This is a genomic window from uncultured Microbacterium sp. (assembly GCF_964244775.1).
Lineage (GTDB): Bacteria > Actinomycetota > Actinomycetes > Actinomycetales > Microbacteriaceae > Microbacterium.
In genome coordinates this window covers 1-56511 of sequence record NZ_CAXTJR010000007.1, presented here as the reverse complement: position 1 = coordinate 56511, position 56511 = coordinate 1, and the positions used below count along the sequence as shown (strand labels likewise).

The 56511-nt window shown below is 67.7% G+C and carries 54 protein-coding genes and 1 pseudogene (1 of these 55 only partly in view); 20 read left to right on the top strand and 35 right to left on the bottom strand.

Going from position 1 to position 56511, the window contains the following annotated elements:
• The 8 genes from ACFE6Z_RS12275 to ACFE6Z_RS12240 all read right to left on the bottom strand — a co-directional run.
• A protein-coding gene (locus tag ACFE6Z_RS12275; protein ID WP_375385976.1) for a helix-turn-helix domain-containing protein crosses the window boundary here: on the bottom strand, positions 1-590 show its 5' portion. Its footprint begins 4 nt before the window's first position; only the first 590 of its 594 coding nucleotides appear in the window; the start codon lies at positions 588-590; the stop codon falls past the left edge of the window.
• Between the two features lie 9 nt (positions 591-599).
• On the bottom strand, positions 600-1838 hold the full coding sequence (locus tag ACFE6Z_RS12270; RefSeq protein WP_375385975.1) for an allantoate amidohydrolase: 1239 nt from the start codon (positions 1836-1838) through the stop codon (positions 600-602).
• Entirely contained in the window at positions 1835-2968 is a 1134-nt protein-coding gene (locus tag ACFE6Z_RS12265) for an FAD-dependent oxidoreductase (protein WP_375385974.1), read from the bottom strand. The genes ACFE6Z_RS12270 and ACFE6Z_RS12265 overlap by 4 nt, the downstream gene beginning before the upstream one ends.
• Before the next feature lie 27 nt (positions 2969-2995).
• Positions 2996-4321, bottom strand: coding sequence for an FMN-binding glutamate synthase family protein (locus ACFE6Z_RS12260; RefSeq protein WP_375385973.1), 1326 nt, complete (start codon positions 4319-4321; stop codon positions 2996-2998).
• A 19-nt stretch (positions 4322-4340) separates the two neighbouring features.
• Entirely contained in the window at positions 4341-5039 is a 699-nt protein-coding gene (locus tag ACFE6Z_RS12255) for a protein glxC (protein WP_375385972.1), read from the bottom strand.
• On the bottom strand, positions 5036-5965 hold the full coding sequence (locus ACFE6Z_RS12250; protein ID WP_375385971.1) for a glutamine amidotransferase: 930 nt from the start codon (positions 5963-5965) through the stop codon (positions 5036-5038). The genes ACFE6Z_RS12255 and ACFE6Z_RS12250 overlap by 4 nt, the downstream gene beginning before the upstream one ends.
• A 40-nt stretch (positions 5966-6005) precedes the next feature.
• On the bottom strand, positions 6006-7370 hold the full coding sequence (gene glnT / locus ACFE6Z_RS12245; RefSeq protein WP_375385970.1) for a type III glutamate--ammonia ligase: 1365 nt from the start codon (positions 7368-7370) through the stop codon (positions 6006-6008).
• A 567-nt stretch (positions 7371-7937) separates the two neighbouring features.
• The gene (locus tag ACFE6Z_RS12240) at positions 7938-8378 is read right to left on the bottom strand and encodes an Hsp20/alpha crystallin family protein (RefSeq protein WP_375385969.1); all 441 of its coding nucleotides are present in this window, start codon (positions 8376-8378) and stop codon (positions 7938-7940) included.
• A 147-nt stretch (positions 8379-8525) separates the two neighbouring features.
• On the opposite strand from ACFE6Z_RS12240, the gene ACFE6Z_RS12235 reads away from it, so the two are divergent.
• Positions 8526-8798, top strand: coding sequence for a MerR family transcriptional regulator (locus ACFE6Z_RS12235; protein WP_375385968.1), 273 nt, complete (start codon positions 8526-8528; stop codon positions 8796-8798).
• A gap of 149 nt (positions 8799-8947) precedes the next feature.
• Here ACFE6Z_RS12235 and ACFE6Z_RS12230 read toward each other — a convergent pair.
• From ACFE6Z_RS12230 to ACFE6Z_RS12210, 5 genes and pseudogenes are all read right to left on the bottom strand, one after another.
• Positions 8948-9175: pseudogene (locus ACFE6Z_RS12230) on the bottom strand (transposase); the annotation flags it as partial.
• 47 nt (positions 9176-9222) lie between these two features.
• Complete coding sequence (locus ACFE6Z_RS12225) at positions 9223-9702, bottom strand: AAA family ATPase (RefSeq protein WP_375385967.1); 480 nt, start codon at positions 9700-9702, stop codon at positions 9223-9225.
• A 173-nt stretch (positions 9703-9875) separates the two neighbouring features.
• Complete coding sequence (locus ACFE6Z_RS12220; RefSeq protein ID WP_375385966.1) at positions 9876-10424, bottom strand: hypothetical protein; 549 nt, start codon at positions 10422-10424, stop codon at positions 9876-9878.
• Positions 10425-10782: 358 nt separating this feature from the next.
• Positions 10783-11181, bottom strand: coding sequence for a hypothetical protein (locus tag ACFE6Z_RS12215; RefSeq protein WP_375385965.1), 399 nt, complete (start codon positions 11179-11181; stop codon positions 10783-10785).
• 222 nt (positions 11182-11403) lie between these two features.
• Complete coding sequence (locus tag ACFE6Z_RS12210; protein WP_375385964.1) at positions 11404-12138, bottom strand: TIGR02391 family protein; 735 nt, start codon at positions 12136-12138, stop codon at positions 11404-11406.
• A gap of 356 nt (positions 12139-12494) precedes the next feature.
• Here ACFE6Z_RS12210 and ACFE6Z_RS12205 point away from each other — a divergent pair, with 356 nt between their 5' ends.
• Together ACFE6Z_RS12205 and ACFE6Z_RS12200 are read left to right on the top strand one after the other, a co-directional pair.
• A complete protein-coding gene (locus tag ACFE6Z_RS12205; RefSeq protein WP_375385963.1) occupies positions 12495-12926 on the top strand; it encodes a hypothetical protein in 432 nt (143 codons plus the stop codon).
• Between the two features lie 56 nt (positions 12927-12982).
• The gene (locus ACFE6Z_RS12200) at positions 12983-14464 is read left to right on the top strand and encodes a toll/interleukin-1 receptor domain-containing protein (protein ID WP_375385962.1); all 1482 of its coding nucleotides are present in this window, start codon (positions 12983-12985) and stop codon (positions 14462-14464) included.
• 162 nt (positions 14465-14626) lie between these two features.
• On the opposite strand, the gene ACFE6Z_RS12195 is transcribed toward ACFE6Z_RS12200, so the two are convergent.
• A complete protein-coding gene (locus ACFE6Z_RS12195) occupies positions 14627-15094 on the bottom strand; it encodes a hypothetical protein (protein WP_375385961.1) in 468 nt (155 codons plus the stop codon).
• A 288-nt stretch (positions 15095-15382) separates the two neighbouring features.
• Entirely contained in the window at positions 15383-15796 is a 414-nt protein-coding gene (locus tag ACFE6Z_RS12190; RefSeq protein ID WP_375385960.1) for a hypothetical protein, read from the bottom strand.
• A 173-nt stretch (positions 15797-15969) separates the two neighbouring features.
• Here ACFE6Z_RS12190 and ACFE6Z_RS12185 point away from each other — a divergent pair, with 173 nt between their 5' ends.
• Positions 15970-16914: a restriction endonuclease gene (locus ACFE6Z_RS12185; protein ID WP_375385959.1), complete on the top strand. Its 945-nt coding sequence runs from the start codon at positions 15970-15972 to the stop codon at positions 16912-16914.
• Positions 16915-17137: 223 nt separating this feature from the next.
• Here ACFE6Z_RS12185 and ACFE6Z_RS12180 read toward each other — a convergent pair whose 3' ends face one another.
• A complete protein-coding gene (locus tag ACFE6Z_RS12180; protein WP_375385958.1) occupies positions 17138-18655 on the bottom strand; it encodes an ATP-dependent endonuclease in 1518 nt (505 codons plus the stop codon).
• Here ACFE6Z_RS12180 and ACFE6Z_RS12175 point away from each other — a divergent pair.
• Positions 18645-19178: a hypothetical protein gene (locus ACFE6Z_RS12175; protein ID WP_375385957.1), complete on the top strand. Its 534-nt coding sequence runs from the start codon at positions 18645-18647 to the stop codon at positions 19176-19178. The two genes, ACFE6Z_RS12180 and ACFE6Z_RS12175, sit on opposite strands and share 11 nt — an antisense overlap.
• Here ACFE6Z_RS12175 and dnaB read toward each other — a convergent pair.
• Positions 19139-20506 carry a replicative DNA helicase gene (gene dnaB, locus ACFE6Z_RS12170; RefSeq protein ID WP_375385956.1) on the bottom strand — a complete coding sequence of 456 codons (1368 nt, stop codon included), beginning with the start codon at positions 20504-20506 and terminating at the stop codon, positions 19139-19141. The genes ACFE6Z_RS12175 and dnaB overlap by 40 nt on opposite strands.
• A gap of 606 nt (positions 20507-21112) precedes the next feature.
• Between dnaB and ACFE6Z_RS12165 the strand changes: the two genes are divergently transcribed.
• Positions 21113-22111 (top strand): hypothetical protein, encoded by a 999-nt coding sequence (locus tag ACFE6Z_RS12165; RefSeq protein WP_375385955.1) that lies wholly within the window; start codon positions 21113-21115, stop codon positions 22109-22111.
• Positions 22112-22206: 95 nt separating this feature from the next.
• On the top strand, positions 22207-23202 hold the full coding sequence (locus tag ACFE6Z_RS12160; RefSeq protein WP_375385954.1) for an LPXTG cell wall anchor domain-containing protein: 996 nt from the start codon (positions 22207-22209) through the stop codon (positions 23200-23202).
• Positions 23203-23318: 116 nt separating this feature from the next.
• Here ACFE6Z_RS12160 and rplI read toward each other — a convergent pair whose 3' ends face one another.
• From rplI to ACFE6Z_RS12135, 5 genes are all read right to left on the bottom strand, one after another.
• Entirely contained in the window at positions 23319-23771 is a 453-nt protein-coding gene (gene rplI / locus ACFE6Z_RS12155; protein WP_375385953.1) for a 50S ribosomal protein L9, read from the bottom strand.
• Between the two features lie 8 nt (positions 23772-23779).
• Entirely contained in the window at positions 23780-24034 is a 255-nt protein-coding gene (gene rpsR, locus ACFE6Z_RS12150) for a 30S ribosomal protein S18 (protein WP_314503248.1), read from the bottom strand.
• Between the two features lie 137 nt (positions 24035-24171).
• Positions 24172-24684, bottom strand: coding sequence for a single-stranded DNA-binding protein (locus ACFE6Z_RS12145; protein WP_375385952.1), 513 nt, complete (start codon positions 24682-24684; stop codon positions 24172-24174).
• Positions 24685-24689: 5 nt separating this feature from the next.
• Entirely contained in the window at positions 24690-25121 is a 432-nt protein-coding gene (rpsF, locus tag ACFE6Z_RS12140) for a 30S ribosomal protein S6 (RefSeq protein WP_375385951.1), read from the bottom strand.
• A 209-nt stretch (positions 25122-25330) separates the two neighbouring features.
• Entirely contained in the window at positions 25331-26623 is a 1293-nt protein-coding gene (locus ACFE6Z_RS12135) for a glycosyltransferase (protein ID WP_375385950.1), read from the bottom strand.
• Between the two features lie 68 nt (positions 26624-26691).
• On the opposite strand from ACFE6Z_RS12135, the gene ACFE6Z_RS12130 reads away from it, so the two are divergent.
• Positions 26692-27354, top strand: a complete 663-nt coding sequence (locus ACFE6Z_RS12130) for a TetR/AcrR family transcriptional regulator (protein ID WP_375385949.1) — start codon at positions 26692-26694, stop codon at positions 27352-27354.
• Positions 27355-27541: 187 nt separating this feature from the next.
• Positions 27542-28582 carry a hypothetical protein gene (locus tag ACFE6Z_RS12125; RefSeq protein ID WP_375385948.1) on the top strand — a complete coding sequence of 347 codons (1041 nt, stop codon included), beginning with the start codon at positions 27542-27544 and terminating at the stop codon, positions 28580-28582.
• Between the two features lie 13 nt (positions 28583-28595).
• Here the strand turns inward: ACFE6Z_RS12125 and ACFE6Z_RS12120 are convergent, their stop codons facing one another.
• The 5 genes from ACFE6Z_RS12120 to ACFE6Z_RS12100 all read right to left on the bottom strand — a co-directional run bounded on the left by ACFE6Z_RS12120 (position 28596) and on the right by ACFE6Z_RS12100 (position 34858).
• Positions 28596-29258 (bottom strand): TMEM175 family protein, encoded by a 663-nt coding sequence (locus ACFE6Z_RS12120; RefSeq protein WP_375385947.1) that lies wholly within the window; start codon positions 29256-29258, stop codon positions 28596-28598.
• Between the two features lie 3 nt (positions 29259-29261).
• Complete coding sequence (locus ACFE6Z_RS12115) at positions 29262-30974, bottom strand: dipeptide ABC transporter ATP-binding protein (protein ID WP_375385946.1); 1713 nt, start codon at positions 30972-30974, stop codon at positions 29262-29264.
• Entirely contained in the window at positions 30971-32053 is a 1083-nt protein-coding gene (locus tag ACFE6Z_RS12110; protein WP_375385945.1) for an ABC transporter permease, read from the bottom strand. The genes ACFE6Z_RS12115 and ACFE6Z_RS12110 overlap by 4 nt, the downstream gene beginning before the upstream one ends.
• 1 nt (position 32054) lies before the next feature.
• On the bottom strand, positions 32055-33128 hold the full coding sequence (locus tag ACFE6Z_RS12105) for an ABC transporter permease (RefSeq protein ID WP_375385944.1): 1074 nt from the start codon (positions 33126-33128) through the stop codon (positions 32055-32057).
• Positions 33129-33223: 95 nt separating this feature from the next.
• On the bottom strand, positions 33224-34858 hold the full coding sequence (locus ACFE6Z_RS12100) for an ABC transporter substrate-binding protein (protein ID WP_375385943.1): 1635 nt from the start codon (positions 34856-34858) through the stop codon (positions 33224-33226).
• Positions 34859-35124: 266 nt separating this feature from the next.
• On the opposite strand from ACFE6Z_RS12100, the gene ACFE6Z_RS12095 reads away from it, so the two are divergent.
• The 4 genes from ACFE6Z_RS12095 (at position 35125) to ACFE6Z_RS12080 (ending at position 38806) form a co-directional block, all read left to right on the top strand.
• On the top strand, positions 35125-36102 hold the full coding sequence (locus ACFE6Z_RS12095) for an ABC transporter ATP-binding protein (RefSeq protein ID WP_375385942.1): 978 nt from the start codon (positions 35125-35127) through the stop codon (positions 36100-36102).
• A complete protein-coding gene (locus ACFE6Z_RS12090; RefSeq protein WP_375385941.1) occupies positions 36099-36920 on the top strand; it encodes an ABC transporter permease in 822 nt (273 codons plus the stop codon). The genes ACFE6Z_RS12095 and ACFE6Z_RS12090 overlap by 4 nt, the downstream gene beginning before the upstream one ends.
• 33 nt (positions 36921-36953) lie before the next feature.
• Positions 36954-38132, top strand: coding sequence for a sensor histidine kinase (locus tag ACFE6Z_RS12085; RefSeq protein WP_375385940.1), 1179 nt, complete (start codon positions 36954-36956; stop codon positions 38130-38132).
• A 71-nt stretch (positions 38133-38203) separates the two neighbouring features.
• Positions 38204-38806 carry a response regulator gene (locus tag ACFE6Z_RS12080; RefSeq protein ID WP_375386064.1) on the top strand — a complete coding sequence of 201 codons (603 nt, stop codon included), beginning with the start codon at positions 38204-38206 and terminating at the stop codon, positions 38804-38806.
• Between the two features lie 7 nt (positions 38807-38813).
• On the opposite strand, the gene ACFE6Z_RS12075 is transcribed toward ACFE6Z_RS12080, so the two are convergent.
• From ACFE6Z_RS12075 to ACFE6Z_RS12055, 5 genes are all read right to left on the bottom strand, one after another.
• The gene (locus tag ACFE6Z_RS12075) at positions 38814-39212 is read right to left on the bottom strand and encodes a DUF779 domain-containing protein (protein ID WP_375385939.1); all 399 of its coding nucleotides are present in this window, start codon (positions 39210-39212) and stop codon (positions 38814-38816) included.
• 82 nt (positions 39213-39294) lie between these two features.
• Positions 39295-40842: an aldehyde dehydrogenase family protein gene (locus tag ACFE6Z_RS12070; protein WP_375385938.1), complete on the bottom strand. Its 1548-nt coding sequence runs from the start codon at positions 40840-40842 to the stop codon at positions 39295-39297.
• A gap of 116 nt (positions 40843-40958) precedes the next feature.
• Positions 40959-42281: a GAF domain-containing protein gene (locus tag ACFE6Z_RS12065; protein ID WP_375385937.1), complete on the bottom strand. Its 1323-nt coding sequence runs from the start codon at positions 42279-42281 to the stop codon at positions 40959-40961.
• Positions 42282-42354: 73 nt separating this feature from the next.
• Positions 42355-43800, bottom strand: coding sequence for a CCA tRNA nucleotidyltransferase (locus tag ACFE6Z_RS12060; protein ID WP_375385936.1), 1446 nt, complete (start codon positions 43798-43800; stop codon positions 42355-42357).
• Positions 43801-43964: 164 nt separating this feature from the next.
• The gene (locus tag ACFE6Z_RS12055; protein ID WP_375385935.1) at positions 43965-45503 is read right to left on the bottom strand and encodes a methyltransferase; all 1539 of its coding nucleotides are present in this window, start codon (positions 45501-45503) and stop codon (positions 43965-43967) included.
• Between the two features lie 228 nt (positions 45504-45731).
• On the opposite strand from ACFE6Z_RS12055, the gene ACFE6Z_RS12050 reads away from it, so the two are divergent.
• From ACFE6Z_RS12050 to ACFE6Z_RS12030, 5 genes are all read left to right on the top strand, one after another.
• Positions 45732-47900: a DUF6049 family protein gene (locus ACFE6Z_RS12050; RefSeq protein ID WP_375385934.1), complete on the top strand. Its 2169-nt coding sequence runs from the start codon at positions 45732-45734 to the stop codon at positions 47898-47900.
• On the top strand, positions 47897-49498 hold the full coding sequence (gene murJ, locus ACFE6Z_RS12045) for a murein biosynthesis integral membrane protein MurJ (protein ID WP_375385933.1): 1602 nt from the start codon (positions 47897-47899) through the stop codon (positions 49496-49498). The genes ACFE6Z_RS12050 and murJ overlap by 4 nt, the downstream gene beginning before the upstream one ends.
• Positions 49499-49606: 108 nt before the next feature.
• The gene (gene trxB, locus ACFE6Z_RS12040; protein WP_375385932.1) at positions 49607-50593 is read left to right on the top strand and encodes a thioredoxin-disulfide reductase; all 987 of its coding nucleotides are present in this window, start codon (positions 49607-49609) and stop codon (positions 50591-50593) included.
• 82 nt (positions 50594-50675) lie between these two features.
• On the top strand, positions 50676-50999 hold the full coding sequence (gene trxA, locus ACFE6Z_RS12035) for a thioredoxin (RefSeq protein WP_375385931.1): 324 nt from the start codon (positions 50676-50678) through the stop codon (positions 50997-50999).
• A 218-nt stretch (positions 51000-51217) separates the two neighbouring features.
• Positions 51218-51634, top strand: coding sequence for a YciI family protein (locus tag ACFE6Z_RS12030; protein ID WP_375385930.1), 417 nt, complete (start codon positions 51218-51220; stop codon positions 51632-51634).
• 17 nt (positions 51635-51651) lie between these two features.
• Here ACFE6Z_RS12030 and ACFE6Z_RS12025 read toward each other — a convergent pair whose 3' ends face one another.
• A complete protein-coding gene (locus ACFE6Z_RS12025; protein WP_375385929.1) occupies positions 51652-51999 on the bottom strand; it encodes a tryptophan synthase subunit alpha in 348 nt (115 codons plus the stop codon).
• Positions 52000-52058: 59 nt separating this feature from the next.
• Between ACFE6Z_RS12025 and ACFE6Z_RS12020 the strand changes: the two genes are divergently transcribed.
• Both ACFE6Z_RS12020 and ACFE6Z_RS12015 read left to right on the top strand, forming a co-directional pair.
• Complete coding sequence (locus ACFE6Z_RS12020; RefSeq protein WP_375385928.1) at positions 52059-53375, top strand: RNA polymerase sigma factor; 1317 nt, start codon at positions 52059-52061, stop codon at positions 53373-53375.
• A gap of 213 nt (positions 53376-53588) precedes the next feature.
• Positions 53589-54002: a hypothetical protein gene (locus ACFE6Z_RS12015; RefSeq protein ID WP_375385927.1), complete on the top strand. Its 414-nt coding sequence runs from the start codon at positions 53589-53591 to the stop codon at positions 54000-54002.
• Between the two features lie 66 nt (positions 54003-54068).
• On the opposite strand, the gene ACFE6Z_RS12010 is transcribed toward ACFE6Z_RS12015, so the two are convergent.
• The gene (locus ACFE6Z_RS12010; protein WP_375385926.1) at positions 54069-55055 is read right to left on the bottom strand and encodes a ParB/RepB/Spo0J family partition protein; all 987 of its coding nucleotides are present in this window, start codon (positions 55053-55055) and stop codon (positions 54069-54071) included.
• Positions 55055-56026, bottom strand: coding sequence for a ParA family protein (locus ACFE6Z_RS12005; protein ID WP_375385925.1), 972 nt, complete (start codon positions 56024-56026; stop codon positions 55055-55057). Before ACFE6Z_RS12005 ends, ACFE6Z_RS12010 begins: the two co-directional genes overlap by 1 nt.
• Positions 56027-56511 lie beyond the last annotated feature (485 nt).

Below are 56511 nucleotides of genomic sequence, written 5' to 3'. Positions count from 1 at the left end.
CGGGTTCTCACCGCAAGGAATCGGATGGGGAGCTCCAGCAGTTCGAGCGGCCCGTGCGGACCCTCCCCATCGAAAAGCAAAGAGTCGCCTGCCGCCATTTCGTACGTATAGCCTCCGTGCCCGTACCTCATTCGACCCTCCAGGATGTAGAGGAACTCCGTGCCAGGGTGTTCAAACAGCGGGAAAACGTTCGACGCATCCGTGAGTGTGACCAAGGTGGGCTCGAGAGCGTCTGGTACATCACGCAAGACTCCCAACATCCGGTACTCGTGGCCATGCTGAGTGCCGCTTCGAATGCCCAGGCTGCCCGCTCCGGCCTTGGTGAATGATGACTCGCGGTCAGTGTCCACGCCGCGAAAGAGCGCCGTCACGGGGATGCTGAATCCCTCCGCGAGCCGCTGCAGTGTCGTGAGCGAGCATGAGGTCGTCGCTGATTCGATGCGCGAGATCATGGCCTTCGACAGTCCGGTGCGGGCCGCGAGATCCGCGGCGGTGAGCCCGAGCTGCGTACGGTAGCGGCGCACCTGCTCAGCGATCACCGGCTCCAGCCCGCCGACGCCGGGGTCGCGCTCCTCGGCCCCGGCTGTCATGGCGTCAGTCTACGTGGGCGGATGCGGCGCCCTGGGGCCGGGGGACGCTAGGGCGGCGAGCACGTCTGCGAGCTGCGCCGCGCCGATCTCGGCGTCGGCGTCTTCCACCAGCTCCTCCGGTGAGTGCGAGATGCCGGTGGGGTTGCGGACGAACAGCATCGCCGTCGGGATGTGTTCGGCGAGGATACCCGCATCGTGGCCGGCGCCGGTGCCGAGCTCGACCGCGTAGGGCAGCGTGGCGCGCAGCGTCGAGCGCAGACCCGCGTCGAAGTGAACCGTCGGGCTCAGCGATTCCTCCGTCGTGGTGGCGACGCATCCTTCCTCTGCACCGACACGGGCGACGAGATCGCGGATGCGGGAGACCAGCGACGCGGTGACCGCGGTGTCGGGGTGGCGCACGTCGAGCCAGAACGAGACGCGTGAGGCGATCACGTTGGTGCCGCTCGGGACCGGCACGAGCCTGCCGACGGTCGCGCGCGCGTCGTAGACGGCGCACGCGGCGTCGCGAATCTCGACGATCATCCGGGACGCCGCGACCATGGGATCGTGCCGGTCGCTCATCAGCGTCGTACCGGCGTGGTTGCCCTGGCCGTCGATCGTGATGCGCCACCGGCCGTGGGCGAGGATCGATGCGCCGATCGCGACCGGCTGACCGATGTCGATGAGGCCGCGGCCTTGCTCGACGTGCAGTTCGACGAACGCCTCGATGCTCTCGAGCAGCTCGTGGTCCGCGCCGATGTGGGCCGGATCGAGACCGTCGCGTCGGAGCACGTCGGCGAACGTGTCGCCGGCGTCGTCGCGCAGCGCGAGCGCGCGCGACGGATCCACCGCGCCCGCGGCGAGACGAGAGCCGAGGCACGCGAGTCCGAAGCGCGAGCCTTCTTCCTCGGGGAAGACGGCTACGTCGATCGGGCGATTCAGACGCACGCCGCGCGCGGCGAGCAGGTCGATTGCGACGAGCGCGGATGCCACCCCCAGCGGCCCGTCGTACCCGCCGCCGCCCGGGACGGAATCGAGGTGGCTGCCGGTGACGATCGCCTTGCCGTCAACACTGGCGGGGTTCCACCGGGCCCAGGTGATTCCGTTGCGGTCGCGTCGCACGTCGAGGCCGCGACGCTCCGCATGCGCGACGAACCATTCGCGGAGTTCGGTCTCGGTCCTGGAGTAGCCCTGTCTGCTGTAACCCCCCCGCGCGCTGTCGCGACCGATGCCGGCGATCTCACCGAGAAGACCCGCAACGCCCGTCACGCGGCGACCTTGAGTGTCAGCGGACGGAACCGGATGGGGACGCCCGACTCATTGCTGACGAGGCGGGCGGCCAACTCGCCGACGAGCGGCGCGAACTTCGCGCCGTGACCCGAGCAGGGCGACAGGATCGTGATCCCCCCGACGCGGTCGATCACGAAGTCTTCCTCCGGTGTGTTCGTGAACACGCAGGTGGTGGCGGCGTACGGCTCCGGCTCGAGACCGGGCAGGTGCTCACGCACCCACGAGATCAGCCGGTCCCGGGATGCAGCGTCGATGCCACCGTCGTTGTCGCGGGAGGAGTCGATCACCGGGCCTCCGTTGTACTGGGCGACCTTCTGGCCGGCGAAGTCGGCGTCGCGACCGCCCGGCAACCCGTACACGTCGATGTCGTCGCCTTTGTAGATGAGCGTCGGCCAAGCCGCGCCGCCGTCGCGGTAGGGAAAGTGCAGCGCGAACTCCTTCTTGACCTGGAGGCGCGGGAAGCGCGCGATCCGCTCGTGCGGCAGATCGAGCGCGCCGAGCAACTCGGGGAGCCAACCACCGGCGGCGACGACCACCTGATCGGTCTCGAACCGCTCGCCGTCCAGTGCGTGGACGATGTACCCCGAGCCGTCCCGCTCCACTCGGATCACTTCCACGCCGGTGTGCACCTCGGCGCCCGCAGCGGTCGCAAGATCGAGCATGGCGTGAACGCTCTCGTGCGCGTCGATGACGCCGGCGCCCTTATGCCACAGCACGGGGCCTCGGGTCGCGATCCCGGGCCATCGGCTCAGCGCCTGTTTCGCATCGAGCAGCTCGTGATCGATACCTGAATCGGCCAGAACCGCAGCGAGCCTGGCAGGATCTCGGCGGATGCCGAAGTCGACGGCGCCGGTGGGTGTGATGAGGCGGCGGCCCGCCGCATCCTGCAGCTGCTCCCATCCGGTGTGGGCGTCCTGCGCGAGCCGCGTGTAGAACGGGTCGGGGTAGGCGTAGCGGAAGATGCGGGCGGAGCCGTGCGAGCTGCCCTTCTCACTCGCGGGCACGTCGCGCTCGAGAACGAGCACAGCGTGCCCGCGGAGGGCGAGGCGGTAGGCGGCTGCGGCACCGGCGAGGCCGGCACCTATGACCGCGATGATCTGCTGGGTCACTGCGATGTCTCTCTTCGGTGAACGGGGTCAGCTCGAACCGGGGATCCAACTGGTGCCGGCGAGTGGTACGCCGGCCATCGCAGCCGACTCGACAGTCAGGGCCACGAGGTCTTCCGGCTCGAGGTTGCGCACGTGCGACTTGCCGCACGCCCGCGCGATGGTCTGCGCCTCGAGGGTCAGTACCCGAAGGTAATTCGCCAGGCGGCGGCCGCCCTCGACCGGGTCGAGCCGAGCCGAGAGTTCGGGATCCTGCGTCGAGATGCCCGCAGGGTCGCGTCCGTCCTGATAGTCGTCGTAGTAGCCGGCCGCCGAGCCGAGCTTGCGGTACTCGTCGTCGAAGCGAGGGTCGTTGTCGCCGAGGGCGATGAGCGCCGCTGTGCCGATCGCGACCGCATCCGCTCCGAGAGCCAGCGCCTTCGCCACGTCTGCGCCGTTGCGGATGCCGCCCGAGACGATGAGCTGCACCCCGGTGCGATGAACGCCGAGCTCCTGCAACGCGCGAACGGCGGGGCGGATCGCGGCGAGCGTCGGTATGCCCACATGCTCGATGAACACCTGCTGCGTGGCGGCGGTCCCGCCCTGCATGCCGTCGAGGACGACGACATCGGCTCCCGCCTTCACCGCAAGAGCGGTGTCGTAGTAGGGCCGGGAGGCACCGATCTTCACGTAGATGGGCTTGCGCCAGTCGGTGATCTCCCGGATCTCCGCGATCTTGATGGTGAGATCGTCGGGGCCGGTCCAGTCGGGGTGCCGGCTGGCCGAGCGCTGATCGATGCCGACCGGCAGGGTGCGCATGCCGGCGACGCGTTCGCTGACCTTCTGGCCGAGGAGCATGCCGCCTCCGCCGGGCTTCGCGCCCTGGCCGAGCACGATCTCGATCGCGTCGGCCTTGCGGAGGTCGTCAGGGTTCATCCCGTATCGCGAAGGAAGGTACTGGTAGACCAGCCGCGTGGACTGGCCCCGCTCCTCGGGTGTCATGCCACCGTCGCCGGTGGTGGTGGAGGTTCCGGCTTCGCTGGCGCCGCGACCGAGGGCCTCCTTCGCATTGGCGGACAGCGCGCCGAAGCTCATGCCCGCGATCGTGACGGGAATGTCCAGCGTGATGGGCTCGAGCGCGTTCCTGGCACCGAGGGTGACGTCGGTGCCGCACCGCTCGCGGTAACCCTCGAGCGGGTAGCGCGACATGCTCGCACCCAGGAACAGCAGGTCGTCGAAGTGGGGCAGCGAACGCTTGGCGCCCCAGCCGCGGATGTCGTAGATGCCGGTGGATGCTGCGCGCTGGATGTCGTTGATGGTGGCGCGGTCGAAGGTCGCGGATTCGCGGAGACCGCGGGCGGCGAGATCGGTGTTCATTTGGTTGCTCCTCAACGGCTCAATACGCGCCGGCGTTGTCGACTTTGAAGTGATAGAGGTTGCGGGCCGAGCCGTACCGGCGGAACTGCGACGGTTCTTCCGTTCGTCCGGCGCGCAGGAGCAGATCGGCGAGCTCGGCCAGGTGCTCCTCGCGCATGGGCTTCTCGATGCAGTCGGCACCGAGGGAAGCGACCGTGCCGCGGACGTAGATGCGCGCCTCGTAGATCGAGTCGCCGAGGGCTTCCCCTGCGTCGCCGCAGACGACGAGGCGACCGGCCTGCGCCATGAACGCAGACGCGTGGCCGATGCTGCCCCCCACGACGATGTCCACCCCCTTCATGGAGATGCCGCAGCGGGCGCCGGTGTTGCCGTCGACGATCACCAGCCCGCCGTGGCCGGTCGCCGCGGTGGACTGCGATGCGTCGCCAGTGACGTGAACCGTGCCCGACATGATGTTCTCGGCGAGGCCGACGCCGGCACTACCGTGCACGGTGACCGCACCGGATTTGTGCATGCCCGCGCAGTAGTAGCCGACGTGTCCGTTGACCGTCACGTCGATGTCGGCGTCTATCCCGACCGCGATGTTGTGCTGGCCGAGCGGCGAGTCGACGACCCAGGCGGAGCCGGTCACCGCCTCGTGCAGCGCCTGGTTCAGGGAGCGAACGGAGGCGTCGGCCAGGTCGACGCGGGTGGTTTCTGCGAGGGTCGAGGTGGTCACAGGACTGCTCCTTCGATGACGGGGACGGACACGTTCCAGGTGTAGATGACGCCGGGAGACGGCTCGAAGATTCGCGCACTCTCGATGCCGGGAAGGCCCGCAAGCGCGCGGTATTCAGAGGCCATCGCGACCCAGTCGTCGGTCTCGGCGATGATCGCCGGCTTGCACGCGATGGGGTCGCGGACGACGGCCATGCTGTCGGCGGTGGTCACCACGAGGGTGTAGAAGCCGTCGAACACCTCGCCGAGCCGCTCGAGCGCGGTCGTCAGATCCTCGTGATGGGTCGACATCCGCCATGCGATGAACCGTGCTGCGACCTCGGAGTCGTTCTCGCTGTCGAAGTGCACACCTTCTTGGCGCAGCATCCGCCGGATGGAGGCGTGATTGCTGAACGAGCCGTTGTGCACGAGGCAGAGGTCTTCCGCGACCGTGAATGGGTGCGCGCCCGAAGCGGTGACGGCTGACTCGGTGGCCATGCGGGTGTGCGAGAGACCCTGCGTGCCGCTTGTGGAGGTCAGCTTGTACGTCTCGGCGAGCTCGACAGGGTGACCGACGCCCTTGAGCACGGCGACGTGCGAGCCGCGCCCGATGACTTGCGCGTGGGGGGCCGCTTCCGCGATCGCCGACTCGAGCACGGCTGGCGTGGTGCGGGCGTTCACGAGCGTCGTTTCGGCGTAGTCGGTGACGGAGACCGCGGATGCGGGCAGCAGTTCCGTGAGCCGGGATGCGAGCACGTCCACACCGGGGCCGCCGATGAGTGTGACCGTCGCCGAGCCCTCGGGAGTGAGTGTCGCCGAGTCGTACAGCGCCAGACCGGCGGAGTCGGGGCCCCGCTCGACGATCTCGCACAGCATGCCGTGCATCAGCGCGCCGAGCTGGCCGCGCAGGGCGGGGTTGCGGATCTGGAGTGCCGCGATGCCGCACATGGTGTTCCCTTCGTCGTTCGTGTGGTCGCCGGAGCAGGGCTCAGTAGGCGGTGAGGTAGTGGTCGAGTTCCCAGTCGGTGACGGTGTTGTGCCAGCGGAGGAACTCGTCCTCCTTGGCGTCGGCGAAGTATGCGCCGACGCCGTGCCCGGCATCCAGCGCTGCCAGCAGCACGGAGTTGTCGCGGAGGGCGTGCACTGCGTGCAGCAGGGTCTGCGGGAGGACAGTGGAGGTCGAGCGTGACTCTCCCGGACCGCACGGGTCGCCGGGGTCTGTCGACATCTCCAGACCGTGCAGGCCCGCGAACACAGTCGCCGCGAGGGCGAGGTAAGGGTTCGCCGAGCCATCGCCAGCGCGAAGCTCGATGCGATTGCCGTCCGGCACGCGGATGAAGTGGGTGCGGTCGTTGCCGCCATAAGTCGCGTGCTTGGGCGACCAGGTCGCCCCCGACGCGCTCGTGGTGGCGCCGCGGCGCTTATAAGAGTTGACGCTCGGGGCGAGGAAGAGCTGCAGGCCCGGCGCGTGCTCCAACACGCCGCCGACGAACGCGTATGCCGTGTCGGAGAGGCCGAGCCCGCGCGGGTCGCCGTGCGCAGGGAACGCTGCACCGTCGTCGTTCCACAGCGAGATGTGCATGTGCAGGCCGCTGCCCGCCCGGTCGGTGAACGGCTTCGGCATGAAGGTCGCCGTCATCCCGCGCTGCTCGGCGAGCATGCTGATGAGGTAGCGGAGGGTGATGACCCGGTCCGCCGTGACCAGAGCGTCGTCATAGGCGAAGTTCTGCTCGAACTGTCCGGGAGCGTCCTCGTGGTCGTTGGCGTAGTTTTCCCACCCGAGCGCGTTCATGGCCTCGCTCACGGCGGAGAGATGGTCGTACATGCGCGTGACGCCGCGGGCGTCGTAGCAGGAACGCGCACCCTCGTCACGGCGGTCGGCGGTCACGAGTGCACCGGCCTCGTCGCGGTCAACGAGGAAGTACTCGACCTCAGCACCGACCTTGGCGCGGAGACCCCGCTCGGCGAGTGCGGCGATCGCGCGCTTGAGGATGACGCGCGGTGCGAAAGGCCATGGTTCTCCGTTCACGTGCGGGTCGCAGTGCACGATTGCTAGGCCCTCTCGCACGAACGGGATCGGCGCGTACGAATCCAGGTCGGGCACGGCGATGAGGTCGGTGTCCTGCGGCTTCTGGCCGATGAGGCCCGCGGCGAAGCCGGCGAAGCCGAGCTCGCCGTCCTCCAGTTGGTCTGCGGCGGCGGTGGGCACCAGTTTCGCGCAGGGCTTGCCGTTGAGGTCGACGAAGACGGCGAGGATGAAGCGGACGCCATCAGCGAGTGCGCGGTCGCGCAACCGCACTCGCTCGCCGAGCTCGACGCGTTCGGATTGATGAGGCGGAGCTGTGATGGTCACGGGACCTCCGAAGTTGAAGTTCACTGTAATGCAATCTGATTGCTTCACAGTAACTTCGGGGATCGCGGCTGATGTCACGTCCGTGTTACGCCTAGGTAAAGTTCGCGCGGGCCAGGCGACTGTCCAGCAGGAGCTCCGTTCGCGTCTGGTCGAGATAGCGGAGGATGCCTGGATGCCGCGGCAGCTGGCAGTGGTTCCGGCCGTGGCATGACGAAACCCGCAGACCCTGGGTCTGCGGGTTTCGCGTGAGCTACCGGTGGTCCGCCGGGGGTGACCGGACTCGAGTTCCGACGTTGATCTGGCGCTCCTGATGCCTGTCCATTCGCACTGGAGCTTCTCGTCCGCCCGGCCCGTCGTGTGCCGGGAAGGCCGGACGGGGAGTCGCTCGGGTTGCGAGGGAGTCTGCCAGTCCGGAGGCCTGCATGATGGCGAGAAACTCTCTGTCCACCCACTCCGGGTCGGCCAGCAGCATCTGCAGATCGTCTCGTTCGCCCGCGTCGAGCTCAGTAAGGGTGATCGTCGTCAAGATCATCTGCCCACCTCCGCTGTGGTGTGTGGTGTTTCGCGTCAGGAAAGGATGCTGGCGGTCTCCTTTCCCGTGTTGACGGGGTCGCTGCTGGTGATGCTGATCTTGCGGGGCTTGGCCTGCTCGGCGACGGGGATCCGTAGCCGCAGGACGCCCGCCGTGTAGTCGGCGTCGACCCTCTCGGTATCCAGCGCGTCGCCCAGGACGAGCTGACGGCTGAAGACACCCCACGGCCGTTCCGCGGCGACCATATTCGACGCGTCCGGCATCCGGCTCAGCCGCTCTGCCTTGATGGTGAGCACATTGCGTTCCACGTCGATGTCGAGCCTTCCCGGGTCGATGCCGGGGAGGTCGAGTTCGACGACGAAGTCGTCTCCCTCGCGCCACGCGTCCAGGGGCATCCCACTGGGTCGGGTCACGGTTCCGAACACCTGCTGAGTGAGCCGGTCGAGTTCACGGAACGGGTCATGTTGCAACAGCATTTCTGATCTCCTCCAATTCACTAGTTCGGTTGATCCCTCGACACTTCTATGTCGTTGGGTATAGATTTTATAACTCCACCACACCCAATCTCGCAAGTCCGTTCGCGAAGATTCTTGAGGAGCTGAATGTCTGAGGACGCACGCGGGGTGTACGCGATCGCGGTCGCAGCGGAACTGACCGGGCTGGGCGAACAGACGCTGCGTCTTTATGAACGCAAAGGTCTCCTGACACCCGCCAGGACAGCCGGTGGCACCCGGCGTTACAGCGTCGACGACCTCGCTGTGCTCAGGCGAATCGCCGAACTGCTTGCCGAAGGCATCAACCTCCTCGGTGCCCGACGTGTCCTCGAACTCGAAGCCGCCAACGACCGCCTGGAGAAGCGGATCGATGATCTCATTCGAGAGCGATCGCGCAAGTAGTCAGCTACGAAGTCGACCGGAAGGTCGACAACACTCGAACTAGGCGAACTCCGCGTGGCAGGATCCGGTGCCGTCGGCGGAGAAGAAGCACGCGGTCAAGTCCTTGGACGTGGTGTATCGGTGATCGTGTGATCCTTCGTTCTGGGGGGTCAGGCGGTGAGGGCTTGAAGGCCGGGTTCGGTCACCTCCTCGGGTTCAGGGTCGCCGACGCGGCGGGCTTTGGCTATGGCTTCGAGGCCGAGGTAGCGGCGTTGCTCGGTCCACTCGTCGTGTTGCTCGGCGAGCACGGCGCCGACCAGGCGGATGATGCTGTCGCGGCTGGGGAAGATGCCGACGACGTCGGTGCTGCGACGGATCTCCCGGTTCAATCGTGAACTCCACGATGTGACCGCCCTACATCTCGCTGGCGTGAGTAGGTACGGCCCTAGCTGATGACATCGAGCGGTCCTTCCTCGGGCGTCGGCGGCTCAAACCGCTCGAAGTACTCAGTCGCCGTCTGCTCGGTCAGCGGCCAATCATCCGCCTGCTTACCGTGTCGGCCACCGACCCGGCTCAGGATGGTCTCGAGATCCGTCGCGACGTACACCGTCTTCGGCACGATGCCCTGCGGTGCGAGCAGTGCGCGGTACTCGTCGCGCTGTCGCCGGAACCAGAACCCGAAGTCGAGCACGACGTCCTTCCCCGTTGCCACCTCACGCAATAACCGCGCCTTCAGCTCTGCTGCGATCTCCGCCACAACGTCCGCGGAGGGCATCGTCGTGATTCCGCGATCCCAGAACTCCACCTCGAACGACAAGCGCGTCCAGCCCTGGCGCTCAAGGCGTTTGGCACAGGTCGTCTTGCCTGCGCCACCGGGGCCGCACATCATCACGACGCGGGCTGTTTGAGTCCTGTTCCCTGCCACCGAGCCGAACCTACCGGTCTCGAGTGACGATGAGATCTCGCAACGCTCCGCTCCATCGCTGACTGTGACAGATCGAACTTGATCCGCGCAGGGCGCACTGTGTCCGACCCAATGGGGCTGCGCAACGTGGTTGCCGTGTCAACTCGGGCTCGAGATGGGCGAAGACGCCCCTGCTAGATGATCTGGCGGAGAGCGAATCTGACATCGGGCGAGAAGACGTACAGATCGTCACATCGAAATCCGCGCAGCCACGGCTGACCGTCGACGACGCGCAGGTAGAACCCTTTGGGGAACTCGATGTCGTCGTTCAGCACGGGTGAAGCAACATTCAACGCTCCAGCGGGGGAATGCCCGGCGGACATCACCGAGGTAGACGAGTTGGTCTGCTTTCCCCAGGCCAATCGTAGATAGGGGCCGGTGACGACTGGACAGAGCCCGAGACCGTATTCCTCTGCAGCGGCAAAGACCTGAGGCATCGTTCCGCCATCGGTCAAACCGAGCTCCGCGACCGTGCGGTCCACGATGCGGACCGTCTCGCGCGCGCCGTCATCGAAAATGGGATGCGCCATAAGCGCTTCGGCGTGAGCGTTCAGCGACACACCACTCACACGCAACGCTTCGAAGAGTTGGGTTCGAGATAGGCCTCCGATTTCCAACTCAACAGGATCGCGCCCGGCGTAACCCATCGAGGTTTCGGAGGAGCCGAGCCGGTGATCATCCACCGATTCAGCCTATGCTCGACGCACTTCACGGAAAGGCTGGGAGAGAGCTACAGCTAGCCGGCCGACGGGGTTGTCCCTGATGGACATCGCGTGGCCAAGTCATCCGCGCAACGGACATCTCCGCGCGGAACCTACACGAACCCGCAGGTTCCCGCTGCGGTTGGCACTATGGCCGGGATTCCCCGACAGTTGGCAGTGAAATCGGGACCCCGATTCCATACGAATTGGCAGAGTCCTACGGCTGTATCAGATCGTCGCGTTGCCAGTCGGCCTCCACGTCAGTCCAAGTGCCGCAAGCGGATCCGCATACGGGCAATGCGCGGAAGCGGGGCCGATGCGTCCGAACGCCAAACAGCACTCAGTGGTGTCCGCGTTCGCGAACATTCGCGAACGGGGTGAGCCCGTAGACAGCCTTGAATTGGTCAATGAGGTCGTCCTCGACTCGGTCAGCAGGGTAGCCGGGAGTTTCTTTCCAGCACACAAGCAGCGAATCGGCTTCCTGCAATTGCCAGATCGCACGACCACCCGAGTGGCTAGCGCTCTTCATGCTGAAGGGTTTGAGGCGATCCCGGAGTCCCTCTTGTCCCATGGCCTTGCCGATGTAGACAACGGGTGTGCCGGCAACCCAACAACGATTGAGGTCGTCCAGCGTGTACTTGCGAAGGCGCGCTCGTCTGACCGGGTTCTCCTCAAGGACGGTGTGGGGGCGTTCAATGTCGGGACGCAACACGACGTAGACCCCGTGTCCCTGAGGCACTCCGCGAGGGTTCAGTCCGACTAGTGGAACGAAGCCCGTGAACCCGAGTGCTTCAAGCCCGGATCGATCCCAAGCGGAGGGGAGTGGATGGTCGGTTCGGCGCACGCAGCTCAGGATAGCCAGACCCGGTCACAAGCCTGAAGATGAATTGTCATGGATCCCTTTGCGGCGATGCGGATTAGCGATCGTTGTCGAGTGGAACTGTGCGCGCCAATTCCGAGGTCAGCGCGACCCGGCTGCCGGCGTGATCGCGTCGGCGTGCTCGTAGCGGATTTGGGTGAGTAGTAAGCTCGCGAGGCCCAGCACCCCGAGGGCATACTGTTTCGCGTCAGCCCGCTCTTGAATATTGTGACGATCGACGTTGCTGATGGCCGCGACCATTCCCGTTCCGAGGCTGCGCCAGCCCTCCGTCTCGTTGCGCTGGCTCCCCAGCGCGAGCACGCCGTCCGGTCCGAGCGGTTTGGCGAATAGAGTCTGACCAATCAGCCTGCCGCCGTCCTGGTTGGTCGGGTTGCCCGCCCACCGACGCACTTTGTCCTCAACGTAGATTGCGGCTGCGCTGGCCACCTGCTCCCACCGCTCTTCTTCCACGGAATGCTTGATGTGGTCCCACAGGCCCGAGTCGTAGCTACCACCTTCGATTGCGGGGGCACCAACGGACAACTCGAGCTCATAGATGGCCGCCTCGATCAGACCAGCGGCATCCTGAACGCGACCACGAAAGTACCGAGCGTCTTCTTCCGCCTCCCCAGGGGCGCCGCTGTAGAAGCCGATGTGATAGCTCAGTTTCTTGAACTGCTGCACGGTAGACGAATCAGCACCGAGGCTACGTTCGAGTACCGCCACGACTTTGGCCTTCCACTCCTTGTGCTGCGGTGTGGAGGATTGCACGAGTGGGTCATCGACCGCCTGTTCCTTCAGCTTCTTCAGCTCGACAACGGCAACTTCCGGCTTCATCAACACCCTCCCGATCTCGATCTGACGCTATCGGCTCGGTGCGACAGTCCGATCGGATAGATCCCTCAGCGGGCCGCGGCAACAGTTCTGTTGACAATCGTCTCGGTTAGCGGACCGCAATTGACGAATTTGTGAACGACGGTGATGTCGTTGTCGTGCGGCGGCGGCATCCGAGCTGCTGCTGAAGGCACGCCGGTTGCTCCCGTGATGACCGGTGAGTCCATCAGAATAGGGCTCCGTGAATACCGCGCGACGTGCGAGCATTGGGCGATCCATCCGGAGGGACTATGACAAACGACGAGCTAAGAGATGCGATTAATGCACTCTGCGATGGGCTATCGGACCTGGCGAGAGCCATGGTGGACTACCACACCGACGCAAAGTGGCTTTGGAACCTTCTCGCCCGAGCCGTGCTGCTGGCCGGTGGGCGCGAGGCGTTGTTCGCCGATGCAGATATCCGTGACCAACTCTTGCCCGAGGGGTCGATCGTTGTGGTCACTGACTCGACAATCGTCCGCGTGTCGTTCAAGAATCCGGTTCGAACCGGACCCGAGGTCGCACATTCGGTTGCCGCGGAAAGCATCCCGCGCTCGGCAGTCAAGCGCGTGCGAGTTGATTCCCTTGAAGCGAAGCAAGCGGACGACGCACCGTGGCCGGCAGTCGTCTCCCTCACCCTTGATCTCGACCGCGAGCTCACAGGTGAATTGACGCTGAGCCTCCCGCTAGACAACAGCGCACCGGCTCGCAACGCGCGGGCTGTAGCGCTCGCAAGAGTCGCGGCGGGGTAACCGCAGGTCGGCCCTGCAGCGCCACGAGACGGATCAGTGACCGATACGGTGTGACCGTGACCGCGAAGCATGTTTTCCTGTCCTACATTCGGGAGGACAAAGCGCTCGTTGACGAGCTCCAAGGCATCCTGGAGGCCGCCGACTTCAAGGTGTGGCGCGACACCAGCGATCTTTGGCCCGGCGATAACTGGGAACTGAAGATTCGGGAGGCCATTCAGGGTGGCGCGATCGTATTTCTTGCGTGCTTCTCGTCCGCGCTCGACGCGAGAAACACCTCGTATCAGTACGCGGAACTGATGATCGCTGCGGATGAGTACCGCCTGCGTCCCCTCGACACGAGTTGGCTGATGACCGTTCGATTCGACGAATGCGATATCCCGGCAGTGGACCTTGGCGGTGGGCGTTACCTCAACCGAACGATCCACCGACTCGATCTATTCGGGGAGCAGAAGTCCGCCAATCAGGCCAGGCTGATCACGGCGATCCACCGAGTCATGGAAAGCAGTCCCGGCATTCCTTCGCCCGTGATCCTTGACGCCGTCGCATCGGCGAAGAGAGCGGACAACGGCATCGATCGCCTGCGCGACCTGATTCGCAACCCGACTCTAGTCATGGACTACGACGAGTACCTCGCCTCACTCCGTCGGCCAGTTCTGGAAACCCTTTCAGACCGCACGCGATATCCCATTCAGGCCGAGGGCGGCCAACCGATCGATCCGCCCATGACCCTCGCGTGGATCGACCGGATTCTCGACTACGAGGCAGTCGTCGCACCGATGCTCGAGCCGCTCAAGCTCATCGCCAGATACGGACAGGCCGAGCAGCAGTCGGAACTCACCAAGACAATCCAAGCCTTTGGGCAGGAGTCATCCCAACCGACCGGCCTGAATCTGTTCCGATACGTCCACGAGTATCCAGCCATTGTGATCACCTATGTCACCACCATCGCAGCGCTCACCAAGGCGAATTACGGCATGCTGCGGGCTGCTACCGAAGAGGCCGCGGTGTCACTCCCGAACAACATTCGACTCCCCTTCATCGCGACCGCTGGCGTGGCGTCTGTTGTAGGCGACTGGAACTGGCTTGGGTCGGTGCTCTGCAAACGCGACGAAGGTGTCCCTCTCGACGAGGATCTCGTTATTGCTCTCCACGCAGGGAGAGTTGGAGGCAGATACACACCCATCTCCGATCACATCTACACTCTCCTGGCTCCCCTCTTCGAGGCGGACTTCAGCGGCGACGAAGACTATGCCGAGGCCTTCGATAGGGCGGAGATTCTCATGGATGCGATCGGCGCAGATGCACGGTCGCAGATCAAGGCCTACTACGGGCGTCGACCTGGGTACGGCCGCTACACCTGGCGCCATCGCTATGTCGATGAGCCACCAGAGCAGCAGATGCTGAACGAGGCTGAGGCTGCAGGACCGGGTTGGACCCCGGTGCTTAGCGGGCTCTTCGGCGGAAGCAGCGAACGTGCGGTCGCTGCGCTCACCACGGTGTGCAAAGACGCCGCCCACCTCAGGAGCAATCGCTTTTAGGACGGCAGCGCCGGCAAATCTCAGCCGACCGTTGACGGATTCCGAAGGTGAATGGCGAGCCCTTCTGACCCTCATGGCCGTCGGTCACCGGGACAGATTCAGGACGTTAACAGATCGGCGGATTCTGGCGGTCAACGCTCGCCGGATCTGCACGCGACGGGGTCAGGCGCCGGCTCCCGCGGGCGCCGTCTCCTCGAGCCCGGCGTTGAGGACGGTGAGGCCGGCGAACATCAGCGCCGCATCACGGAGGGCTGCGGGGTTGATGCAGCACCACAGGTCGTCGAGCTGGCTCTTTCCGGACACCGTGCCGTCAGCGAATCGCCCCGGGAAGCCGTTTCCCGTCAGCGGCACGATCTTCTTGACGAAGCGTTCGCACCACTGGCGCTCGTCGGGCGTCAGATGGTCGTAGACGCCGCCAGCGACAGCGCCGGACATATTGACGGCGAGCGCGTGACGGTCCTTTCCGCTGTGTGACACGCTCACCCCTTCGCGATCGTTCGCCACGTCGAGCGCGTTCTCGCACAGCTGGTGCACAGCGAACAGGATCGGGCGGGTGAGGCCCCACCCGTCCCCGGAGGCCTCCGCGGCATCCACGAGCACGCGCAGTGCGGTGGCATACTGATCGACCATCGCTAGGCGGCTCTCCTCACGGGTCCCTCCGCCGAGCGACGCGCAATGCCCACCGCCCGGGTGATCGCCTTCATCGCCTGCAGGGTAGGCGAGATTCTCAAGGGAGGGCAGGTCCACGGGTTACCTCGGATCGTCTGGGTGCCCTCCATCCTCCCGCAGTCGGCGATACCTGGCTCCGAGATGGCGGAATGGCTCCCCGAGATCCCGGCGAGGCGAATTCAGTGCGTTGGGGGGTCCCTCAACAGCGGGGACCGCACGGAGTTCGGCGACCCAACTCCCGGCGCGCTGTCAGGGCACGTAATTGGATGTCGCAACGAGTTGGCCGCCGAAGATGATTAGTGTCACGGTGAGCCCGACGATGGACGCAGCGGCGACAGCGCCGACTCCGAGCAAAAGACCAGAGCAGCGGTTGTATCGGCCGGCCCCACCGATGGTGCACAGGAGGACAAGACCGACCACATGGGCAAGGACGAGGGGAAGAACTCCGTAGAAGAACGTGGTCCCAGCCGTCGACGTGCCGGCCGCGACCGCTTTACCTTGCTCGGTGAGCTCTTCGAGAGATGCCACCGGCGGCAGCAACCATGCGCCGGTCATGACGGGAAGCCCGACGACCGCGAGTAGCCAGAACACCGCGAGGTAGGCCGTGCTCTTCCACCCGTCATCGATGGTCGATCTCAGCGGAAGATCGGCGGTGCGCTGCATGAGAAGAGCGTCTCATGCCGACACGGAGTGCGTGATAGAGAGTCGGAGGCGCACGGCGCGCCGTGCTCGTGTAAAGCCAATTCGAAGACTCGCTACTTGTGTCCGCAAGCCGGTCGCTTTGCGTGCGCGTATCGCGTACCCGTCGTGTCACCGGGAGCGGATATTGTTCGCCAGTGATCTTCTCATGGCAGATGGCGGAGGAGCTGGCCGCCGCTCACATGCGGGAGCTAGGGTTCACCGACGCGCGGCGCACCCCTGCGGGTGCAGATCGAGGGATCGACGTGATAGCCAACGACGCGGCCGCGCAGGTGAAGTTCCTCAGCCAACCAGTCGGTGGCCCCGACATACAGCGACTTCGTGGCGCCGCGCATGGGCACCGAAACGCCTTCTTCTACTCTTCATCCGGATACAGTCGCCAGGCCGTGGCGCTAGCCGATGAAGTCGGAGTGGCGTTGTTCGAATACACCGCAGCCAACAACGTCTACGCGATGAACTATCTTGCCGAAGTCGCTGGCGCAGCCCCCCAGACGCCCCCTGAGCCGACCCGACAGATCACCGAAGCTGAACTGGCAGCGGAGGCGCTGGAGGGTGACATCCGGCTCCTGCGACTCAGGCTCATGGCATGGCGATGGACTGCTTCTCGCGGAAAGGGCAAGCACTGGAGCAACATGGCAGTCGATCCCGACCCAAGTGACCTTCGACTCCCGCACGAGCTGGATAGGCTTCCCCTCGATGAGGCTCTCAATCTGACTCTCACCTCGAGAGCCCGGACACTCCGACTCACGCGACTCCTGTCCACGCTCAGCCAAGACGTGTACAAGATCGGACTGCGAACGCGCCTGGAAGTCTCCGACGCAGAACTCGAAGAGTTCTGGGACAACAATTCCGACTTGGCCGATCGTGGCTTCACGGTCGTCTCGCTTGACGAACTGCGGTCAAGGTTCACCGAGATCAGCAACGAGACGGTCGAGCTTGTTGAACGCCTCCTAGGCTCCTCGTCACGGCCGCGGGACATGTGGAGCGTGGCCGTCAACGAAGCCAGGTACATCCTGCGAGAACATAACGGATACGAGGCGTTCAAGCCGGCGCAGATCCTCTTCGATTCAGTCGACCGCTGAGTTCTCGATCGCACGTGATCGCCCGAGTAGCTAGCGACCAGTCAATTCAACTAAGCAACCCACGCGGCCGCAGCGCTGCGCGCCAGCGAGGTGGGTACAGGCATGCCCGCGACTGTCCCCTCTCGCCATGCTGCGGGCCGCGCTTGACGAGCAGTGCGATAGGCGGTCCTTGGACGGGCGTAGCGGCGGCCCTGCCTGGGCGCACCGGTTCGCCTCTGAGGCCTCAGGTCGAGAGGAACGGCTCTGCGAAATCGCGGAGCCCGCGCGACTTGTGAACCCCGCTCTCGATCGCGTTGCTCACCCACGCCGCGCCGTGGAGTGACTGGCTGCGGTCGAAGCCTTCCATTTCGCCAACCGGCACGACATGCACGCCGACCCCTCGCAGGGCGACGAGAAGCCGCTGCGCCGCGGCGTTCGGTCCGCCCGCGGGCACGGCGGCCAGCCCTTGCGGCTTCACCTGATCCCAGAGCGCCCCCGACTGAATCGGTTGGACCATCGTGACGTAGTCGGCCGCAATCTCTTCTGTCCAGACACCGTCGACACCCTCGATGATCTCGCGCAGCATGTCCTTGCTCCTGAACACATCGAAGTCGACGACAGCGCGCGATCGCACCTTCAGGCGGCCGAGCGCCCGCGCGATCCCGGCCACACGTTGCTTTCCGCCGCCCGGAACGAAGAGGACGTCGTCGGCGATGGCACGGCGGTTCGTCGTGACGGCGAGATCGTCGAGCGCCGCCCCGAAGAATCGGCAGTCTCCGTCCGACTCGCAGACGACGACCTGCCGATGGAACAGACCTTGCAGGACGTTAGAGTAGCGCAGCACTGGGTCGGCCCACACTTGCTGAATCTCCTCGGGCGGCAGCTGGGACAGTCGGTTGAGGTTGCCCTCGCGGACGATGCGCGAAACGTTGACCGGGGCATTCGCCTCGAGCAGGCCGAGCAGGAGATCTCGGTCGTGCGTTGCGATGATCACTTGGAGGCCGCGATCGTGCGCAGCCTTGCCGAGCCACCGACCGAGCGCGCGAGCCTGGCCCGGATGCAGGAACGCCTCCGGCTCGTCGATGAGAAGCACCCGCGGCGGCCGAGCCATCACGAGAAGCGCCAGGCCGATGAAGCTCCGCATGCCGTCGCCCTGCTCATCGAGAATGGGGAGCCTCATGACGGCGTCTGCATAATCACGAGTGGGGCGGTTCAACGGAGGCACGGGCACGCCGACTTCGCCAACGCGCAGGCGGAACTCGGCGTTCGCGCGGTCTAGCACCACGCTCTCGCCGAAGGTTTCCTGCGTGAGCGTGTTCAACTCCGCCTCGAGGTCGCCGTCCCGGTACAACTGGCCGAGGGGGTTCATCGCCCCACCCTGGAGCAGTCCCATGGGCGCGTTGCCAAAAGCGTACTGCGCGAGCGAACCGGCCGAAGCGGAGTGTACGAAGAACGGCGCAGCCGACCCCATCCACGGAAACGGCCGGTCTGCGCTGTACTGAAAGAACATTCGGAAGTGATTGGCGTTCACAATCCCGCCGCCGACGTTAGGTATCCATTGCGGCTGGCCATTCTGTGGCTGAGCGACCGATGCATTCGCGTCCAGCCACTCGGCCGCTGCTTCGTCGGAATCTGCCGTCGGTCGTGTCACTTGGAGAGCCGTGATCGTCTTCGGAACCGCGTCCTGGTGTGCAATCACCATCGCGATGTCTCGGAGAAGCTGCGACTTGCCGGCGTTGTTGCCTCCGACGATGGCGGTCACCGCGGCCTGCGGGAAGGTGATTGTGTCGCCCGCGTTGGACGTGAGGCTGTCGAGCGTGAAGCGTACCGGCATGATGACACTCTGGCCGAGCACCGCGGACCGCACCACTCGCGACACCCTCGATGCGCGAGTACGTAGCGAATCTCGCGCACGTCTTCTTCTGCGTGCTGCTGAATCGATGCTTGCTTTCTACGTTGATCATCGCGTGACTCTGCGCGATTGTCGGTCCCTCACCGCAACGCTGGCCCGGTGCACATCGAACTACGGCACGGCGACCCGCACGGACCGTCTGAATTCGCGTAAGACCCGCCCGGTTGTGGAGTTGCAGTTGGGTGCGTCAAACGCATCAGCATGCGCGGGCGACGAGACCTGCCCGGACGAGCGTCCCCTGACCTCTGTCGGCGGCCGAAATGTCCATTTGGACATCGCGTGGACAAGTCTCCCGCGAAATGGACAACTTCAAAAAGACCTACAACAGAACCGCTACCCGCCGACCGCCATGTCGGTGAACCGCGAGAAGTGACCCTGGAACGCGACCGTGACCGTGTCGGTCGGGCCGTTGCGGTGCTTTGCGACGATGAGGTCGGCCTCGCCCGCGCGCGGATTCTCCTTCTCGTACGCGGCTTCGCGGTGCAGGAGGATGACCATGTCGGCGTCCTGCTCGAGCGAGCCCGACTCACGCAGGTCTGAGAGCGCGGGCTTCTTGTCGGCGCGCTGCTCGGGACCGCGGTTCAGCTGCGAGAGCGCGATCACCGGCACCTGCAGCTCCTTGGCGAGCAGCTTGAGCGCACGCGAGAACTCCGAGACCTCCTGTTGGCGCGACTCGACGCGCTTGCCGCTGGTCATGAGCTGGAGGTAGTCGATCACGATCATCTTGAGGCCGACGCGCTGCTTGAGCCGCCGGCACTTGGCGCGGATCTCGACCAGCGTCATGTTCGGGCTGTCGTCGATGTAGAGAGGTGCGTCGTTGATGCGACCGCGCACCGAGGCGATCGTCGTCCAGTCGCGTGAGTCCAAGGTTCCCTTGCGCATGTTCTGCAGAGGGACGGACGCCTCGGCGCTCATGAGGCGCATCGCGATTTCGCTCCGCCCCATTTCGAGAGAGAAGAAGATGCAGGGCTCGTTGTGCTTGATCGACGCCGAGCGGGCGAAGTCGAGCGCGAGCGTCGACTTGCCGAGCGCGGGGCGTGCCGCGAGGATGATCAGCTGCCCCGGGTGCAGGCCGTTGGTGAGCTGGTCGAGCTGTGCGAACCCGGTCGGCACACCGGTCATCTGGCCGTCGCGGCCGCGGGCGGCCTCGATCTCGTTGACGGCGGCGTCGACGGCGATCGTGAGCGGAATGTAGTCTTCGGCGGCGTCGGCCCCGGTGACTCCGTAGATCTCGGCCTGGGCGTTGTTCACGAGGTCGAGCGCTTCGCCCTGACCCGAGTAGCCCATCTGCACGATGCGCGTGCCGGCCTCGACGAGCCGGCGCAGGAGCGCTCGCTCGGCGACGATCGAACCGTAGTAGCCGGCGTTCGCCGCCGTCGGCACGATCGAGGTCAGCGTGTGCAGATAGTCGGCGCCGCCGGCGCGCTGCAGCTCGCCGGTCTTGATCAGCTCATCGGTGACCGCGACCACATCGGTCGGCTCGCCATGGGAGTACAGCGACAGGATGGCGTCGAAGATCAGCTCGTGCTTGGGCACGTAGAAGTCGGCCCCGCGGAGCGTCTCGATGACGTCGGCGACAGCATCCTTCGACAGGAGCATGCCGCCCAGCGCGCTCTGCTCCGCGAGCAGGTCGTGCGGCGGAGTGCGCTCGGGCTGGCGTGCGCCACCGAGTCGCTCCTCCGAGATGTCGGCGATCGACATGCGCCACGTCCTGTTCTGTCATCTCAGCGGTCGGCCACGAGGGTTCGAGGCACTCCAAAGAGAGCGGGTGAAGGGATGCCGCAGCATCCCTTCGTCCGCTCGCAAGCAGAGCACGCCCCACTGACATTTCGGCACTCGTTTCCCCGTGAGACGAGCCGACGATGTTCCCCGATGGGCCGGACCCCACGCTAGAGAGGCGACACGGAAGATGCAAACCAGGGTGTGGATAACTATGTGGAGAGTCTGCGCGAAACGCCGGGCGCCCTGTGCACAACACCTGTGGAAACTGCCGGAAGGCACGCCGCGGGGTGATTTCTTTAGCTCGCCTGAGCTGGGGTTTTCCATTCCATCGCCTGTGGAGAGAGATGTGATTGAAGTCACGCTTGAAGGTTCGCTCTTGCGCAGCCTCCTTGTGCACAGATCTGCGGGATGCTCGTACATCGGCGCTTACCGACCCGACCCGACCCGATGCTCAAGATCGTCCAAAGAAATGCGTGCAGGGTCTGGACGCCGGCGCGCGGCCGGGGTAGCGTCAGCAATCCAGGCACCCCGAGTCGGCGTTCTCGCAAAACGACGACGACGTTTTTTTCGACGTAGGAGGTGAACGTGGTGATCGAGGCGAAGCCCCTGACTCGGGTCTGGATGCTCGCACTCGCAGGCTTCTGCGTCGCGTTCGCCTGGGTGCTCCTCACGCTGACCCTCGGATGGGGATCGGGCGGGGCGCACGCCGCCGATGACGATCGGGGTGGCCTACTGGGCGGAGTCACCGACACGCTCACGGGCGCTGTGGACAACACGCTCGACACCGTCGCAGGCACTGCGACGGCCACGGTCTCGGAGGTCGTCTCCACCGCCGTCTCGACCGTCACGACGGTTGTGCCGCCGGCGGCACCCGTTGTCGATGCCGCGGTTCCGGTCGTTCAGGCAGTGACCGACACCGTCGGCGCAGTCGCTGAGCCGGTGACAGACATCGCGTCGTCCGGCGTCGTCGGCACGGTCGCCGACCCCCTTGTCTCCACCGTCGAGAGCGTTCCCGTCGTCGGCGATGTCGCGTCCGCATTGGGCGTCGGACACGCCGCGCACGCGGTGGCCCGGACCGTGGACCACACCCTGGGCACGACGACCGGAGCCCTCGGCACCATCGTCGGCTCCACTCCCGGCACGATCTCCGGTGCTGTGCCGCCCCACGGCGGTCTCCCCGGACTGCCGTGGGTATCCGGGGCCGACGCTCTCCTGCCGGCGCTCACCTCGCACTCCAGCCCCGCATCCGCCCCCGTTCTTCGCGCTCTGGCGGTTCCCGGGCTGGTCGCGGCCACGCTTCTGACGTCGATGGGGGATGCCGCGGCATCCGTCGTCTCCTCCGTCTCTGCCTCCTTCTCCGCCCTGGCAACCGCCGGCGGAGCAGGGGCTCTCTCTGCACTCCTGGTGGGGCTCTGCGCCCCGGCAGGAGTGTTCTCGTCCGGATCAGCATCCGGACCAGGCGCCGCCGCGCTCGTCGCGCGCGGGCCGCTCGCCGCACACCGTGCCTGGGTGCGTCGACATGGCCCGACGAACGACCGAGTGCCCCCGGCACCCATTGCCTCTACGGACGTCTCTCCCGACTGATCCGGACGCGGCCGCCTTCTTGCGGCATGCGTCCATCGCGCGCGTCTGCGCGCATCCTCAGTCATTGCAATTCAAAGGGAGAAATCATGCGCACCATGCTCAAGCGAGCCCTCTGGGGCACGCTCATCGACGGGGGGATCACCCTCCTCAGCGCAACGGTCGCCAACGCGGCCGAGACCACCGGAGACGACGGGTCGCTCTCGAGCAGTCAGATCGTCGCCACCGTGCAGGCGCCGCTGGCCGTCGTCGGCAACGCTGTATCGATCATCGGTGACAGCACAGTGGGGGCGACGGATGCGGCGGCCCCCGCAGCACCCGCTGGTCCGGTCCCGTCCGATGTCGCCGTGACATCGGGCGACCAGTCCATCGGCGGCGGGAGCCAAGTCGCGCCCGACATCACCGTTCCGATCACGGTCACCGGCAACGCGATCACCCTGATCGGCGACTCCGCGGTCGCGGACGCACCTGCGGCTGCGCCGGCCGCCCGTGTTGCGGAGTCGCCGTCGGCGGCCTCCACGACCGGCGCCGACAGCGTGCTGGGCGGCACCCAGGTGCTCGCCGACGTCGTGGCCCCGGTCGCGGTCACCGGCAACGCGATCACCTTGATCGGCGACCCGGCTACCACAGACGGCGCCTCGACGTCGCCGACAGCTGGAGGCACGACCGACGCGGTCACCGGCGGAAACGGATCGGTCGGTGGGGGAAGCCAGCTGATCGCCGGCGTCACGCTGCCGATCACGATCGGGGGCAACGCGATCACGCTCATCGGCGACCCGACGAGTGGAACCCCGGGAACGCCCACTGACCCCGGCACGCCGGGAAACCCCGGCACGCCGGGAACCCCGGGAACCCCGGGAACCCCGGGAACCCCCGGAACCCCGGGAACCCCGGGAACCCCGGGAACCAATGGAACCCCGGGAACCACGCCGACCGCGCTTGCGGCTTCGGCACCCATGGCGGCTGTGGCCGCCACGCGGGTCACCCAGCTCGCCGCAACAGGGGGGACAAGCGGCCTGGCCGCCGTGCTGATGGGGCTCGTCCTCATCGCAGGTGGATGCGGGGCGCTTCTGGCGCGGCGCCGCACCGCGTGAGCGCGGGGTGAGCCGGCCGTGCCTGGAACGGCTCACCTCCCGCTTCGCGGGGCGCGAAAAGGCGGATGCCTCGGACTCGATCGAGTCCGAGGCATCCGTCATGCCCTCCGAGAGGGCTACTTCGCTGCGACCACCTGCAGCGTGATCACGGCGGTGAGGTCGTCACGGAGGCGAACGGTCGCCTCGTGCTCGCCCACGGCCTTGATCGGCGCGGTGATGTGGATCTTGCGCTTGTCGAGGTCGCCGAGGCCTGCGGCCTTGACGGCGTCGGCGATGTCGCCGGTCTTGACTGCGCCGAACAGGCGCCCTTCGGCACCCGCCTTGACGTTCAGCTTGACCTTGTTCGACTCGAGAGCGTCCTTGAGGGCGACAGCCTCTTCGTGGACGTGGATGGCACGCGATTCGCGGGCCGCGCGGATCGACGCGACCTGCTTCTCGCCGCCGCGGCTCCAGGCCACGGCGAAGCCCTGGGGAATGAGGTAGTTGCGGGCGTACCCGTCCTTGACCTCGATGACATCACCGGCGCTACCGAGCCCGGCGACCTCGTTCGTGAGAATCAGCTTCGACATGGTGCTCCTTAGCGGCCGGCGCCGGCGTAGGGCAGAAGCGCCATCTCGCGCGCGTTCTTGATGGCGCGGGCGATGAGACGCTGCTCCTGCACGGAGACACCGGTGATACGACGGGCGCGGATCTTCCCGCGCTCCGAGATGAACTTGCGAAGCGTGGCGACATCCTTGTAGTCGATGACGCCGACGCGGGTCGGCTTCGCGGGAGCGGTGACCTTGCCACCCTTCCGCGGCTTGCGGCGGTCGCCGCTTGACTTTCCAGCCATGGTTTCTTCTTTCTTGAAAGAGTCGGATGCCTCGTGTCGAGGCGTTCCGGATGCTTCGTGTCGGTGCTGTCCGGCTGCCTCGTGTCGAGGCTTTCCGGATGCGGTGATCGAGTAGGCGCGCTAGCGCCGTATCGAGATCAGAACGGCGTGTCGTCGCCGTAAGCGCCGGGGGCGCTCCAGGCGTCGGCTCCACCGGCTGCTGCAGGAGCGCTGGATGACCCGGGGGTCGACCACGGCTGGTCGGCGACTTGGCCGCGGGACTGCCCGCCACCCGATCCGCCGGTCGATGCCGCGCGCGTGACCTGTGCGGTCGCGTAGCGGAGCGAGGGGCCGATCTCGTCGACCTCGAGCTCGATGGAAGTGCGCTTCTCGCCTTCCTTCGTCTCGTAGGACCGCTGCTTCAGGCGCCCGGTCGCGATGACGCGCGAGCCCTTCGTCAGCGAACCGGCGACGTGCTCCGCGAACTCGCGCCAGACCGACGCGCGCAGGAACAGCGCTTCGCCGTCCTTCCACTCGTTGGAGGCACGGTCGAAGTTGCGGGGCGTCGACGCGATCGTGAAGTTCGCGACGGGGAGTCCGCCCTGCGTGTAGCGCAGCTCGGGATCAGCCGTGAGGTTGCCCACGACGGTGATGATCGTCTCGCCGGCCATGCGCGTTACGCGTCCTGCTTCGCAGAGCCCGACACAGCAGCAGCGCCGGATGCAGCAGCGGCCGATGCGGCGATCTTGGCCGGGCGGGCTGCCTTGCGGGCGGCCTTCTCGGCGGAGCGCTCAGCCTCTGCGGCGACCATAGCGATGGCCTCCTCGGCGCGGAGCACCTTGGTGCGCATGACCGTCTCGTTCAGCTTCAGCTGACGATCGAGCTCCTGCGTTGCCTCGCTGGTCGCCGTGAAGTTGACGACGGCGTAGATGCCCTCGGTCTTCTTGTCGATCTCGTATGCGAAACGGCGCTTTCCCCAGACGTCGACCTTGTCGATCGAACCGCCATCATTGGTGATGACCTTGAGGAACTTATCGAGGCTCGGGGCCACGGTGCGCTCATCCAGCTCGGGGCTGAGGATGACCATGAGTTCGTACTGGTGCGTCACTAACCCACCTCCTTCGGACTAGAACGGCTTCCGGGCATTTCCCGGAAGCAGGAGGGTGTGTGCACGTGCTCGAGCGCCGACGCGAATGCGGCAGTGCCCGGGCAACCTTCGTAGTCTACTGCATCGACCGAGCGCCAGCGAGCGTATCGAGATCCGCCGCTGGGCGGTGATCGAGTAGCGAGCTTGCGAGCGTATCGAGATCCCCCGAATCAGCGAAGCACCTCTGCCGCACCGAGGTTCGCGAGCACCGAGTCCAGGCCGGCTAGGCCCGGAGCCGCGGCGATCGCCCCGCCGATGCGCTGCGCGTTCGCCCGGAACGAGGGATCGCCGAGCACCCGGTCGACGGCCGCAGCGACAGCATCCGCCGTCGGTGTGCTCGTCTTCAGGTTGACGCCGGCACCCGACCAGCCGATGCGCGCAGAGACCTCGATTTTGTCTTCGGTCTGACCGGCGACCACGAGCGGGATGCCGTGGCTGAGCGCCTGCTGCACTCCGCCGTACCCGCCGTTGGTCACCATCACGTCCACGAGCGGCAGCAGCCGGTCGTACGGCAGGTACTCCGCGGCGCGGACGTTGCCAGGCAGCTCGCCGAGCACGTCGATCGGGCGACCGCCGGTAGACACGACGACGAGGGCATCGGATGCTGCGAGCCCTCGCATCGCGGGAATGAACAGCTGTGTGACATCGGCGTTGGCGACCGTGCCCTGCGTGACGTGCACGATGGGGCGCTGCCCGTCCAGCTCGCCCCACCACTCGGGGAGGTCGCCGCCACCCGCGGGCGAAGGAAGGGGCCCGACGAACGACACCATCTCGGGCAGATCGGAGCGCGGGTACTCGAATTCGGGCACGGTGAACTGCACGAGGGCATCTGCTCCGCTCGCCCAATCCAGGACGAATCGACGCGGGCTCACGCCGACCACCTCGCGGTACACCGCAGCCGCCTCTTTCGCCACCGGGCCGAACACGATCTTCTCGGCGACGAAGGTGAGCACCGCGTTGCGGACGCGCCCCGCGATGCCGCCGAGCGGCGCGACGCCGAGCCCGAAGGGCGCGGTGTCTGCGCTGGCGACTCCGAGCGGGAAGATGCCGAGCACGACGACGGGCGGGCGGGTGTCACGTGGGAGCTCGGCCAGGAGACCTGCGCCGATGAAGAGCTGTTCGGTCAGCACTGCGGCGGTCGGCACCTCGGCGAGCGCCCGCGTCAGGGCGTCGTACTGTGCGCGACCGGGTCGCAGGAACAGGTTCACGATGTCGTAGCGCAGGGCCGCGGGGCCGGTGAGCCCGCGACGGTCGGGGAAGGCGGCATCCGCATCGTCGAGATCGATATCTGCTTCCGCGGGCAGGGGAAGGAACACTGCGCCGGCGGCACGTACCCGCTCCGCGTAGCGCGACCCGGTGAGGAAGCGCACGCTGTGGCCGTCGGCGACGAGGTGACGCGTCACGGCGAGCAGGGGCATGACGTGCCCATGGGCGGGAGTGCAGGTGAGGAGGTACGTGGACATGATGGGCTCTCTGTCGTAGATTTGATTTACCTGACAGAGTATTCACCACACCGGGAGGTTAGTCAATAGTGACACCCGTCGAAGAGCCGACGCGCGCCTACCGGTCGGTCCACCGTGAGCGCCAGGCCGCACAGACGCGTCGGCGGGTCGTCACGGCGGCCGCGCGACTGTTCGCATCCAGCGGGTACCAGGCGACCACGATGGCCGCGATCGCGCGAGAGGCGGAGGTCTCCACCGAGACGGTGAAGGCCGCAGCCTCGAAGGCGGAGCTGCTGCTCGCGGCGTTCGAGGTGAACTTCTCGGGATCGGAGGGAGTGGATGCTCTCGCCGACACGGAACTCGGACAGGGGATCTACGACATCGCCGACGACGTCTTCGTCGAGGCGGTGATACAGCGCATCACGACAGCGAACTCCCGCAGCCATGCGCTGTGGACGGTGCTGCTGGGCGCTGCGCTGTCCGACGCCGTGGTGGCCGACGCGCTCAAAGTCATCCTGCAGCGGCGGGCCGCCGACTACCGGGCGTTCGCGTCGGAGCTCACCAGACGCGGGCTCTTCGGGCGCGACATCGTCGGCGACGAGGTCGATGTGGAGGCCATGGCCGACGTGCTGTCGTTCCTGCTGTCCCCGGAGAGCTACCAGCAGCTCGTGGAGCAGTCGGGGTGGAGCGTGGATCGCTACCGTGCGTGGCTGCAGCGCGAGGTCGCGCACGTCGGGGCCCCTTCGCGGTGAGCGAGTGGGCGCGCCAGCGCCGTCCCCCGGCGGAGATCGAGTAGGCGCGCCAGCGCCGTATCGAGATCCCTCGGACCCGCGTACTACGTCAGTTCGGCGGATCTCGATACGCTCGCAGAGCTCGCTACTCGATCACCGCAGGGAGCTCGCAGAGCTCGCTACTCGATCACCGCAGGGGGTGGAACGCATGGAATGGACCGACCAGGTCGGCCACGGCGACTGGATCCGCGAACGCCTCGACGCCGGGCCGTCATCGTCGATGCACGCCGTCGTGCCGCGCGGGTTCCCCGCCTACGCCCGCGTGCTGCACCGCCCGCACGTCGTCGTGCTACCCGGGCGCCCGGTTCCGACGCAAGAGGAATGGGTGCGGATGCCGGAGGCCGAGCAGCGCCGGCTGAGCGATGCGATGGTCTACAGCCCGACGTCGTGGGCCGAGACCGCACGGGCCTTCGGCACCGCCGTGCACGCCGAGGCGCAGTGGAACCGCCTCGTGCGGACACCGGCCGGCAGCGGCGACTGGCAGCACGCCCTCGCGCCGGACGGTCGTGAGTTCGAGGCGCCGACACCCGGACAGCTCGACGCCGATCTGGTGGCGGACGTTGCGACCCACCTCGCCGCCAACACGTCGACCCCGGCCGACGTGTTCGTCGCGATCTGGGAGGGCTGGGGTGGACTGACCGGCTTCTTCGGCCAGAGCCCCGGCCGCACGTTCATGCAGCTCGCCGCGCAGGACGAGCCCGGTCCTGCCTTCACACCCGACGATGCGCAGCGCCGCGCAGCGGACGCCGCGGTCTACGCCCAGCACAACGCGATGCTGGGGCGGAGCATCCACGATTCCTTCAATACGGTCCTCGGGCAGCCGACGTGGCAGCCCGGCACTCTCTCCGACGGGATCTCGCGCGGCCCGCGGCTTCGCCTGCCCGGCCGCGACCACATCCTCTTCCGCGGCGGCGTCGATGAACTCGCCGATCCGGAATGGGCGGCGGTCGTCCCCTGGCGCGACCCCGAGCGCGAGCGCCTCGGACTCGATCCGGCCGCAGAGTCGCCCAGCCTCGTGTGGCCGGCCGACCGCGCCTGGATCATGGTGACCGAGGTCGACTACGACTCGACGATCGTCGCCGGCGGCTCCGATCTCATCCGCGCACTGGTCGCCGACCCTCTCGTGGAGGCTTTCCGCCTGGAAGAGGGTGCGGATCTGAGCTGGGACGCCGACGGGATCAACCGCTGAGCATCCGCCGCGATCATTCCGGGCGCGGATCGCCGATGATCCGCATGCCGAGCGTGTGCAGCGGCCCGACCAGGAACATCAGGAAGAGCGCCGCGTAGCCGACCGTCGGGAAGATCACCGCGACCGCAAGCGACACCACGAACATGATCGCCGTTGCGACGTCGGCGACGAGCCCGCGACGCAGGTCGGAGGCCCGGATGTCGTGCAGCTGCGGATGCCGCCTCAGATAGAGACGGGCGCTGAAGAGCAGGATGCTGGTGATGGCCATCGACCCGATGTACAGGGTGCGCTGCAGGGCGTCCGACTCCATCTGACCGGTCATCGAGGTGGCCACCGGCAGCCAGACGATCGTGAGCATCCACGCGATCGTGATCCACAGCAGTCCCTCCGAAACGTGCTCGACGCGGGCGAACAGCCGGTGATGGCTCGTCCAGAAGTTGGCGATGATCACGAAGCTCAGCACGAACACGAACAGCGACCCGGAGTTCTGCTGCAGCCACTCGAGGGTGGTCTGGTTCTCGGTGGCCGCTTCGCCGATCGTGTCGAGGAGCGGGAGGATCAGGAGCGTCATCGCGATCGCGACCACCGCGTCGGTGAAAGCCTTCACCCGCTCCGACGAGGCGAAGCGCAACGCGGTGCCGGTCTCGTCAATGGCGCCGCCGTCATCGCCTGACACGCGTCACACCCCCCGCGTCGTCCGCCACAGCTCCCGGCGCTTCTCCTGCTCGACCGGATCGGGCACGGGGAGCGAGGCCAGCAGCCGCCGGGTGTAGTCGTCTTGCGGGTGCGTGAGCACCTGCACCGTGGTGCCCTGCTCACGCACCGTGCCGCCCCGCAGCACCACGACCCGGTCGGCGACCTCGTCGATGACGGCGAGATCGTGGCTGATGAACAGGCAGGCGAACCCGAGGTCGCGCTGCAGGTCGGCGAACAGCTGCAGCACCCGCGCCTGCACCGACACGTCGAGGGCGCTGGTCGGCTCATCCGCGATCAGGAGCTTGGGGCCCAGCGCGAGCGCGCGCGCGAGCGACGCGCGCTGGCGCTGCCCGCCGGACAGCTCGTGCGGGTACCGGTCGCCGAACGCGACGGGCAGACGGACAGCATCCAGCAGTTCGTTCACGCGCTGGCGCGCGGCGCGGGGGCTGCCCGCGCGACGGTGCACGACGAGCGGCTCGGCGATGCACTCCGCGATGGTCAGCAGCGGATTGAAGCTGGTGGCCGGGTCTTGAAAGACGAAGCCGATGTCGGGGCGCAGTTTCGTGAGGTGGCGCGATTTCGCGTTGCGCATCTCGGTGCCGAGCACGGTGAGCGACCCGTCGAGCACCTCGGTCAGCCCCACGATGGCGCGGCCGATCGTGGTCTTGCCCGAGCCCGACTCGCCGACGAGGCCGAGGACCTCGCCGGGCGCGATCCAGAAGCTCACGCCCTTGACCGCCACCACGCCGGCCGAGCCGAACCGACCCGGATAGCCGATCTGGACGTCGGTGGCGACCACGAGGCTTCCGGCCGGCGGGGCGACGGGGGCCGGCGCCGCGGGATCCTGGTGGGCGCTCTTGCCTCGCCCGACGTGCGGGACGGCGGCGAGCAACTCGCGGGTGTACTCCTCGCGCGGGTTCGCGAACAGCTCGCGCACCGGCGCCTGCTCGACGATCTCGCCGTGGTTCATGACGACCACGCGGTCGGCGAGGTCGGCGACGACCCCCATGTTGTGCGTGATGAGCACGATCGTGGCGCCGAACTCGTCGCGACAGGTGCGCAGCAGCTCGAGGATCTCGGCCTGCACGGTCACATCGAGCGCGGTGGTGGGCTCGTCAGCGATGATGAGTCCGGCATCGAGCACGAGCGCCATCGCGATCACGACGCGCTGCTTCTGGCCCCCCGAGAACTGGTGCGGGTAGTCGTCGACCCGCTTCTCGGGATCGGGGATGCCGACCCGCCGCAGGATGTCGACCGCCTTGGCCCTGGCCTGGGACTTCGAGAGCTTCTCATGCGCGTGCAGGCCCTCGGCGATCTGGAAGCCGACGGTGAACACGGGGTTCAGTGCGGTCGAGGGCTCCTGGAACACCATCGCCGCATCGCGACCCCGCATCGCACGGAGCTCGGATGCTGTCGCATGCACGATGTCGGTCTCACCACCGTCGCGGCCCCGCACGATGACCGCCCCCGAAAGGGTCGCCGTCTCGGGAAGGAGACCCAGCAGCGTGTTCGCGGTGACGGTCTTGCCCGAACCCGACTCGCCGACGATCGCCAGCACTTCGCCTGCGCGCGCCTCGAGTGAGATGCCGGCGACCGCGACGAGCGGTTCGCCGTCGGTCGCGAACTGCACCCGCAGGTCGTCGATGCGGGCGACGTTCTCGCCGGTCGCCGCGGCGCCGGTGGCGATCGGGGTCATGAGGCACCTCCTGCAGTAGGCACCGGCGATGGCCCGGATGCGATCGGGGTGCCGCTCGCGCCGTGCGCGGCATCCTTCTTCGCAGCCTTCGCCGACTTCGCGGCCGAACGGCGACGGCGCAGACGCGGGTCGCTCAGGTCGTTGAGGCTCTCGCCGACGAGCGTGATTCCGAGCACCACGAGCACGATCGCGAGGCCCGGGGGAACGGCGGTCCACCACACGCCGCTGGAGACGTCGGCGACCGAGCGGTTGAGGTCGTATCCCCACTCGGCGGCGGCGGTGGGCTCGATGCCGAACCCGAGGAAGCCGAGGCCGGCGAGGGTCAGCAGCGCCTCCGAGGCGTTCAGGGTGACCACGACCGGCAGCGAGCGGGTGGAGTTGCGCAGCACATGCCGGACGAGGATGCGTGCGGTGGGCACGCCGATCACCCGTGCCGACTCGACGAACGGCTCGGCCTTCACGCGCACGACCTCGGCGCGGATGACGCGGAAGTACTGCGGGACGAACACGACGGTGATCGCGATCGCCGCCGAGAGGATGCCGCCGACCAGCGTGGACTGACCCTTGCTGATCACGATCGACATGACGATCGCCAGCAGCAGCGACGGGAAGGCGTAGATCGCATCGCAGATCACGACGAGCACGCGATCGAGCCAGCCGCCGAAGTAGCCGCTGACGAGACCGAGGAAGATGCCGAGGAAGATCGAGAACGCGACGGCGGCGATGATGACGAGGATCGCGGTCTGGGCGCCCCAGATGGTGCGCGACAGCACGTCGAACCCGCTCACCGTGGTTCCCAGCAGGTTGATCGGGTTCGGTGGCTGCGTCGTTCCGAAATCGACCCCGTCGACCCCGCGCTGGGCGTAGCCGTACGGCGCGATCAACGGCGCGAAGATCGCGGTGATGATGAAGATCGCGGTGATGACGAGGCCGACCACCAGCATCCCGCGCTGGAGTCCGACGCTGAGGAGCAGCTGCGAGATCACGGGGATGCGCTCACGCAGGGGCACTTTGCGGGTGGTCAGCGCGTTCGCGGGCGGGTTCGGAGACGGGGCGGCGGAGGTCGCGGCATCCGACATGTCAGTACCTCACCCTCGGGTCGATGAGCGCCGCGATCACGTCGACGATGAAGTTGGTGAGGGCGACGATCACGGCGATCATCACGACGATGCCCTGCACCGCGACGAAGTCTCGGGCTTTCAGGTAGTCCGACAGCATGAAGCCGATCCCCTTCCATTCGAAGGCGCTCTCGGTGAGCACGGCACCCGCCAGCAGGAGCCCCACCTGCAGGCCGATCACCGTGATGATCGGGATGAGGGCGGGGCGGTAGGCGTGGGTGGTGACGAGACGGAAGTTGCGGACGCCGCGCGACCGGGCGGAGGTGACGTACTGCGCGTCGAGCGTGCTGATCACGTTCGTGCGCACGAGGCGCAGGAAGATGCCCGCCGTGAGCAGGCCGAGGGCGAGGCCGGGGAGTACGGCGTGCCAGAGCACGTCGCCGATGGCGGCGGGGTCGCCGAGGCGGATCGCGTCGATGAGATAGATGCCGGATGGCGCGTCGAGCCCCTGCAGCTTCAGCTCGGTGCGGGTGGATGCCCTGCCGGCGACAGGCAGCACCTGCAGCCACACCGAGAAGACGAGCTTGAGCAGGAGGGCGACGAAGAAGATGGGGGTGGCGTACGCGAGGATCGCCGTGATGCGGAGCACCGCATCCTGCCAGCGGTCGCGACGGTAGGCCGCGATGAGCCCGAACGGGATGCCGACGATGAAGGCGACGATGAGCGCGTAGAACGCCAGCTCGAGGGTCGCACTGCCGTAGGTGAGCAGGATCTGGGTCACCGGACGGTTGTCGGTGATCGTGGTGCCGAAGTCGCCGCGGAGGATGCCGCCGAGGTACTCGAGGTACTGGACGATGATGGGCCGGTCGTAACCGGCCGCATGGATGCGCTCGGCCAGCTGGTCGGGGGGAAGGCGGCCGCCCTGGGCCGCGGTGATCGGATCGCCCGTCAGGCGCATCAGCAGGAAGACGAGCGTCACCAGGATGAAGACCGTCGGGATGATCAGCAGCAGCCGCACCGCGATGTATCGCCAGAGACCGCCGCGGGTTGCGGTGACGGGTTTCGCGGAGACGGGATCGTCGATCGCAGTGACCATGGGGAGACCTTACTCAGCCGCGTGCGCGTACGGGGGCCGGTTCCGAAACGGGAACCGGCCCCCGGCCGCGCGATGCACTGCTTCTAGTGGATCGACTACTTGTGGATCGGCGCGTAGCGGAACTTGAACGAGCCGTCGAGCACTGCGCCCTGCACATCGGCACCCACCACGGCGACCTGCTTGCCCTGGAGGAGCGGAAGCGTCGACAGATCCGCGGCCACGAGGTCTTGGATCTTACCGATCGTGGCCGCCCGCGCTGTCGCGTCGGTCTCGCTCGCCTGCTCGGTGATCAGCTGCTGGACCTCTGGGTTCGCGTAGTGATTCGCGAGGAAGTTCTTCTCGGCGAAGAACGGGGCCAAGTAGTTGTCGGCATCCGAGTAGTCGGGGAACCAGCCGAGCTGGTACTCGGGGTACGCGTCTGCCACACGTTCCTTGGAATACGTGACGTACTCCGTCTGGGCGAGGTTGACGGTGAACAGCCCGCCGGTCTCGAGCTGCGTCTTGATCGCCGCGTACTCATCGGCGGACGACGGGCCGTAGTGGTCACCGTTGTACTGCAGGTTGAGCACGACGGGGGTCGTGACGCCGGCGGCCGCGAGGACTGCCTTCGCCTTGTCGAGGTCAGGGCCGCCGTTGCCGTCGCCGTAAAGGCCCTCGAGGGCGGTGTTGGCTCCGGTGAGGCCCTGGGGCACGTACGAGTAGAGCGGGGAGAAGGTGTCTTTATAGACGTCCTTCGCGATCGCGGCGCGGTCGACGAGGTCGGCGGCTGCCTGACGGACGGCCAGCGACTTGGCCGGGTCGGCCTCGGGCGTCGATGCGCCGAACGGCATCGTGTTGAAGTTGAACACGATGTAGCGGATCTCGCCGCCAGGACCGTCGACGACCTTGACGTCCTTGTTGGTGGCCAGGTCTGCGATGTCGGTCGCGCTGAAGCTGCGGAACGCAGTGTCGATCGCCCCTGTCGAGACGTCGAGCTTGAGGTTCGACGAGTCGGCGTAGTACTTGGCGGTGACTCCTGCGTTCTCGGCGGCACCGAGGTTGCCCTGGTAGTCGGCGTACGGCTTGTACGAGATGAGTTCGTTCACCTTGTACGAGTCGATGACGTACTGGCCGGCGAACGCGTTGCCCTTCACGATGTCGTCGTCGGGGGTCACCGCGTCGGCGGCGAAGACCTCTTCATCGACGATCGGAGCGGCGGGGCTCGACAGGATCTGGGGCCAGACCTGGTCGTTGGCCTTCTTCAGCGTGAAGACGACGGTCGTGTCGTCGGGCGCGGCCACGCTGTCGAGGTTGCCCAGAAGCGACGAGGGGCCGTTCGGGTCGGCGATCGCGACCTGGCGGTCGAACGAGAACTTGACGTCTGACGAGGTCAGGTCGTGGCCGTTTGCGAACTTCAGGCCGGACTTGAGCTTCACCGTGTACTCGGTGGGCGAGGTGAACTCGGCCGACTCGGCGATGTCGGGGGTGACATCGGCCGTGCCGTACTTGCTGTTGAGCAGGAACGGGTAGACCTGGTTCATGACGGCGAACGAGCCGTTGTCGTACGAGCCGGCCGGGTCGATCGAGGTGATCTTGTCGGTGGTGCCGACGATGATCGGATCGCCGGACGCGCCGCCGTCGGACGAGGTACCGCCGCCGCCACCGGCGCAGCCGGCGAGGAGGACGGCCGAGGCGCCGAGCGCCCCGATGGCGAGGCCGAGACGGCCGCGCCCAGTGTGGTGCAGTGACATAGTGCAACCTCTGCTGTGAAGGAGTCGGCGGCGTCGGGAAGGCGCAGCCCTCCGGCTATCATTCCTGCGACGTGCATTCCGGCCAAACGCTTACGGGTTTCGTAACGAGACCGAAACTCTCGGATTGCTGCGTCGGATGCTCGGGCCACGAGCACATCGCTCACCTCGGGCACGCGCGGGCGAGAAGTATGTCCATGACGAATGTCACCCCCAGGTCGTGACGCACGGGCCGGGCATCGCGTCCCGATGGGCGGGAGCATGAAGCCATGGACACCACGCCCGCACCACTGAAGACGCCCCCCTCCGCCGGTCACGGCCCCTCCGCTGTCGCCGCCTCGGGCCTCGTCAAGAGCTTCGGGTCGGTCAAGGCCGTCACCGGCGTCGACCTGCACGTCGCCCAGGGCGAGATCGTCGCCTTCCTCGGCCCGAACGGTGCAGGCAAGACCACGACGATCGACATGCTCCTGGGCCTCTCGGCCCCGGACGGCGGCACGGTCGAGGTGTTCGGCGAGTCGCCGCGCTCCGCGATCGCCCACGGCCTGGTTTCGGCCGTGCTGCAGACCGGCGGGCTGCTCAAAGACATCTCGGTGCGCGAGACGCTGGATCTGACCGCGAGCCTGTTCGCCGACACCCGGCCGGTCGCGGAGGTCATGGAGCGGGCAGGAATCACCGAAGTCGCCGACCGGCGGGTGGGCCTCTGCTCGGGCGGTCAGCAGCAGCGCCTCCGGTTCGCGATGGCGCTCCTGTCCGACCCCGGTCTCTTGATCCTCGACGAGCCCACGACCGGCATGGACGTCGAAGGCCGTCGCTCGTTCTGGAACGCCATCCGCGCCGACGCGGCGCGCGGTCGCACGGTGCTGTTCGCCACGCACTATCTCGAAGAGGCCGACGAGTACGCCGACCGCATCGTGCTGATGAGCCGCGGACGCATCGTCGCGGACGGCACCACAGCATCCATCAAGAATCTGGTCTCCGGACGCGTCGTGCGGGCCACCCTCCCCGGCGCAGATCAGCTCGGGCTCGGAGCGATGCCGGGCGTCGACCAGGTCGAGCTCAAGGGCGACCGGGTCGTGATCCACACGAAAGACTCCGACACCCTCGTCCGCCACCTCCTCACGCAGACCCCTGCGCACGACGTCGAGGTCACCGCGCAGAATCTCGAGAGCGTGTTCCTCGCGCTGACATCGGATGCTCCGCCATCCGTTTCCGCTGAATCCACCACTCCCGAAGGGTACCGGTCATGACCGCTCCAGCCACCACCGCGACCGACCGCGTCGCGCTCGACCGTCGGGTGCTGCCCTTCGGCGGGTTCAACCTCACCTACCTCGGCATCGAGCTGAAACGGAAGCTCCGCAACCGCCGGACGCTCATCTTCACGATCCTCTTCCCGATCGTCATGTTCCTCATCATCGGCCTGCCCCTCAAGGACGAACCGCTCACGGCGACCCCGATCGCCCAGGGCGGTCCGTCGGTCGGCGCCTACATCATGGTGTCGATGGCGATGTACGGCGCCATGATGTCGGCCACCCAGACCGGTGCGGCCGTCGCCGTCGAACGCGCGCAGGGCTGGAGCCGGCAGCTGCGCCTCACCCCGCTCAATCCGTTCGTCAACGTGGTCATCAAGATGATCGCGGGCATGCTCATGGGGCTGTTCGCGGTGGTGGCGACCTTCGCGGCCGGCGCGATCTGCGGCATCCAGCTGTCGGTCCTGCAGTGGCTCTCGACGGGCCTCGTGGGCTGGATCCTCGCCGGTGCCGTGTTCACCGCGCTCGGCCTGCTGGTCGGTTACCTGGTTCCGGGTGAGAACGCGGCCCAGATCACGAGCCTCGCGATCGTGCTGTTCGCCTTCATCGGCGGGCTGTTCTACCCGGTCAGCGGAATGCCCGACTTCATGCAGACGATCGCCGCATTCACGCCCGTGTACGGCATCAGCCAGATCGCCCGCGCACCCCTCACCGGCGAATCAGTCGACCTGCTCTGGATCGTCAACGCCATCGTCTGGCTCGCGATCTTCGTCGCCGGCACGGCGTGGGCGTTCCGGCGCGACACGAAGCGCGTCTGACCGATGCCGGGCGGCGGTTCTAGGGTGAGGCACATGGATGCCGAGCTGCGCGATCGCCGAGATCGTGACGCCGGCCCGGACTGGCCTATCCGCCCGCCGTCCGTGGCCTCGACGCCGAGCGGCGGCTCGCTGCGCGAGCTGCTCTTCTCGCGCGGCGCCGTCAGCTGGTACACCGGCGGGGCGATCGCCACGATCTGGCTGGTGACCATCGCCCAGGACGTCGTCGCAGCCTCCGGCTCGGTCGCCTCCGCCGTCCTCGGCGTGGCGCTCGTCGTCGTGTTCGGACTCGCCTTCCTCGTCGGCGCACCGCTGGCGTGGTCGCTGCCGCGGCGAGGCCGCCTACTCGTGTGCGCCGGACTGCTCGCCCTGTCGTTCACGCTGTTCCCCTGGATCGGGTGGGGCGTGGTCGGCGCCTGGACCTATGTCGGAGTGCTCGTCGGCATGAGCGTGCTGCGGTGGGCGGTCACGTGGCCGGCGATCCTGGCGCTCGGCGCCGCGGCGCTACTGGCCGAGGGTTTCTCCTACGGCTGGAGCGAAGGCATCCTCTGGCTCCCCGCGATCATCGTCTCGATCTCGCTCATGATGGCCGCGTTCGCCCGCACCACGGCGGCGATGAACCAGCTGCGCGCGACGCAGTCGCAGCTGGAGAGCCTGGCCGTCGAGCGCGAGCGCAATCGCGTCGGCCGCGACCTGCACGACATCCTCGGGCACTCGCTCACCGTGATCACCGTCAAGGCAGAGCTCGCGGGCCGGCTCGTCGACGCCGATCCGGCACGGGCGCGCTCCGAGATCGCAGAGGTCGAGGGCCTGGCGCGAGGCGCGCTCGCCGACGTGCGGGCGACAGTCGCCGGATTCCGCGGAGTGAACATCAGCGGCGAGCTGGCCGCGGCCCGTTCGGCGCTGGATGCGGCGGGCATCGAGCCCGACCTGCCGTCATCGACCGACAGCATCCCCTCCTCGCATCGCGAACTGGCCGGCTGGGTGGTCCGCGAGGGCGTGACCAACGTCGTCCGGCATTCGCACGCGCACCTCTGCCGCGTCACGCTCGGCCCGCGCGAGATCGAGATCGCCGACGACGGCGTCGGGCCGAGCACCAGTGCGGGGTCATCCACCGGACTCGCCGGCCTGCGCGAGCGCGTCGAGGCCGCGGGCGCCCGCATGACCGTCGGTCGCAGCGACCTCGGCGGCTTCAGCCTGCGGGTGTCGCTGTGAGTGCAGGATCGGATGCTGCGGCCACCGGTGGCGCGTCCTCCGGTGGCGCGTCCTCCGGGAGCGCAGCATCCATCCGCCTTCTCATCGCCGATGACCAGGCCCTCGTCCGCGGCGCGCTGTCAGCGCTCCTCGGGCTCGAGCCCGACATCGAGGTCGTCGCCGAGGTCGGGCGCGGCGACGAGGTGCGCGCCGCCGCACTCGCCGCTCGCGCCGACGTCGCGATGCTCGACATCGAGATGCCCGGCATCGACGGGATCGCCGCGGCGGCCGAGCTGCGCGCCGCCATGCCCGCGTGCCGGGTGATCATCGTGACGACCTTCGGCCGCCCCGGGTACCTCAAGCGAGCCATGCAGGCCGGCGCGGCGGGCTTCGTCGTCAAGGACACCCCGGCGACGGAGCTCGCGGATGCTGTCCGCCGCGTGCATCGCGGGCTTCGCGTGGTCGACCCCACGTTGGCGGCGACCTCACTCGCTCAGGGCGATTCGCCGCTCACCGAGCGCGAGACCGACGTGCTGGAGGCCGCGCGCACCGGCGGTTCGATCGCCGACATCGCGCGCATCCTTCACCTGTCGGAGGGCACGGTGCGCAATCACCTGTCGAGCGCGATCGGCAAGACCGCCGGGCGCAACCGCGCCGACGCCGCGCGCATAGCCGAGCAGAACGGCTGGCTGTAGGGGCCGCTCAGACCTCCGGCCCGAGGCCGAAGTATTCCAGCTCGGCGGAGTTCAGCATCCTCGATCTGATGATGAAGCGGTGACCGGTCGGCCCTTCCACCGAGAAGCCGGCGCCGCGCCCCGGGACCTCGTCGATCGTGATGTGCGTGTACTTCCAGTATTCGAACTGGGCCTCGGAGATGAAGACCTCGATCGGGCCGAGTCCGGGCACCTCGAGGGTGCCCAGGTGCACGTCGCTCGGCCCGGTGATGAACATGCCGACGGGGTAGCACATGGGTGCGCTGCCGTCGCAGCATCCGCCCGACTGATGGAACATGAGCGGCCCGTACGTGACGGTGAGTTCGCGCAGGAGCTCGCCCGCCGCCTCCGTGACGTCGACGCGTTGGTAGGTGCCGATCGAGACCATCTGTTTCCCTCCTCTGTGCATTTCCCGTGACTCCCCCCGCGAGTTCCACCCCGCGAGGGGAGACGGTGACCGGTGCGCCGGTTTAGAAGAAGCCCATCGGGCCCTCGGCGTACGACACCAGCAGGTTCTTCGTCTGCTGGTAGTGGTCGAGCATCTTCAGGTGGTTCTCGCGGCCGATGCCCGACTGCTTGTAGCCGCCGAACGCCGCGTGCGCGGGGTACTGGTGGTACGTGTTCGTCCAGACGCGGCCGGCTTGGATCGCCCGGCCCGCGCGGTACGCGGTGTTCATATCGCGGCTCCACACGCCGGCGCCGAGGCCGTACAGCGTGTCGTTGGCGATCGAGATTGCGTCGTCGAAGTCGTTGAACGACGTGACCGACAGCACCGGTCCGAAGATCTCCTCCTGGAAGATCCGCATGTCGTTCGTGCCCTCGAAGATCGTCGGCTGTACGTAGTAACCCTCGCTGAGGTCTCCGCCGAGGTCGACGCGATCGCCGCCGATCAAGAGCTTGGCCCCACCCTGTTTGCCGATGTCGATGTAGCTCAGGATCTTCTCGAGCTGATCGTTGGACGCCTGCGCGCCGATCATCGTCGCGGGGTCGAGCGGGTTGCCCTGTGTGATGGCCTTGACGCGCTCGATGCCGTCACCCAGCAGCTGGTCGTAGATCGACCGCTGGATGAGGGCGCGCGACGGGCACGTGCAGACCTCGCCGTTGTTCAACGCGAAGAACGAGAAGCCCTCCAGTGCCTTGTCGTAGAACGAGTCGTTGCCCCGGGCGACGTCTTCGAAGAAGACGTTCGGGCTCTTGCCACCGAGCTCGAGGGTGACCGGGATCAGGTTCTGCGACGCGTACTGCATGATCAGGCGCCCGGTGGTGGTCTCTCCGGTGAACGCGATCTTGCGGATCTTGTTGTGCGAGGCCAGCGGTGCCCCGGCCTCGATGCCGAAGCCGGTGACGATGTTCAGGACTCGCGGCGGGATCAGGTCGCCGATGATGTCGATCAGGAACAGGATCGACGCCGGCGTCTGCTCGGCGGGCTTGAGCACGATGCAGTTGCCTGCGGCGAGCGCGGGTGCGAGCTTCCAGACCGCCATGAGGATGGGAAAGTTCCAGGGGATGATCTGGCCCACCACACCGAGCGGTTCCTGGAAGTGGTAGGCGACCGTGTCTTCGTCGAGCTGCGATATGCCGCCCTCCTGTGCACGGAGCACGCCGGCGAAGTAGCGGAAGTGGTCGATCGCGAGCGGGATGTCGGCGGCCAGGGTCTCGCGGACCGGCTTGCCGTTCTCCCACGTCTCGGCGACGGCGATCTTCTCGAGGTTCGCCTCCATGCGGTCGGCGATCTTCAGCAGTACGTTGCTGCGCTCGGTGGGACTCGTCTTTCCCCACGTCGCGAACGCCTCCCACGCGGCATCCACTGCGCGGTCGATGTCTTCGACTGTCCCGCGACCGACCTCGGTGAAGGTCTTGCCGGTGACCGGCGACGGATTCTCCAACCACTGGCCCTTCACCGGGTCGACGAACTCGCCGGCGATGTAGTGGCCGTAGCGCGGGCGGTAGTCGGCGACCGCGCCCCGGGTGTTGGGTGCTGCGTAGACGCTCGAGACGCCCTCTTCGACGATGGTCATGCTGTCTCCTTCGACGGGTCATGAAGCGCGACTGGCGGTGTCGCGCGGATGCTCGGACGCTACGCCGCAGGACGTTGCATCGCGTTGCACTCGTAGCTGCGGGGGCGAAACGCGGCTCACGCCTCGAGGCGCTCGATCCGCGCGACGAGGCCCGCGCGACGCGGGGAACGCGCGGGCAGCATCTCGAGGCACAGGCGCAGCAGCTCGACATCGTCGGCACCTTCGGCCGTGTCGGCGAAAGCGACGAGCACGTCGACGCCCGCCTCGGCCATGAGCGCTTCGCGCAGCGCCGTGCGCACCGTCTCGCGCAGCTGCTCGACGCCCGGGGCGACCGAGTCAGGCAGCACCGGGCCCCGGTACGCAGCGAGCGCGACGCGGTGGGCGCCGCGATCCAGGAGCGAGATCACGTTCTGCGCGTCGGTCTCGAGCGCAACGGTGAGCCGGTAGGGACGGGATGTCGGCACAAGTTGTGGCGCCACCCGCTCCAGCACCTTCCGGAGGCGCACGAGCTCGGGTCGCAGGGTGTCGGCCGCGCCGGGTTCGCCGTAGACCAGCTCGCCGAGATGCTCGGCCGAGAGCCCGTGCGGGTGCGTCGCGAGCATGAGGAGGATCTCGGCATGGCGGGCGGTGAGCTCGATCACCGTCTCGCTGCCCTCGCCGGCCGCTTCGAGCTGCGCCCGGTCTCGTCCGAGCACGCGCAGGGTCGCCCGCGCCGCGACCGGGCGACTCGGTCCGCGGCGTCGTGCGGGAAGCGTCTGGGAGCGCGACCTCAGCCGAGCCACCAGGAGCTCACCCTCGATCGCCCGGGCCGTGGCATCCACGAGCATCTGCGCCTGCGGGGTGACCGCCTCGACACCGCCGGTCACGTCGATCACACCGACGATGCGCCGCGTCTCGGGGTCGTGCACCGGCGCGGCGGTGCACGACCACGGCGCGACGAGCCGGTTGAAGTGCTCGGCGCCGCGGATCTGCACCGATCGATCGAGGGTGAGGGCAGTGCCGGGGGCAGAGGTGCCCACCGCCTGCTCCGACCAGTTCGACCCCGCCACGAACCCCATGTCGTCGGTCAGTGACCGCAGGTGCCGGTCGCCCTCGACCCAGAGCAGCCGCCCGGCCGCGTCGCCGATCGCGACGATCACGCCCGACTCCTCGGCTTCGCCCGGAAGAAGGAGGGCACGCACCATGTCCATGACGCCGGCGAGGGGATGGGCGCGGCGGTAATCCTCGAGCTCGCGGATGCTCAGCTCCAGCCGCGGCGGACTCTCGGCGCCGACGAGACTGGCCAGAGATCGGCGCCACGATTCGCGCACGAGCGGGCGGACGTCGAGCAGACGCTGATCGGCGGGATTGCCCGATACGAGCTCTTCATGCGCGCGCTCGATGAGTAGACGCGATGTCTCGGGAGACACGTCGCGTCGCTGCGACCATGGCGATGACATCCGGGCTCCGATCGACGTCGGGGATGTGTGCTCCAGTGTAGGTCGGCGCGGCGCCGCGCGGGCGGGACAACGGTCATCCCCGCGCGGCCCACCAGTCGCGCAGGCGCTGCTCCGCGGCATCCGTTCCGAGCAGTCCCTCGTCCAGGCGCAGTTCGAGGAGGAACCGGTACGCGTCACCCACCTCGCGGCCCGGCGGAATGCCCAGCACCTCCTGGATGCGGTTGCCGTCGAGCTCGGGCCGCATGGCGTCGAGCTCCTCCTGCTCGCGCAGCTCGGCGATGCGCCGCTCGATGTCGTCGTACGCGCTGGACAGGGTCGCGGCCTTGCGCCGGTTGCGGGTGGTCACGTCGGCCCGGGTGAGGATGTGCAGGCGATCGAGCTCGGTACCGGCATCCCTGACGTACCGGCGCACCGCCGAGTCTGTCCAGGCGCCCTCGGCATAGCCGAAGAACCGGAGGTGCAGCTCGATCAGCAGGCTGACAGCATCCGTCGTCGCGGAATCGAAGCGCAGGTCGCGCAGCCGCTTGCGCGCCATCCGTGCGCCCCGCACGTCGTGGTGGTGGAACGTGACGATGCCGCCGTGCTCGAGCTTGCGGGTGGACGGCTTGCCGATGTCGTGCAGCAGCGCCGCGAGCCGCAGCGTCACGTCGGGCGCTGCATCCGGGGTGCGTGCCCGCTCCAGCTCGATTGCCTGGCGCAGCACGGTGAGCGAGTGCTCGTACACGTCCTTGTGGTGGTGGTGCTCGTCGACCTCGAGGCGCAGAGCGGGGATCTCGGGCAGGAACTGCGCCATCAGCCCCGTCTCGACGAGCAGTCGGATGCCGCGCACGGGGTCATCGGTCTGCAGCAGGCGGATGAGCTCGCCCTGGATGCGCTCGGGGCTCACGATCTCGAGCGTCTCGCGCAGCTCGGCCATCGCGTCGACCGTCGCGGGGTCGACGTCGAACCCGAGCTGTGCCGCGAAGCGCGCGGCGCGCAGCATGCGCAGCGGGTCGTCGCCGAAGCTGACGGCGGGGTCGACGGGGGCGCGCAGGCGCCGTGCCAGCAGGTCTTCGACGCCGCCGGTCGGGTCGACCAGCGTGCGGCCGGGCACGCGCAGCGCCATGGCGTTGATCGTGAAGTCGCGGCGGACGAGGTCGGCCTCGAGCGTGTCGCCGAACTCGACGGTCGGCTTGCGCGTCGTGCCGTCGTAGCTGTCGGCGCGGTAGGTCGTGATCTCGACCTGCTCGGCGACGCCGGTCTCACTGTCGCGGATGCGCGCGCCGATCGTGCCGAACTCGCGACCGATGTCCCAGTGGGCGGTGCTGATCGGCACGACGATCCGCAGGATCTCGTCGGGGCGCGCGTCAGTCGTGAAGTCGAGGTCGTGCGTCGCCCGCCCGAGCAGCAGGTCGCGCACCGGCCCGCCGACGACCGCGAGGTCGTGGCCGGCTGCGGCGAACGCCCGGCCGAGGGCCGACACGACCGGCGAGCGGGTCAGCGCGTCCAGGCGCGCGATCCCGTCGGCCATGTTGATCACTCCCCGAGCCTACCGAGGCCGACCCCACCGCTCCCCGTCCGGGTGTGCTTCAACTCCGCCTCGACCTCGGCCGCCATGATCCGCCACACCGCAATTGCGGGGCTCTCGCCCTGCCCGGGGGCTACCGAGGAGGAGTTGTGACACGCTCGGCAACCGCACCTCGGTCAGGCGAAGGCGAGAAACCCGGTGAAGACGAGTTCCCGCACCTGGGGCAGCAGCTCCGCGCGCAACTCCACCGCGTCGACTTCGAGCAGCTGCGCGATCGCGTCGATCAGCGCCCCGACGGGCAGATCCCCGTCGCACGCGCCCACCAGGCCGGCCAGCCCGGGGTCGGCCGTCACGGTCCGGGCGAAGCCGCCGCCCTGACGAAGCTCGATCACGCGAGGATGCTCGGCCCCGGGCAGGTGGTGGCGCGCCTCGGTCACGTCGGTCGCGGTGATCAGCACGGCGCCGGCGAGCCCGGCATCGTCGAGCACCACGACCCGGTCGTGCGCGGCGAGCGAGGCGGCCAGGTGCGCGCCGAGCGGCGCATCCCCGAGCCCGCCGACCAGCCCCTCGTAGCGCGCGAGGGTCGGGCCGTCGCCCGACGGCGGCCGGCGCAGCAGCACGTAGCCGAAGCCGATGCGGGTGACCTCGCGCGCCGCGAAGTCGTCGAGCCAGGCATCCACCAGCGCCGCGAACGCGGGGGTGCCCGGCTGAGTACCCCCGTCGCGTACCCACAGCTCGGCGTAGGCGAGCGGGTCGATCGACTCGCGCTCGATGACCCAGGCATCCAGCGGCACCGGCGATGCCTCCACCCAGTGGCGCACCCGATCGAGCCCCTCCACGCCGGCACGCGTCTCCCAGTTGCCGAGCAGTTGCGCGACGCCGCCGGCCGCGAGGTGAGCCCCGACGTCGTGGATGACCGCCGCGACCAGGTCGTCACCCACCATGCCCGCATCGCGGTACTCGTACGCGGGCACGCCGGATGCGCGCGGCGTGATCACGAACGGCGGGTTCGACACGATCCGGTCGAAGGTCTCCACGCCGCCGGCCTGCGCACTCACCGGCTCGAACAGGCTCCCGAGTCGGGTCTCGATCCCGTCCACGCCGTTGAGCAGGGCGTTCAGGCGGGTGAAGCGCAGCGCGCGCTCCGAGATGTCGGTCGCCACGACCCGATCGACCATCCGACGCGCGCGCAGCGCCTGGATGCCGCATCCCGAGCCCACGTCCAGCCCGAACGCGGCGGGTGTGGGCAGCTGGAGCCCTGCGAGCGTGAGCGAGGCGCCACCGACCCCGAGCACGTGGTCTTCGGGCAACGCCGTGCCCAGCGCCCCCTCGTCGAGGTCGCTCGCGATCCACCATTCGCCGTCGCCGTGCTCATCGGCGAACGACTGCGGGCGCACGAGAACGAGAGGACGGATGCTGTCGCCTTCGCGCACCGCGACGCCCAGGCCCTCGATACCCGCCGTGCCGGCACGGGGCAGCGCCGCCGCGACGTCAGTCACCGGCTGTGCGATGCCCAGCACGAGGAGGCGGCCGAGGACCGCGAGCGCGTCCGCGCGGCCGTCGATCGACCGGAGGGCGGGCCCGCGCAGGCCGCGCGGGATGGCATCGTCGGCCTGCGCACCCCACGCGGCTCGCAGCGCCTGTGAAGCGAAGCCGGCGGCGCGCAGGTCGTCGGCGAGGAGTCGGCACAGCGCGGGGTCGGGTTCAGGCAGCACGACTCCATTCAACCGCCTCCGCAATGCACCCTCGGCGAGGGTGCATTGCGAGAACCGAGGGTGCATTGCGAGAACCGAGGGTGCATTGCGCGACCGCCGTCAGCGCCGTGCACCCTCACGCCCCGTCATGCACCCTCACCTCACGCGGCGCGCGCTCGGGGTGCTCGGAGGGTCGGACCGTAGAATCGCACCCGACCGTGCGGTCATGAATCGCACAGGAGCGCCTACATGACCGTCACCCCTGCCCGCACCCCCGCCCGCCCGCGCGCGCTCGCGTGGGCCCGGGGCGTCGGCGCCGTCGCGGCCGTCATCCTGCTGCTCGGATCCGGCGCGTGGGCCGCATCGGCCGCCGGAGGCCCCTCGATCGCCGAGGCCTCACCGTCGCCCACCCCCTCGGCCACTGGGCGGGTCGACCTCACTCTGTCGCCGGCAGCCAACGGCATCGTGCGCGCTGGCGACGGGCTGACAGCCTCGATGACGATAGAGAACGGCACACCCGCCACCCTGGCCGCCCCGCGCGTGACCCTGATTCTCGGCGACACCGCCCTGCCCGATCGCGCGGCGCTGACCTCATGGCTCGATTCCGCCGGCGGCGCCCCTGGCACACTGACCGCTATCGGCCAGGTCGACCTTCCCGCCGTCGACTCCGACTCGTCCGAGACCCGCACGCTCTCGGTCGCGTCGACCGACGCCGCCCTCGCGAACCGCGCACCGGGGGTCTATCCGCTGATCGCCTCGTACACGGACGCGTCCGGAACCGTCTCGTCCGCGAGCGCGATGATCGTTCCCGACGCCGCCGCGACGGCGACGGGCATCGGCGTCGTCGTCCCGATCACGGCGCCGGCGATCGGGGCCGGGCTGCTCTCGGCCGCCGAACTCACCGATCTGACCGCACCGGACGGTTCGCTCTCAAGCCAGCTCGACGCGGCCGCCGGCACGACGGCGATCCTCGCGGTCGACCCCGCCGTGCCCGCCGCGATCAGAGTGCTGGGAACGGCTGCACCGGCGCGCGCGCTGGCGTGGCTGGCGCGGCTCGAGTCACTGCCCAACTCGCGCTTCGCGCTGCAGTTCGGCGATGCCGATGTCGCCGCCCAGCTCGAAGCCGGGCTGCCTGCGCCGGAGAGCCCCACCTCGCTGCAGGCGTACATGTCGGCTCCCGACTTCGCGACGGCATCAGGCACGGCGTCAGGGACGGGGACGGGCTCGACCCCGTCCCCGACCTCGACAACGGGCCCCGACTACCCGTCCCTCGACGAGCTCCTCGACATCGGCGGCGGGCGCGCCGACATCTTCTGGCCCGCGGGAGGCACCACGACCGCCGGAGTGCTCGGCGCGCTCGCCGCGAACACCCCGCAATCGGTCACCCTCCTCCCCTCAGGCACGCTCGCCGCGGGTGCGACGGGGTCGACCGTGCCTGCCCACGCGACCGCCGACGGCGCCGACGTGCTGGCGTACGACAGCGACGTGTCGTCGGCGCTGCACGCAGCATCCCTGATCGACACCGCCGCCCTGCGTGGCGCACCCCTCACGGCGGCGACGGCCTACCTCGCGTTCGCCGCGAAGGATGCCGGGGGCCGGCCACTTCTGGTCACCGTCGACCGCGGGTCTGGCCGCTCGACCCTCGCCCTGAGCGCCGCGATCTCGGCCGCCCAGGCCCCGGGGCTCTCGGCGGTGGGGTTCGAGGCGCTCACGAACGCCCCCGCCCAGTCCACGGGGTCGGTCGTCTCCGCCGGCGAGCCGGTGAGGCCGGATGCCGCATCCACCCTCTTCGCCGGTGAGGCGCGTATCGCTCCGTTCGCGACGATCCTCGACGATCCGTCGGTGCTCACCGGTCGGCAGCGCGCCGAGGCGCTGCAGCTGCTCGGCAACGCGTGGCGCGACTCGCCGGATGACTGGCAGACCGCGCTGAGCGCGAACCAGACCGCGACGGCCGCGACGCTGGGCGCGGTCGGAATCCTCGCACCCACGACCATCCAGTTGCTCAGCCCGCAGACGCCGCTCCAGTTCTGGGTGCGCAACGACCTCCCCTACCCGGCGAACGTCGTCCTGCACGCGACCGGCGACGATCTTCGCGTCGACGTCCAACCGCAGACGACCGTGACCGGCGCGAGTCCGCGCAGCAACACCCGGGTCGAGGTGCCCCTCACCGCGCACGTGAGAAACGCCCAGATGAGCGTCGACCTGCAGTTGCGCAGCCCCACGGGCGAGCCGATCGGCACGCCCGAGCGCGCCGACATCACCGTCCGTGCCGACTGGGAGGGCATCGCGCTGACCTCACTCCTGGTCATCATCGGCGCACTCGTCGTCTTCGGCTTGGTCAGGACCATCCACCGCCGCCGGCGCGCGCGACGGGATGCTGCGACGGATGCTCGGACCGACCCCCCGAGAGCCTCATGAGCAGCATCGGCCGCGCGAGCGTCCTCATCGGCGCGGGCACCCTCCTGTCGCGCGTCACGGGAGTGCTGCGCTCTATCGTGCTGGTCGCGGCAATCGGCTCATTCGGGAAGGCGTCCGACGCGTTCACCGTCGCGACTACCCTGCCCAACTCGATCTTCGCGATCATCTCCACGGGCATCCTCACGGCGGTGATCGTGCCGCAGATCGTCCGCGTCAGCGCCGACCCCGACGGCGGCAGAGCCTTCATCTCGAAACTGTTCACCCTGGGCACCGTGGTGCTCATCGTCACCGCGGCGATCGCGACCGTCGCGTCGCCGTGGCTGGTGCAGCTGTATGCGCCGAACTTCACGGAGGCTCAGCTCGCGCTGGGCACCGCATTCGCGTACTGGTGCATGCCTCAGATCCTGTTCTACGGCCTGTACGCCCTCCTCGGCGAGACGCTCAACGCCCGCCGCATCTTCACGCCCTTCACCTGGGCGCCGATCGTGAACAACCTCGTCTCGATCGCCGGGTTCGTCCTGTTCATCGTGCTCTTCGGTGGTGACCGGTCCAGTGTCGACGGCTGGACTCCCGAGATGGTCGCCGTCCTCGCAGGTACCGCCACTCTCGGCATCGTGATCCAGGCCGGCGTGCTCATGCTCTTCTGGCGCCGGACCCGCATCCACGTGCGTCCCGACTTCCACTGGCGGGGCGTCGGTCTCAATCAGATCGGCCGGCTCGCCGGCTGGACGTTCCTCATGGTCATCGCCGGCCAGATCGCCGGGCTCGTCCAGTCGCGCGTCGTCTCTTCGGCATCGGGTGGCAACGCTGCGCAGTCGGTCATGGGCTACGCCTGGCTGATCTTCATGCTCCCCTACTCGATCATCGTGCTCTCGATCGGCACCACCTACTTCACGCAGCTGAGCGAGCACGCCGTCGCCGGGCGGCACGATGAGGTGCGCGGTGACATCGGGCGGAGCATCCGCACCCTCGGTGTCTTCCTCGTGGGCGGAACCGCCGCGCTCGCCGTCGCGGCGATCCCCGCGTCGCGCATCTTCACAAACGACCCAGCGGATGCCGTTGCCGCCGCCGCGGTGCTGCTCTGCTTCCTCGTGGCACTGGTGCCGCTGGCCGTGCTGTTCGTCGTGCAGCGGACCTTCTACGCCTACAACGACACCCGCACGCCGTTCTACTTCACAGTGATGCAGTGCGCGCTCGTCGTCGTCACCGCGTGGGTGGCCGCAGCGATCCTGCCGCCCGAGAACCTCGCGGCGGGCATCGCGCTCGGGCAGTCGTTCGCCAGCATCGTGCAGGTGATCGTCGCGACCTGGCTGTTGAACCGGCGACTGGGCGGCATCGCCGTGGGCGCGTGGATGCGAGCACTCGGCCGCTTCGTCATCGCCGCGCTGCCCGCAGCCGGTGCCGGCTGGCTGACGTTCGTGCTCTTGGGCGGGGTGGACGGCTGGATGCTCCAGAGCACGGTCCTTGCGGTCGTCGGGACGATCATCATCGGCGCCGTGAGCATGCTGGTGTACCTGGGGTTCCTCGCACTGCTGCGCACCCCCGAGCTCGAGCCCGCGCTCGACTTGGTGCGCCGCCGCCTCCCCGGTCGCCGCTGACCTGTCCCGCAATGCACCCTCGACCGTCGCAATGCACCCTCGACCTCGCGGGAATGCCGCGCGGTTACCATGTGTTGAAGCGTCTGTCACTCACCGAGGGGAACCGCAGTGCGTCAGGTCATCATCATCGGATCCGGTCCGGCAGGCTATACGGCCGCCGTCTACGCGGCGCGTGCCAACCTCCAGCCCCTCGTCGTGGCGAGTTCCGTCGAGGCGGGCGGTGAGCTCATGAACACCACCGAGGTCGAGAACTTCCCCGGCTTCCCGGACGGCATCCAGGGCCCTGAGCTCATGGAGAAGATGCAGGCGCAGGCCGAGAAGTTCGGTGCCGAGATCCTCTACGACGACGTGGTCGAGCTCGACCTCGATGGCGCCGTGAAGACCGTGAAGCTCGGCAGCGGCGCCGTGCACGAGGCATCCACTGTCATCTATGCGACGGGTTCCGCCTACCGCAAGCTCGGCTTGGCCGGCGAAGAGCGCCTGTCCGGTCGCGGCGTCTCGTGGTGTGCGACGTGCGACGGATTCTTCTTCCGCGAGAAGACGATCGCCGTCGTCGGCGGCGGCGACTCGGCGATGGAGGAGGCGACGTTCCTCACGCGCTTCGCGTCGAAGGTGTACGTCATCCACCGCAAGGATTCGTTGCGCGCCTCGAAGATCATGCAGGAGCGCGCGTTCGCGAACGACAAGATCGAGTTCATCTGGAACAGCGAAGTCGCCGACATCCTCGGTGAGGATGCGGTGAACGGCGTCGTCCTGCAGGACACCGTCGACGGATCCACCCGCGAGCTGCCGCTCGACGGACTGTTCGTCGCGATCGGCAACGACCCGCGTACGCACCTCGTGCACGGCAAGCTCGACCTCACGGCCGAGGGCACGATCTGGGTCGACGGTCGCTCGTCGCGCACGTCGCTGCCCGGTGTCTTCGCGGCGGGCGACGTCATCGACCCGACCTACCGCCAGGCGGCCACGGCCGCCGGCAGCGGCACCGTCGCTGCCCTCGACGCCGAGCACTTCCTGGCCGCTCTGGGCGAGGCCGGATTTCCCGCGATGAGCGACGACCAGATCGAGAACCTGGCCGGCGCAGACGCCGCCTGAGCGCCGCCTGTGAGCGCGGAACAATCCGCCACCATCCCCTGTTCTACCCGATGACCCCAGCTTCAGATCTAAGGAGAATGACATGACCGCCAAGGCAACGAATTCCAGCACGTGGGACCAGGACGTCCTGCAGGCGGAGGGGCCTGTGCTGGTCGACTTCTGGGCCGAGTGGTGCGGACCGTGTCGCATGGTCGCCCCGGTGCTCGACCAGATCCAGTCGGAGAACCCCGACAAGATCACGATCCTCAAGCTCAACGTCGACGAGAACCCCGACCTCGCGATGAAGTACCAGATCACCTCGATCCCCGCGATGAAGGTGTTCTCGGGCGGAGAGGTCAAGACCACGATCATCGGCGCCAAGCCGAAGTTCGCGCTCGAGAAGGACCTCGCCGACTTCATCGGCTAATCGCCCTGCGCGGCGATCGAGTAGCGAGCTCGCGACCACCACGCGGCGATCGAGTAGCGAGCTTGCGAGCGTATCGAGATCCGCCTGACTTACGAAGAACCCCCGAGGACGACATCCCTCGGGGGTTTTTTCGCGCAACTGTCGATCTCAGCCCCTGTCGTTCGACGTACAAGATGAAGGGGCCGCACCGAGCCCCGCCGACCGAGAGGAACACCCTGATGCGTTACATGCTGAACATGAATGTGCTGCCCGAGGCCGCCGCGGCCTCGCAAGACCTCGACATGGCGACGATCGTCGCTGCGATGGGCGCGTACAACGAGGAACTGCAGAATGCCGGCATCCTGCTGTCCGCCGAGGGTCTCTCCGACGCCTCGGAGGGCTTCCGCGTCGACTTCTCGTCGACTCCGCCGGTCGTCACAGACGGGCCGTTCGCCGAGGCCCGCGAGGTCTTCACCGGCTTCTGGATGCTCGAGGTCGCCACTCGCGAAGAGGCCGAGCATTGGGCCCGTAAGTGCCCGCTGGGCCCCGGCGTCTTCCTGGAAGTGCGGCGCGTGAACGAGATCTCAGACTTCGATCTGCCGTCCGACAACGAATGGCTCGTCAAGGAGCAGGAGTGGCGCGCCGCCCAGTCGTGACCGCCGTCCGGGCGCACCTACGACGCGTCAGCACGCACCACCGCATCCCAGCGGCGGTGCGTGTTGGCCTCGCCGAGCAGCCGCCAGACTGCGGGCGTCAGCGGCGGGTAGTCGAGGGCGATCTGTCGTAGCACTCGGTAGTGCCGCGCCGCACTCGGCTTGGCTCCGCCGTTCTCGATGATGTTGTCGGCACGGAGCATGAAGACGACCAGTTCATCCACGCTGGGCAGGTCTTCCATGAAGTCCCACGGGTCTTCGCCGTCACGGAGTCGCTCGTGGATGAGGGTCTGACGCTCATCGGATGCTTCTGCGCGGAGCACCTCGAGACTCGCTCGCCGTCTCGTGGTGTCGTCACGCCTCTCCATGAATCCAGCCTACGACGAGGTCCGGAACCGCGGCCGTCGGTCGCGAATACGCTGGGTGAATGAGCGAGGGCACCGCCTCTGGGCACCGCGCGGTCGGAGCCGACCCCGCCTCCGGGCACCGCGCGGTCGAGGCGGTGTGGCGAGCCGAGTCCGCGCGCATCGTCGCCGCGCTGACCCGCCATACGGGCGATTTCGCGTGGGCGGAAGACCTCGCCCAGGAGGCGCTGCTGGAAGCCCTCGCGAAGTGGCCGGGTTCCGGCATCCCCGATAATTCCGGTGCGTGGCTGCTGACCGTCGCCAAGCGCCGCGCGATCGACGGCTGGCGGCGGCGTGAGCGCATGAACGAGCGCGAGCCGCTCCTCGCCCACGATGTTGCTCTCGCGGAGCGGGAAGACCCCGTGGAGGCCCTGGGCGACCCAGACCGCATCGAGGATGACGTGCTGAGGCTCGTCTTCACCGCCTGTCACCCCATCCTGCCCGCGCAAGCGCGCCTGGCCGTCACCCTGCGAACGGTCGCCGGACTCACCACCGAGCAGATCGCGCGTGTGCTGCTCATGACCGTTCCGACGGTGCAGCAGCGGATCGTGCGGGCCAAACGCACGCTCAGCGACGCCCGCATTCCGTTCGAGGTCCCGGACCGCAGCGAGCGCCCCGCGCGGCTGGCCACCGTTCTTCAGGTCATCTACCTGCTGTTCACCGAGGGATACGCGGCCGCCGGGGGCCAGCATCCCATCCGCCCCGATGTCGCGCGCGAGGCGGTGCGTCTCGCGCGGCAGCTCGCGGCCCTCATGCCCCACGAGCGCGAGGTGCACGCACTCATCGCCCTCATGGAGTTCCAGTCGTCGCGCTTTGCAGCGCGCGTCGACGCCGAAGGGCTCCCGCTGACGATCGCCGAACAGGACAGACGCCGGTGGGACCGCTCGGCGATCGCCCGAGGTCGGGCCGCGCTGGCTCGCGCGACCGCCTCCGACCGCGGGTTGGCGTACTACGGACTGCAGGCGTCGATCGCGCAATGTCATGCGATCGCTCCCACCGCCGATGACACCGACTGGCCGCGCATCGTCGCGCTCTACGACGGTCTGGTCGCCCTCGCGCCTTCTCCAGTCATTCGGCTCAACCGTGCGGTGGCGGTCGCCATGGCGGATGGCCCCGATGCAGCCCTGGCGCTCGTCGACGAGCTGGACGACGAGCTCAGCGGCTTCCGCCCGTTCCACGCGGTGCGCGCCGAGCTGAGCGAGCGACGCGGAGACTCGGATGCTGCGGCCGCCGCCTTCGAACGCGCCGCCGCGCTTCCCGGTAACGAGGCGGAGACGGTCGTACTGCGCCGTCGCGCGGCCGCGCTTCGCCCAGCCCCCCGGCCGGCGGCCGTCGAGTAGCGCGCTCTGCCCCTGCCCGCGGAGGTCGAGTAGCGAGCTCTGCCACACCCCCGGCGGAGGTCGAGTAGCGAGCTCTGCGAGCGTATCGAGACCCGCCAAGCCCTCGGGTCAGACCGCGCCCAGGCTCACGAGCTCACCACATACCCAAGACAGGCGAGCCCCTGGCCTCTCCCCGCGGGGAGGACGCCAGATCGCTGATATAGATTGCAGACCATGCGATTTCGCGTGTTTGCGGCGACAGCGTTGCTGCTGGCCATCGCGGCACTCGCCGCGTGCGTCCCACCAGGGGTTGCCTGCCCAGCAATCGGGTATGTCTACATGTCCCCCGTGAAAGTCGAGATCAGCGCCGATCTCGTGGGCAACGGAACTGTGGCGGCATGCTTTGGCGCCGAATGCGAGCCAGCTGCGATCGCTCCCAGCAGGGATGGGGGCTGGGAGGTTCCCCCAGAACCGCCCTACGCAGCCGCCGACACCATCGGTCTATACCCCGGTGCCGGCATCCGAATCGTGATCGTCGACGGTTCGGGAGAAGTCGTGCGCGACGAATGGATCGAAATCCCCTACACCAGCACATCCAACGGCTCCTGCCCAGGACCCGTCGACTTCCATTCCGTCGCGGTGTCCTAATTACCATCCCGGCGGAGGTCGAGTAGCGAGCTCTGCGAGCGTATCGAGACCCGCCAAACCCTCGGGTCAGACCGCGCCGTACTCGGTCTCACCGATGGCGGCGAGGATGCGGTTTAGATCCTGAATTGTCGCGAAATCTATGCTGATCTGGCCTTTTCGAGCGCCCAGACTGATCCTGACCTTCGTGTCGAGGCGGTCGCCGAGCCGCTCCGCGACCTCATCGAGATGTGCGCGACGGGCGCCGCCCTTGGGCGCCGGTGAGCGCCGATCGGCAGCATCCGCTCCTTTTGCGGCTGCCTCGGCAGCGCGCACCGAGAGGTCTTCGTTCACGATCTTGTCCGACAGGCGCTGCATCGCATCCGGGTTGTCGAGCGACAGGATGGCCCGAGCGTGCCCCGCGCTGAGCACGCCCGCGGCGACCCGCTGCTGTACGGGAATGGGCAGCTTGAGGAGACGGATGGTGTTGCTGATCTGCGGACGCGAGCGTCCGATGCGCGTCGCGAGCTGCTCCTGGGTGATCCCGAAGTCTGCGAGCAACTGCTCATAGGCGGACGCCTCTTCAAGCGGATTCAGCTCGGATCGGTGCAGGTTCTCGAGAAGTGCGTCACGAAGGAGGTTTTCGTCGGCGGTGTCGCGGACAACGGCGGGGATCGATGTCAGGCCAGCCTCTCGCGCAGCCCGCGTGCGGCGCTCCCCCATGATGAGTTCGTAGGTGCCGTTCTCGGCCGCGCGGACGACGACCGGTTGCAGCACGCCGAACTCGCGAACGCTGTGCACGAGCTCGGCCAGGTCGTCGGCGTCGAAGTTCGTGCGAGGCTGCCGGGGGTTCGGGACGATGTCGTGGGGGTCGAGCTGCACGAGTCGAGCGCCGGGGACCGCGACGAGATCGTCGGTTGCGGCGGGAGCGGCCTCGTCGGGTTCGGACGCCGACGCGGATGGCGCGGGGCCTATCTGAGCGCCGGGGAAGAACACGTCGACCGGGCGGGCCTCATTCGGTTCCTGCGTCGGGATCAGGGCGCCGATGCCTCGTCCGAGGCCTGTTCGCTTCGCCATCAGGATTCTCCCTCACCGCGCTGGGCGGAGTCGGGCACCGCGGATGTGCTCCCGGTGCCGGTATTGTCACGGCGGATGATCTCGACGGCCGCCTCGCGATAGGCCACGGCTCCGGCCGACTGCCCATCGTAGGCGATGACCGTCTGACCGAAGCTCGGCGCCTCCGAGACCCGCACCGACCGCGGGATGACAGTCGAGAGGACCTCGGCTGGGAAGTGCTCCCGTACTTCGTCGGCGACCTGCTGTGCGAGGCGCGTGCGCCCGTCGTACATCGTGAGAAGGATCGTCGAGAGGTGGAGCTTCGGGTTCAGATGCTTCTGGATCATCCGCACCGTGCCGAGCAGCTGACTGAGCCCTTCAAGCGCGTAGTACTCGCACTGGATGGGGATGAATAGCTCCTGAGCAGCAGCGAATGCATTGATCGTGAGGAGACCCAGCGAAGGCGGGCAGTCGATCAGCACGAAGTCGAGGCGCTCATCAAGACTGCTCAAGTAGTCCTCGAGCGCTGTGCGCAGACGATACTCGCGCGCGACCTGGGTCACGAGCTCTATTTCAGCGCCGGCCAGATGGATTGTGCTCGGCGCGCAGAGGAGATTCGGTGACTCGGGACTCGCCTGAACGATGTCAGCGAGAGGGAACTCGTCGATCAGAACGTCGTAGATGCTCGGAACATCGGCGGTATGAGGAACTCCGAGAGCGGTTGATGCGTTTCCCTGCGGGTCAAGGTCGATGACCAGCACCCGCGCGCCGACTGAGACGAGAGCCGCGGCGATGTTCACGGCGCTGGTCGTCTTTCCGACGCCGCCCTTCTGATTCGACACTGTGAGTACGCGCGTACGGCCCGTGAATTCGACGTCGGCTGTCTCCAGCGCGCGGCGCCGGGCGGACAGATCGGCCAGTTCACGGGCGAGGGGAGTGTCGTCGTCGAGAGAGAAGGATGCTGCTGCACCCGTGGTCTCGGGATGTTCCACGTGAAACGCTCCGCTCACTCGCTCGGGGGACCTCCCTACTCTAGGCGAGGCCTTCACCACGTCGGTCGTCGTCGTGATGCAGACGCCTACTAACAGCCTCGCGCTCCGGCCGCCTGCGGTGCTCGAGTAGCGAGCTCGTGCCCCCTGCGGTGGTCGAGTAGCGAGCTTTGCGGCTCCCCTGCGGTGGTCGAGTAGCGAGCTCGCGGCTCCCCTGCGGTGGTCGAGTAGCGAGCTCGCGGCTCCCCTGCGGTGGTCGAGTAGCGAGCTTGCGAGCGTACCGAGACCACCCACGTTTCACGTGAAACATCCGGATCGACACACTCACCATCTCTCCCGCGGTTCTCGGTTGGCGAGCAGACGGCCCCTGCGGTGGTCGAGTAGCGAGCGCCCGACCCCCTGCGGTGGTCGAGTAGCGAGCTTGCGAGCGTACCGAGACAGTGAGGATGGTGTTGTGGATCTTCGGTGTTGGTTCTGACTTTTATCGA

Coding starts and splice junctions, on each gene's coding strand:
- ACFE6Z_RS12260 (WP_375385973.1), bottom strand. CDS start 4,321: ATGAACACCGATCTCGCCGCCCGCGGTCTCCGCGAATCCGCGACCTTC.
- ACFE6Z_RS12250 (WP_375385971.1), bottom strand. CDS start 5,965: ATGTGCGGCATCGCGGCACTCCAGATCCGCAACCCCGCCCTGCGCGGC.
- ACFE6Z_RS12240 (WP_375385969.1), bottom strand. CDS start 8,378: ATGCTGTTGCAACATGACCCGTTCCGTGAACTCGACCGGCTCACTCAG.
- ACFE6Z_RS12210 (WP_375385964.1), bottom strand. CDS start 12,138: ATGAAGCCGGAAGTTGCCGTTGTCGAGCTGAAGAAGCTGAAGGAACAG.
- ACFE6Z_RS12205 (WP_375385963.1), top strand. CDS start 12,495: ATGGTGGACTACCACACCGACGCAAAGTGGCTTTGGAACCTTCTCGCC.
- ACFE6Z_RS12195 (WP_375385961.1), bottom strand. CDS start 15,094: ATGGTCGATCAGTATGCCACCGCACTGCGCGTGCTCGTGGATGCCGCG.
- ACFE6Z_RS12190 (WP_375385960.1), bottom strand. CDS start 15,796: ATGCAGCGCACCGCCGATCTTCCGCTGAGATCGACCATCGATGACGGG.
- ACFE6Z_RS12175 (WP_375385957.1), top strand. CDS start 18,645: ATGGCGGTCACCGCGGCCTGCGGGAAGGTGATTGTGTCGCCCGCGTTG.
- dnaB (WP_375385956.1), bottom strand. CDS start 20,506: ATGTCGATCGCCGACATCTCGGAGGAGCGACTCGGTGGCGCACGCCAG.
- ACFE6Z_RS12160 (WP_375385954.1), top strand. CDS start 22,207: ATGCTCAAGCGAGCCCTCTGGGGCACGCTCATCGACGGGGGGATCACC.
- rplI (WP_375385953.1), bottom strand. CDS start 23,771: ATGTCGAAGCTGATTCTCACGAACGAGGTCGCCGGGCTCGGTAGCGCC.
- rpsR (WP_314503248.1), bottom strand. CDS start 24,034: ATGGCTGGAAAGTCAAGCGGCGACCGCCGCAAGCCGCGGAAGGGTGGC.
- ACFE6Z_RS12145 (WP_375385952.1), bottom strand. CDS start 24,684: ATGGCCGGCGAGACGATCATCACCGTCGTGGGCAACCTCACGGCTGAT.
- ACFE6Z_RS12135 (WP_375385950.1), bottom strand. CDS start 26,623: ATGTCCACGTACCTCCTCACCTGCACTCCCGCCCATGGGCACGTCATG.
- ACFE6Z_RS12125 (WP_375385948.1), top strand. CDS start 27,542: ATGGAATGGACCGACCAGGTCGGCCACGGCGACTGGATCCGCGAACGC.
- ACFE6Z_RS12115 (WP_375385946.1), bottom strand. CDS start 30,974: ATGACCCCGATCGCCACCGGCGCCGCGGCGACCGGCGAGAACGTCGCC.
- ACFE6Z_RS12110 (WP_375385945.1), bottom strand. CDS start 32,053: ATGTCGGATGCCGCGACCTCCGCCGCCCCGTCTCCGAACCCGCCCGCG.
- ACFE6Z_RS12105 (WP_375385944.1), bottom strand. CDS start 33,128: ATGGTCACTGCGATCGACGATCCCGTCTCCGCGAAACCCGTCACCGCA.
- ACFE6Z_RS12100 (WP_375385943.1), bottom strand. CDS start 34,858: ATGTCACTGCACCACACTGGGCGCGGCCGTCTCGGCCTCGCCATCGGG.
- ACFE6Z_RS12095 (WP_375385942.1), top strand. CDS start 35,125: ATGGACACCACGCCCGCACCACTGAAGACGCCCCCCTCCGCCGGTCAC.
- ACFE6Z_RS12090 (WP_375385941.1), top strand. CDS start 36,099: ATGACCGCTCCAGCCACCACCGCGACCGACCGCGTCGCGCTCGACCGT.
- ACFE6Z_RS12085 (WP_375385940.1), top strand. CDS start 36,954: ATGGATGCCGAGCTGCGCGATCGCCGAGATCGTGACGCCGGCCCGGAC.
- ACFE6Z_RS12075 (WP_375385939.1), bottom strand. CDS start 39,212: ATGGTCTCGATCGGCACCTACCAACGCGTCGACGTCACGGAGGCGGCG.
- ACFE6Z_RS12070 (WP_375385938.1), bottom strand. CDS start 40,842: ATGACCATCGTCGAAGAGGGCGTCTCGAGCGTCTACGCAGCACCCAAC.
- ACFE6Z_RS12065 (WP_375385937.1), bottom strand. CDS start 42,281: ATGTCATCGCCATGGTCGCAGCGACGCGACGTGTCTCCCGAGACATCG.
- ACFE6Z_RS12050 (WP_375385934.1), top strand. CDS start 45,732: ATGACCGTCACCCCTGCCCGCACCCCCGCCCGCCCGCGCGCGCTCGCG.
- murJ (WP_375385933.1), top strand. CDS start 47,897: ATGAGCAGCATCGGCCGCGCGAGCGTCCTCATCGGCGCGGGCACCCTC.
- trxA (WP_375385931.1), top strand. CDS start 50,676: ATGACCGCCAAGGCAACGAATTCCAGCACGTGGGACCAGGACGTCCTG.
- ACFE6Z_RS12030 (WP_375385930.1), top strand. CDS start 51,218: ATGCGTTACATGCTGAACATGAATGTGCTGCCCGAGGCCGCCGCGGCC.
- ACFE6Z_RS12025 (WP_375385929.1), bottom strand. CDS start 51,999: ATGGAGAGGCGTGACGACACCACGAGACGGCGAGCGAGTCTCGAGGTG.
- ACFE6Z_RS12020 (WP_375385928.1), top strand. CDS start 52,059: ATGAGCGAGGGCACCGCCTCTGGGCACCGCGCGGTCGGAGCCGACCCC.
- ACFE6Z_RS12015 (WP_375385927.1), top strand. CDS start 53,589: ATGCGATTTCGCGTGTTTGCGGCGACAGCGTTGCTGCTGGCCATCGCG.
- ACFE6Z_RS12010 (WP_375385926.1), bottom strand. CDS start 55,055: ATGGCGAAGCGAACAGGCCTCGGACGAGGCATCGGCGCCCTGATCCCG.